Annotated in this window: 60 protein-coding genes and 1 pseudogene (1 of these 61 running past the window's edge); 28 read left to right on the top strand and 33 right to left on the bottom strand. The window is 63.1% G+C overall.

From position 1 onward, the window contains the following. The 6 genes from NKJ35_RS22740 to NKJ35_RS22715 form a co-directional block, all read right to left on the bottom strand. On the bottom strand, nt 1–726 hold the 5' portion of the coding sequence (locus NKJ35_RS22740) for an ABC transporter ATP-binding protein (RefSeq protein ID WP_352649623.1). 45 nt of this gene lie to the left of the window's left edge; only the first 726 of its 771 coding nucleotides appear in the window; it begins with the start codon at nt 724–726; its stop codon lies off the left edge, out of view. Nucleotides 727–758: 32 nt separating this feature from the next. Beyond that, nucleotides 759–1757 (bottom strand): ABC transporter substrate-binding protein, encoded by a 999-nt coding sequence (locus NKJ35_RS22735; RefSeq protein ID WP_352649622.1) that lies wholly within the window; start codon nt 1755–1757, stop codon nt 759–761. Nucleotides 1758–1815: 58 nt separating this feature from the next. Continuing rightward, on the bottom strand, nt 1816–2613 hold the full coding sequence (locus tag NKJ35_RS22730; RefSeq protein ID WP_352649669.1) for an ABC transporter permease: 798 nt from the start codon (nt 2611–2613) through the stop codon (nt 1816–1818). Between the two features lie 91 nt (nt 2614–2704). Beyond that, nucleotides 2705–4069, bottom strand: coding sequence for an LLM class flavin-dependent oxidoreductase (locus NKJ35_RS22725; protein WP_352649621.1), 1365 nt, complete (start codon nt 4067–4069; stop codon nt 2705–2707). A gap of 52 nt (nt 4070–4121) precedes the next feature. Continuing rightward, nucleotides 4122–4679 (bottom strand): FMN reductase, encoded by a 558-nt coding sequence (msuE, locus tag NKJ35_RS22720; protein ID WP_352649620.1) that lies wholly within the window; start codon nt 4677–4679, stop codon nt 4122–4124. Nucleotides 4680–5228: 549 nt separating this feature from the next. Then, nucleotides 5229–6521 (bottom strand): Nramp family divalent metal transporter, encoded by a 1293-nt coding sequence (locus NKJ35_RS22715; protein WP_352649619.1) that lies wholly within the window; start codon nt 6519–6521, stop codon nt 5229–5231. Between the two features lie 236 nt (nt 6522–6757). On the opposite strand from NKJ35_RS22715, the gene NKJ35_RS22710 reads away from it, so the two are divergent. After that, nucleotides 6758–7063: a hypothetical protein gene (locus NKJ35_RS22710; protein ID WP_023677305.1), complete on the top strand. Its 306-nt coding sequence runs from the start codon at nt 6758–6760 to the stop codon at nt 7061–7063. 114 nt (nt 7064–7177) lie between these two features. Here NKJ35_RS22710 and NKJ35_RS22705 read toward each other — a convergent pair whose 3' ends face one another. Beyond that, nucleotides 7178–8032 (bottom strand): aldo/keto reductase, encoded by an 855-nt coding sequence (locus NKJ35_RS22705; protein ID WP_352649618.1) that lies wholly within the window; start codon nt 8030–8032, stop codon nt 7178–7180. A 230-nt stretch (nt 8033–8262) separates the two neighbouring features. On the opposite strand from NKJ35_RS22705, the gene NKJ35_RS22700 reads away from it, so the two are divergent. The 4 genes from NKJ35_RS22700 (at nt 8263) to NKJ35_RS22685 (ending at nt 10629) form a co-directional block, all read left to right on the top strand. After that, complete coding sequence (locus NKJ35_RS22700) at nt 8263–8898, top strand: ankyrin repeat domain-containing protein (protein WP_352649617.1); 636 nt, start codon at nt 8263–8265, stop codon at nt 8896–8898. A 142-nt stretch (nt 8899–9040) separates the two neighbouring features. Further along, complete coding sequence (locus NKJ35_RS22695) at nt 9041–9430, top strand: ArsR/SmtB family transcription factor (protein ID WP_254819404.1); 390 nt, start codon at nt 9041–9043, stop codon at nt 9428–9430. Further along, the gene (locus NKJ35_RS22690) at nt 9427–9960 is read left to right on the top strand and encodes an SRPBCC family protein (RefSeq protein ID WP_352649616.1); all 534 of its coding nucleotides are present in this window, start codon (nt 9427–9429) and stop codon (nt 9958–9960) included. The genes NKJ35_RS22695 and NKJ35_RS22690 overlap by 4 nt, the downstream gene beginning before the upstream one ends. Before the next feature lie 93 nt (nt 9961–10053). Further along, the gene (locus NKJ35_RS22685; RefSeq protein ID WP_352649615.1) at nt 10054–10629 is read left to right on the top strand and encodes a dihydrofolate reductase family protein; all 576 of its coding nucleotides are present in this window, start codon (nt 10054–10056) and stop codon (nt 10627–10629) included. 122 nt (nt 10630–10751) lie between these two features. Here the strand turns inward: NKJ35_RS22685 and NKJ35_RS22680 are convergent, their stop codons facing one another. The 6 genes from NKJ35_RS22680 to NKJ35_RS22655 all read right to left on the bottom strand — a co-directional run bounded on the left by NKJ35_RS22680 (nt 10752) and on the right by NKJ35_RS22655 (nt 16507). Beyond that, on the bottom strand, nt 10752–11552 hold the full coding sequence (locus tag NKJ35_RS22680; protein ID WP_352649614.1) for a class I SAM-dependent methyltransferase: 801 nt from the start codon (nt 11550–11552) through the stop codon (nt 10752–10754). A 152-nt stretch (nt 11553–11704) separates the two neighbouring features. Further along, nucleotides 11705–12610: a DUF930 domain-containing protein gene (locus NKJ35_RS22675; RefSeq protein ID WP_352649613.1), complete on the bottom strand. Its 906-nt coding sequence runs from the start codon at nt 12608–12610 to the stop codon at nt 11705–11707. A gap of 183 nt (nt 12611–12793) precedes the next feature. Beyond that, nucleotides 12794–13543, bottom strand: coding sequence for a glucose 1-dehydrogenase (locus NKJ35_RS22670; protein WP_254819721.1), 750 nt, complete (start codon nt 13541–13543; stop codon nt 12794–12796). Nucleotides 13544–13591: 48 nt separating this feature from the next. Beyond that, entirely contained in the window at nt 13592–14596 is a 1005-nt protein-coding gene (locus NKJ35_RS22665; protein WP_254819720.1) for a sugar-binding protein, read from the bottom strand. A gap of 53 nt (nt 14597–14649) precedes the next feature. After that, nucleotides 14650–15711 carry an ABC transporter permease gene (locus NKJ35_RS22660; RefSeq protein WP_254819719.1) on the bottom strand — a complete coding sequence of 354 codons (1062 nt, stop codon included), beginning with the start codon at nt 15709–15711 and terminating at the stop codon, nt 14650–14652. A gap of 55 nt (nt 15712–15766) precedes the next feature. Then, nucleotides 15767–16507, bottom strand: a complete 741-nt coding sequence (locus NKJ35_RS22655) for an ATP-binding cassette domain-containing protein (RefSeq protein WP_254819718.1) — start codon at nt 16505–16507, stop codon at nt 15767–15769. A gap of 452 nt (nt 16508–16959) precedes the next feature. Here NKJ35_RS22655 and NKJ35_RS22650 point away from each other — a divergent pair, with 452 nt between their 5' ends. Next, the gene (locus NKJ35_RS22650) at nt 16960–18393 is read left to right on the top strand and encodes a coiled-coil domain-containing protein (RefSeq protein ID WP_502904665.1); all 1434 of its coding nucleotides are present in this window, start codon (nt 16960–16962) and stop codon (nt 18391–18393) included. Between the two features lie 127 nt (nt 18394–18520). After that, complete coding sequence (locus tag NKJ35_RS22645) at nt 18521–20083, top strand: serine hydrolase (RefSeq protein ID WP_352649611.1); 1563 nt, start codon at nt 18521–18523, stop codon at nt 20081–20083. A 29-nt stretch (nt 20084–20112) separates the two neighbouring features. Here NKJ35_RS22645 and NKJ35_RS22640 read toward each other — a convergent pair whose 3' ends face one another. After that, nucleotides 20113–21048, bottom strand: coding sequence for a hypothetical protein (locus NKJ35_RS22640; protein WP_352475600.1), 936 nt, complete (start codon nt 21046–21048; stop codon nt 20113–20115). Between the two features lie 265 nt (nt 21049–21313). Here NKJ35_RS22640 and NKJ35_RS22635 point away from each other — a divergent pair, with 265 nt between their 5' ends. Continuing rightward, entirely contained in the window at nt 21314–21754 is a 441-nt protein-coding gene (locus NKJ35_RS22635) for a lipid-binding SYLF domain-containing protein (RefSeq protein WP_352475599.1), read from the top strand. An 18-nt stretch (nt 21755–21772) separates the two neighbouring features. On the opposite strand, the gene NKJ35_RS22630 is transcribed toward NKJ35_RS22635, so the two are convergent. Further along, nucleotides 21773–22405, bottom strand: coding sequence for a TetR/AcrR family transcriptional regulator (locus NKJ35_RS22630; protein ID WP_352649610.1), 633 nt, complete (start codon nt 22403–22405; stop codon nt 21773–21775). A gap of 701 nt (nt 22406–23106) precedes the next feature. On the opposite strand from NKJ35_RS22630, the gene NKJ35_RS22625 reads away from it, so the two are divergent. Genes NKJ35_RS22625 through NKJ35_RS22615 form a run of 3 tightly spaced genes read left to right on the top strand, consistent with a single transcriptional unit; the run spans nt 23107 to nt 26890 of the window. Continuing rightward, complete coding sequence (locus NKJ35_RS22625) at nt 23107–23592, top strand: (2Fe-2S)-binding protein (protein ID WP_352649609.1); 486 nt, start codon at nt 23107–23109, stop codon at nt 23590–23592. Continuing rightward, the gene (locus NKJ35_RS22620) at nt 23589–24572 is read left to right on the top strand and encodes an FAD binding domain-containing protein (RefSeq protein ID WP_352649608.1); all 984 of its coding nucleotides are present in this window, start codon (nt 23589–23591) and stop codon (nt 24570–24572) included. The genes NKJ35_RS22625 and NKJ35_RS22620 overlap by 4 nt, the downstream gene beginning before the upstream one ends. Continuing rightward, nucleotides 24569–26890, top strand: coding sequence for a xanthine dehydrogenase family protein molybdopterin-binding subunit (locus tag NKJ35_RS22615; protein ID WP_352649607.1), 2322 nt, complete (start codon nt 24569–24571; stop codon nt 26888–26890). Before NKJ35_RS22620 ends, NKJ35_RS22615 begins: the two co-directional genes overlap by 4 nt. 234 nt (nt 26891–27124) lie before the next feature. Here NKJ35_RS22615 and NKJ35_RS22610 read toward each other — a convergent pair whose 3' ends face one another. Continuing rightward, nucleotides 27125–28135, bottom strand: a complete 1011-nt coding sequence (locus NKJ35_RS22610) for a zinc-dependent alcohol dehydrogenase family protein (RefSeq protein ID WP_352649606.1) — start codon at nt 28133–28135, stop codon at nt 27125–27127. Nucleotides 28136–28240: 105 nt separating this feature from the next. Here NKJ35_RS22610 and NKJ35_RS22605 point away from each other — a divergent pair, with 105 nt between their 5' ends. Then, the gene (locus NKJ35_RS22605; RefSeq protein ID WP_352649605.1) at nt 28241–29170 is read left to right on the top strand and encodes a LysR family transcriptional regulator; all 930 of its coding nucleotides are present in this window, start codon (nt 28241–28243) and stop codon (nt 29168–29170) included. Between the two features lie 51 nt (nt 29171–29221). Here NKJ35_RS22605 and NKJ35_RS30955 read toward each other — a convergent pair whose 3' ends face one another. The 6 genes and pseudogenes from NKJ35_RS30955 to NKJ35_RS22580 all read right to left on the bottom strand — a co-directional run bounded on the left by NKJ35_RS30955 (nt 29222) and on the right by NKJ35_RS22580 (nt 32723). After that, nucleotides 29222–29368: a hypothetical protein gene (locus NKJ35_RS30955; protein WP_502904667.1), complete on the bottom strand. Its 147-nt coding sequence runs from the start codon at nt 29366–29368 to the stop codon at nt 29222–29224. Then, nucleotides 29313–29938 (bottom strand): annotated as a pseudogene (locus NKJ35_RS22600) (SPFH domain-containing protein). The gene NKJ35_RS30955 and the pseudogene NKJ35_RS22600 overlap by 56 nt, the downstream one beginning before the upstream one ends. A gap of 44 nt (nt 29939–29982) precedes the next feature. Further along, nucleotides 29983–31374: an NfeD family protein gene (locus tag NKJ35_RS22595; protein ID WP_352649604.1), complete on the bottom strand. Its 1392-nt coding sequence runs from the start codon at nt 31372–31374 to the stop codon at nt 29983–29985. 152 nt (nt 31375–31526) lie between these two features. Beyond that, a complete protein-coding gene (locus NKJ35_RS22590) occupies nt 31527–32081 on the bottom strand; it encodes an RES family NAD+ phosphorylase (protein WP_352649603.1) in 555 nt (184 codons plus the stop codon). Then, entirely contained in the window at nt 32082–32429 is a 348-nt protein-coding gene (locus NKJ35_RS22585) for a hypothetical protein (RefSeq protein WP_352649602.1), read from the bottom strand. It lies immediately after the preceding gene. A gap of 156 nt (nt 32430–32585) precedes the next feature. Then, complete coding sequence (locus NKJ35_RS22580) at nt 32586–32723, bottom strand: hypothetical protein (RefSeq protein WP_502904663.1); 138 nt, start codon at nt 32721–32723, stop codon at nt 32586–32588. A 78-nt stretch (nt 32724–32801) separates the two neighbouring features. Between NKJ35_RS22580 and NKJ35_RS22575 the strand changes: the two genes are divergently transcribed. Together NKJ35_RS22575 and NKJ35_RS22570 are read left to right on the top strand one after the other, a co-directional pair. Continuing rightward, entirely contained in the window at nt 32802–33302 is a 501-nt protein-coding gene (locus NKJ35_RS22575) for a hypothetical protein (RefSeq protein WP_352649601.1), read from the top strand. 261 nt (nt 33303–33563) lie between these two features. Next, on the top strand, nt 33564–34274 hold the full coding sequence (locus NKJ35_RS22570) for a hypothetical protein (RefSeq protein WP_352649600.1): 711 nt from the start codon (nt 33564–33566) through the stop codon (nt 34272–34274). Nucleotides 34275–34437: 163 nt separating this feature from the next. Here the strand turns inward: NKJ35_RS22570 and NKJ35_RS22565 are convergent, their stop codons facing one another. From NKJ35_RS22565 to NKJ35_RS22550, 4 genes are all read right to left on the bottom strand, one after another. Further along, nucleotides 34438–35202: a pseudouridine synthase gene (locus tag NKJ35_RS22565; protein WP_352649599.1), complete on the bottom strand. Its 765-nt coding sequence runs from the start codon at nt 35200–35202 to the stop codon at nt 34438–34440. A 94-nt stretch (nt 35203–35296) separates the two neighbouring features. Beyond that, nucleotides 35297–35755 carry a tetratricopeptide repeat protein gene (locus tag NKJ35_RS22560; protein ID WP_352649598.1) on the bottom strand — a complete coding sequence of 153 codons (459 nt, stop codon included), beginning with the start codon at nt 35753–35755 and terminating at the stop codon, nt 35297–35299. 88 nt (nt 35756–35843) lie between these two features. After that, on the bottom strand, nt 35844–36488 hold the full coding sequence (locus tag NKJ35_RS22555; protein ID WP_352475736.1) for a peroxiredoxin-like family protein: 645 nt from the start codon (nt 36486–36488) through the stop codon (nt 35844–35846). Nucleotides 36489–37301: 813 nt separating this feature from the next. Beyond that, nucleotides 37302–38048: a cation efflux transmembrane domain-containing protein gene (locus NKJ35_RS22550; RefSeq protein ID WP_352475585.1), complete on the bottom strand. Its 747-nt coding sequence runs from the start codon at nt 38046–38048 to the stop codon at nt 37302–37304. 63 nt (nt 38049–38111) lie between these two features. Between NKJ35_RS22550 and NKJ35_RS22545 the strand changes: the two genes are divergently transcribed. Then, nucleotides 38112–38537 carry a MerR family transcriptional regulator gene (locus NKJ35_RS22545; RefSeq protein ID WP_352649597.1) on the top strand — a complete coding sequence of 142 codons (426 nt, stop codon included), beginning with the start codon at nt 38112–38114 and terminating at the stop codon, nt 38535–38537. A 301-nt stretch (nt 38538–38838) separates the two neighbouring features. Further along, nucleotides 38839–39429, top strand: coding sequence for a DUF922 domain-containing Zn-dependent protease (locus NKJ35_RS22540; protein ID WP_352475584.1), 591 nt, complete (start codon nt 38839–38841; stop codon nt 39427–39429). A gap of 44 nt (nt 39430–39473) precedes the next feature. Here the strand turns inward: NKJ35_RS22540 and NKJ35_RS22535 are convergent, their stop codons facing one another. Continuing rightward, nucleotides 39474–40217, bottom strand: a complete 744-nt coding sequence (locus NKJ35_RS22535) for an SDR family oxidoreductase (RefSeq protein WP_352475583.1) — start codon at nt 40215–40217, stop codon at nt 39474–39476. A gap of 320 nt (nt 40218–40537) precedes the next feature. On the opposite strand from NKJ35_RS22535, the gene NKJ35_RS22530 reads away from it, so the two are divergent. The 7 genes from NKJ35_RS22530 (at nt 40538) to NKJ35_RS22500 (ending at nt 45730) form a co-directional block, all read left to right on the top strand. Beyond that, complete coding sequence (locus NKJ35_RS22530; protein WP_502901820.1) at nt 40538–41161, top strand: NAD(P)H-dependent oxidoreductase; 624 nt, start codon at nt 40538–40540, stop codon at nt 41159–41161. Nucleotides 41162–41229: 68 nt separating this feature from the next. Further along, entirely contained in the window at nt 41230–41562 is a 333-nt protein-coding gene (locus tag NKJ35_RS22525; protein ID WP_352475581.1) for an ArsR/SmtB family transcription factor, read from the top strand. 13 nt (nt 41563–41575) lie between these two features. Further along, a complete protein-coding gene (locus NKJ35_RS22520) occupies nt 41576–42262 on the top strand; it encodes an aquaporin (protein ID WP_352475580.1) in 687 nt (228 codons plus the stop codon). Further along, nucleotides 42259–42681: an arsenate reductase (glutaredoxin) gene (gene arsC / locus NKJ35_RS22515; RefSeq protein WP_254819694.1), complete on the top strand. Its 423-nt coding sequence runs from the start codon at nt 42259–42261 to the stop codon at nt 42679–42681. Before NKJ35_RS22520 ends, arsC begins: the two co-directional genes overlap by 4 nt. Nucleotides 42682–42750: 69 nt before the next feature. After that, nucleotides 42751–43083 carry an ArsR/SmtB family transcription factor gene (locus tag NKJ35_RS22510; RefSeq protein WP_352649596.1) on the top strand — a complete coding sequence of 111 codons (333 nt, stop codon included), beginning with the start codon at nt 42751–42753 and terminating at the stop codon, nt 43081–43083. A gap of 44 nt (nt 43084–43127) precedes the next feature. Further along, on the top strand, nt 43128–44510 hold the full coding sequence (locus NKJ35_RS22505) for an NAD(P)-binding domain-containing protein (protein ID WP_352649595.1): 1383 nt from the start codon (nt 43128–43130) through the stop codon (nt 44508–44510). Further along, complete coding sequence (locus tag NKJ35_RS22500; RefSeq protein WP_352649594.1) at nt 44507–45730, top strand: MFS transporter; 1224 nt, start codon at nt 44507–44509, stop codon at nt 45728–45730. Before NKJ35_RS22505 ends, NKJ35_RS22500 begins: the two co-directional genes overlap by 4 nt. A 23-nt stretch (nt 45731–45753) precedes the next feature. Here the strand turns inward: NKJ35_RS22500 and NKJ35_RS22495 are convergent, their stop codons facing one another. Both NKJ35_RS22495 and NKJ35_RS22490 read right to left on the bottom strand, forming a co-directional pair. After that, a complete protein-coding gene (locus tag NKJ35_RS22495; RefSeq protein ID WP_254819690.1) occupies nt 45754–45978 on the bottom strand; it encodes a hypothetical protein in 225 nt (74 codons plus the stop codon). Between the two features lie 231 nt (nt 45979–46209). Then, nucleotides 46210–46575, bottom strand: a complete 366-nt coding sequence (locus tag NKJ35_RS22490) for a VOC family protein (protein WP_352649593.1) — start codon at nt 46573–46575, stop codon at nt 46210–46212. A gap of 144 nt (nt 46576–46719) precedes the next feature. On the opposite strand from NKJ35_RS22490, the gene NKJ35_RS22485 reads away from it, so the two are divergent. The 3 genes from NKJ35_RS22485 to NKJ35_RS22475 are packed head-to-tail and all read left to right on the top strand — an operon-like array spanning nt 46720 to nt 48222. Continuing rightward, entirely contained in the window at nt 46720–47031 is a 312-nt protein-coding gene (locus tag NKJ35_RS22485) for a hypothetical protein (RefSeq protein ID WP_352649592.1), read from the top strand. Between the two features lie 8 nt (nt 47032–47039). After that, on the top strand, nt 47040–47951 hold the full coding sequence (locus NKJ35_RS22480; protein ID WP_352649591.1) for a sigma-70 family RNA polymerase sigma factor: 912 nt from the start codon (nt 47040–47042) through the stop codon (nt 47949–47951). A gap of 31 nt (nt 47952–47982) precedes the next feature. Further along, complete coding sequence (locus tag NKJ35_RS22475; RefSeq protein ID WP_352649590.1) at nt 47983–48222, top strand: hypothetical protein; 240 nt, start codon at nt 47983–47985, stop codon at nt 48220–48222. A gap of 69 nt (nt 48223–48291) precedes the next feature. Here the strand turns inward: NKJ35_RS22475 and NKJ35_RS22470 are convergent, their stop codons facing one another. Further along, nucleotides 48292–49449: a sulfite oxidase gene (locus NKJ35_RS22470; protein WP_352475735.1), complete on the bottom strand. Its 1158-nt coding sequence runs from the start codon at nt 49447–49449 to the stop codon at nt 48292–48294. Between the two features lie 655 nt (nt 49450–50104). Between NKJ35_RS22470 and NKJ35_RS22465 the strand changes: the two genes are divergently transcribed. After that, nucleotides 50105–51625: an FAD-dependent oxidoreductase gene (locus NKJ35_RS22465; RefSeq protein ID WP_352649589.1), complete on the top strand. Its 1521-nt coding sequence runs from the start codon at nt 50105–50107 to the stop codon at nt 51623–51625. A 26-nt stretch (nt 51626–51651) separates the two neighbouring features. Here NKJ35_RS22465 and dinB read toward each other — a convergent pair whose 3' ends face one another. From dinB to NKJ35_RS22450, 3 genes are all read right to left on the bottom strand, one after another. Next, the gene (dinB, locus tag NKJ35_RS22460; RefSeq protein ID WP_352649588.1) at nt 51652–52893 is read right to left on the bottom strand and encodes a DNA polymerase IV; all 1242 of its coding nucleotides are present in this window, start codon (nt 52891–52893) and stop codon (nt 51652–51654) included. Between the two features lie 113 nt (nt 52894–53006). Next, nucleotides 53007–53465, bottom strand: a complete 459-nt coding sequence (locus NKJ35_RS22455; protein WP_352649587.1) for a GNAT family N-acetyltransferase — start codon at nt 53463–53465, stop codon at nt 53007–53009. A 71-nt stretch (nt 53466–53536) separates the two neighbouring features. Beyond that, nucleotides 53537–53899: a hypothetical protein gene (locus tag NKJ35_RS22450; protein ID WP_352649586.1), complete on the bottom strand. Its 363-nt coding sequence runs from the start codon at nt 53897–53899 to the stop codon at nt 53537–53539. Between the two features lie 190 nt (nt 53900–54089). On the opposite strand from NKJ35_RS22450, the gene NKJ35_RS22445 reads away from it, so the two are divergent. After that, nucleotides 54090–54386: a hypothetical protein gene (locus tag NKJ35_RS22445; protein ID WP_352507809.1), complete on the top strand. Its 297-nt coding sequence runs from the start codon at nt 54090–54092 to the stop codon at nt 54384–54386. Nucleotides 54387–54650 lie beyond the last annotated feature (264 nt).

The raw sequence follows: 54650 nt of genomic DNA, 5'->3' as shown, positions 1-54650 counted from the left end.
GAAGCGGCTTTCGCTGCGCTCGCGCGGGCGGGGCAGGTCGATGTCGATCAGCCGCGCCGCGCCGCCTTTCTCCTTGGGCAGGATCAGCACCCTGTCGGCGAGGTAGATCGCTTCCTCGAGGTCGTGCGTCACCATCACCATGGTGACGTTCTCCTCGCTCCAGATGCGCGCCAGTTCCTCCTGCATGCCGATCTTGGTCATCGCGTCGAGCGCGCCCAGCGGCTCGTCAAGCAGCAGGATCTCGGGCTGCACGGTCAGGGCGCGGGCAATGCCGACGCGCTGCGCCATGCCGCCCGACAGCTGCCTTGGAAACGCATCGCCGAATTCGGCGAGGCCGACGAGCGCGATATAGAAGCGCGCCCGTTCCTCGGCGTCGGCCTTCGGCACGCCGCGCACTTCGAGGCCGAAGGCGACGTTGCCGAGCACCGTCAGCCAGGGCAGCAGGCGCGGTTCCTGGAAAATCACCGCGCGCTCGGCGCCGACGCCGTGCACCGGCTTGCCATCGATGGCGACGCCGCCGCTGTCGGCCGCCTCCAGTCCGGCCAGGATGCGCAGCAGCGTTGTCTTGCCTGACCCGCTGGCGCCGACGATGACCAGGCATTCACCCGAGCGGATGTCGAGATTGAGGGTCCTCAGCACGGCAAGCGAACGCCCGCCGATGCTGAACGATTTGGACAGGTCGCGTATGCTGACCTCACCGCCGCTTGTGCTGCTCATCGCGCTCATCTCCCAGCTGATTGCCTTGCCGGTTGGCCTTGTCAGTTGGTCTTGGTTTCGCCGGGCCGGTAGAGGATGTCTGCTGCCTTCAGCTTACCCTTTGGCAGGCGGCCGTCGCGTTCGAGCACGCTGACCCAGAAATCGATGTCGCGGTCCGTCGCCTTGGCCCCCTGGCGCAGCCCGAAGCCGGTCCAGTAGCGCGCCAGCTCGCCGTTTTCGCCGCGCTTGTCGAGGATATTTGCCAGCACCTTGCGCGCTTCGTCGGGGTTCTGCAGCGACCAGTCGGAGGCGCGCGCCGACTGCTCGACGAAATTGCGGGCGGCGTCGGGATGCGCGGCGATGAAGTCGCGCCTGAGCACGACGAAGCCGCCGGCCAGCTCGCCCAGCACGTCGGTGTCGTTGAACACGCCGCGCACGCCGCCATTGTCGACCAGCGCCCCGGCAAACGTCGCCTGCCAGTAGCCGAGCGCCGCGATGTCGACCTGGCGGGAGCGCAAGGTCTGCTCGAGCTGCGGTCCGGGCACGACGACGAGATTGGCGGCGTCCGGCGACAGGCCGACGCTGTGCAGCGCCTCGCGCACGGTGTAGTCGAGATGGGCGCCGAACGTGTTGACGGCGATGGTCTTGCCGGCAATGTCGGCGATCGATTTGATCGGGCTGTCGTCGAGCACGTAGAAGACGCTGCGCACCTTGCTGTTGATGCCGTTGCTCGGATAGACGGCGACGAAGTCGTTGCCGCCGGAGATCGAATTGATCACGGCGGCGGTTGCGGCCGAGCCAATATCGACGCTGCCGGAGGCGAGCGCAAACAATGATTCCGGGCCGCCGCCGGAATAGCCGACATTCTCGACCTCGATACCGAAGCCTTTGAAATAGCCGAGCTCGCCGGCCAGCTCATGCGGAGAGATGCTGCCACGGCTGGCGAGGGAGCGGAACTTGACGGGTGCGGCTTCGGCAAGGGCGAAGCGCGGCAGGCCGGCGGCGAGAAGGCCGGCGGCGAAGGGCGCGCCGGCAAGCAGGGAACGGCGGGAGATTTTCATGGTCCGGGTCTTTCCTGATTTGAGTTCTGGCCTGGTTGAGATTGGTAAAGGCGGGTGGTCAGTCGACGGCATTGCTCCAGCGGCAGAGCCGCCGCTGCAGGCTCACCAGTGCCTGGTTGGCGATCAGGCCGAGGCCGGCGAGGATGACGATTGCCGCAAACATCAGCGGTATCTGGAAGTTGTACTGCGCGTTCATCACCTGGAAGCCGATGCCCTTGTTGGCGCCGATCATTTCGGACGCGATCAACAACAGCAGCGCCGTGGTGGCGCTGAGCCTCAGCCCAACGAAGATCGACGGTACGGCGCCGGGCAGCACGACACGGCGGAAGACGGTGAGCTGCCTGGCGCCATAGACGCGCGCCATCTCCAGCAGTTTCGGATCGACTTGCTTGACGCCGCCGATGGTGTTGAGCAGCAGCGGAAACAGCGTCGCCCAGAAGATGACGAACACCTTGGAGGCTTCGCCGAGCCCGAGCAGCAGGATGAACACCGGATAGAGCGCCAGCGCCGAGGTCTGGCGGAAAACCTGCAGGATGGGATCGAGCGCGGTTTCGACCGCGCGCACCTGTCCCATGAACAGGCCAAGCGGGATGGCGACCAGCACGGCGGCCGCGAAGGCGAGACCGGCGCGCTGCAGGCTGATGGCGATGTCGCCGAGCAGAGTGCCGCCGGCCAGCCCCTTCCAAAGTGCCGCGACAATCATGTCGATCGGCGGCAGCACGGCCGTGTTGACCCAGCCGGCGCTGCTCGACACTTGCCACAGTGCGAGGAAAGCGATGAGGACGCCGTAGCGCGACAGGAAGCGAATTCCCGCCCGGCCGCCGAGGCGCAGGAAGTCCGTGCCGAGGCTTGTCATGCTGTCACGCGTGCCGAGGCTGGCGGCCTGTTCGATGTGCTGCAAAGTCATCGTCTTGCCTCTCGCTTCTAGGGTAGTGGGCTTCGTGGAATTATTCGGCGGCCAGCACGGCCGAGCGGGCGGCGGTCCACGGGTTTTCCGGTCGCCTCAGGCCGAGGTTCTCGCGCAGCGTCCTGCCTTCATAGGCGGTGCGGAACAGGCCGCGGTGCTGCAGTTCGGGGATCACCAGCTCGACGAAGTCGTCGAGCCCGCCGGGCAGCCACGGCGGCAGGATGTTGAAGCCGTCGGCGGCTTCGTTGCCGAACCATTCCTCCAGCTGATCGGCGACCTGCGTGGCGCTGCCGATGACGGTATAATGGCCGCGGGCCGTCGCCACCCATTGATAGAGCTGGCGGATGGTGAAGTTGTGCTCGTCGGCAATCTGGCGGATCAGCGCCTGGCGGCTCTTCATGCCTTCAGTTTCCTTGCTCGGCGGCAGCGGTCCATCGAGCGGATAGCCCCTGATGTCGAGCGTCTGGCCGGCCAGCCCGTTGAGCAGGGCGACGCCGTCCTCGGGCAGGATGAGATCGTTCAGCTGCTGGTATTTGGCGCGCGCTTCTTCTTCTGTGCGCCCGACGAAGGGTGCCACGCCCGGCATGATCAGCACCTGCTCGGGATCGCGGCCGACGGCGGTCACGCGGGCCTTGATATCGCGATAGAATTCCTGCGCCGACGCCAGGTTCTGATGAGCGGTGAAGATGACTTCCGCCGAGGCGGCGGCGAGCTTGCGACCGTCTTCGGATTGTCCCGCCTGCACCACGACCGGGTGCCCCTGCGCTGGGCGCGGCACATTGAGGGGACCCTTGACGCTGAAATGCGGGCCCTTGTGGTCGATGTCGTGGAGCTTGTCCTTGTCGTAGAAGCGCCCCGATTTCTTGTCGCGGATGAAGGCGTCGTCCTCCCAGCTGTCCCACAGCGCCTTGACCGTTTCGACATGCTCATGCGCGCGGGCATAGCGCTCGGCGTGGGCAGGCTGCGTATCGCGATTGAAGTTGCGCGCGGTTTCGTCGCCGGCCGAGGTCACGACATTCCAGCCGGCGCGGCCATTCGACAGATGATCGAGCGAGGCGAATTTGCGGGCGAGCGTGTAGGGCTCCTCATAGGTGGTCGAGGCGGTGGCGATGAAGCCGAGATGCGTGGTGAGCGGCGCCAGCGCTGCAAACAGCGTCACCGGCTCGAAGCCGGCGATCTTGGCGTTGCCGCCTTCGCGGGCGCCGAGGCCGACCGTCAGATTGTCGGCGAGGAAATAGGCGTCGAACAGGCCGCGCTCGGCGGTCAGGGCGAGCTGCTTGTGGAACTCGAAACTGGTGGCGCCGTCGGCCGGTGCGTCGGGATGGCGCCAGGCGGCGATATGCTGTCCGCCGCCGGGCAGGAAAGCGCCAAGTTTGATTTGCCTGGATTTGGTGGATCTGGTCATCGCGGCGTGCTCCTGGCTGGATCGGGGAGTGGATCTCGGGTCAGTGGTGCGTTCAGGCGGCAAGGCCGACGCCGTAGGGCACCCCGGTAACCCGGCATGCCTCGGCGACCGCTTGCCGGGTGCGGGCGTGGATGGCTTCCGACACCAGCACGCCATTGGCAAAATCCTTCTCGGAGGCGTAGATCGCGGTCGGCACGGTCAGCGCCTCGAAGAAGCCGAACAATGGCCGCAGCTGGTGCTCGACGATCAGCGAATGGCGTTCGCCGCCGCCGGTCGCGGCAAGGATGACCGGCTTGCCCCTCAGCGATGACGGGTCGAGCAGGTCGAAGAAGTGCTTGAAAAGCCCGGTATAGCTCCCTTTGAAGGTCGGCGAGCCGGCCACCAGGATGTCGGCGCCCAGCAGCCGTTCGACGATGTTGCGCGCCGCCGGGTCGAGGTCGCCGAGGCGCCTTGCCTGCGGCAGGGACGCGCCGAGATCCTCGATGTCGAAGACGGCGGAGGCCGCACTGATGCTTTCTGCGGCCTGCCCGACAATGTGGCTGATGAACGCCTTGGTCTTCGATGGCCGGGTCAAATTGCCCGACAGCCCCACCACGAGCTTTTTCGACATTCCTGGCTCCCTGTCCAAATGATCTATGTTAAGTCTAGAGAGTTTATAGAATTAAAAGAGCGAGAAAATTTCAAAGGTAGCGCATTGAGCGAACGGAGTTTGCGGAACACCGCCCGTAGTTGGTTCATTCAATGCGGCGTACTGCGCCGGCGCAGCGCATCGACCAGCGGCGCACAGGCCTGCCAGCGCCTTGTCCCTCGGGCTGCGGTGAATCAGGTCAATTTGATTCAAATCCGGCTGTGGATATTTGCTTTTGGGTAAATCGAGGCGGTCATCTTGCCGGCCGGCGGGCAACAGGGAGAAGCCGATGACAAGCGACTTTGCCGCCGCACACCTCCATCTTGAACGAGCCAGCCATTATTTGAGCGGCGAGGACGAGACGAGCCGCACGGCTCGTGCGGCTGTGGATCATCTGATCGATGCAATTGTCGCAGTGCAATACAAACGGCCGATGGGCGACGTAGTGGAATTTCCAGGACCGGCAAAGCCGGGACAATCCGCAAGCGGGACGGGTTAACTCAACTGGCGGCGTCCCTTTGTCCTGCCTGATCACATGAACCAGGTTGCCACCAGGCCGATCGTCGCCGAGAAGATGGCGGCGGTCGTTGCCCAACCGAGTATGTTGGTGCTGCGGCTGTTCACCTGGTCGCCCATGATCCTCCGGCTGTTCGTCATCAGCATGATGAGCAGCAGCAAGGGCGGCGTCGAGAAGCCCTGAACTATGCCGGACCAGACCAGCGCCTTCATCGGATTGAAGCCGAGGAAGTTGAGGCCGGCGGCGATCGCCGTAAAAAATCCGATGGCGAGATAAAATTTGGGCGCCTCTCGAGCCCGGGCGTGCAGGCTGTTTTTCCAGCCGATGGCTTGTGCCACGTCATAGGCAGCGCCGGTAGTCATGACAGGAACCGCTAGGAAACCGACGCCGATCACGCCTGCGGCGAACAGGACGCTTGCGGCCTGGCCGGCTAGCGGGCGCAGCGCCTCCGCCGCTTGCGCTGCCGTGTCGATATCGTGGTGGCCCGCCTTGTAGAGCGTAGCACCCGTCGACAGGATGATGAAATACATGATGAGATTTGAAAACATCATGCCGATGAGGATGTCCCGGCGAGAGCGACGGAGTTCGCTGTCGGTAGCGCCCTTCCTTTGCCCGAGCGTCGTTCGCCCCTGGGCAATCTCCTCCTCGACCTCCTCATTGGACTGCCACGTGTAGAGATAGGCGGACAGCGTCGTGCCGATGATGGCGACCAGGATCGACAGGAACTCACGGTTGAATTCGATCCGCGGAAGCAGCGTTCCGCGCAGTACGGCCGCGGCGTCCGGCTTGGCCAGAATGGCGGCACCGACATAGGCGAGCAGCGCCAACGCCAGCCACCGAAAGATGTTGCGGATCAAAGTATAGGAGCCGAAGACCTGGAGGGCGAAGATGATGGCGGCGACGAACAGCACGATCAGCGGGATGGGAAGTGGCACGAACATGTTGATCGCGGCCGCCATTCCACCAAGATCCGCCGCTGCCTCGATGGTGTTGCCGACGAGCACACCCAACAGCACCGACCAGAGCAGCCACCGCGGATAGAAGTCCTTGATGACGTGGAACAATCCGCGCCCGGATACCTGGCCAAGCTTCGATGACAGGTAGACGACCACATACATCATCGGCAACGTCACCGGAGCCGTCCAGAGCAGGTCGGGTCCGAAGCGGGCGCCGGCGCTGGCATAGGTGCCTATTGCAGAACAATCGTCGTCGGCTGCCCCGGTTATCAGGCCGAGGCCGAGCGCTCGGCCTATGCCGTCTTTGCCCTCCTTCGGTGGGTGGGAATGGTCAGAGCCGGCCTGCCTCATTGCGACCGGACCGGGTTGCGAACGAAAGACGCGGCCTGCCGTGCAACAATGGTAAGGATCGGTCGGGGCGCTGGTCTCATTTTGCTTCCTTCAACAACTTGCCCAAACCCGGCGTGCCATGACTTGTTCCGCGACGAGGGGGGGCAGGGTTTTGCTTCAGGCAAAAAAGTTCGGGTTGACCGCTTCCGAGCGCGAAGCGACTATCCGTTCGAGGATAAGATCGCAGGAGGAATGCAATGGACGAGCCCGGTCAGTGGCGCCACATGTCGAGCGCGCCAAGGGACGGCAGCAGAATCCTTGTCACGGTTCGGCCGTCCGAACAGGGTCCGGCCGAGGTCGACATGGCTTACTGGGCCCGCGCCGATCAGTTCGGCAGCGAAGGCTGGCGCGCTTCCGATTCGTCGCCAGGACGCATCGTCGAATATGCCGAACCCGAACTGAAGTGCTGGATGCCGCTGCCGTCGGCCAATCTCAGCAAGGGATCGATGCCGAGCCCCTGGGAGGGCGAAGATGTGCCGCTGGTGGATGGCTCCGGGATATGAGCTAGCGGGAAGGGTAGTTTTGATCGCTGGCGGGACAGCACCCCCTCTGGCCTGCCGGCCATCTCCCCCTCAAGGGGCCCTCAAGGGGGAGATCGGCAGCTTCACTGTCGGCCCTCAGAACAGGAATGCAGCGGTAGCGGGGTTCGGGCCGGTGCGGCCGTCGGGCGAATCCATGCCCCGAATTAGCTCGAGGTCCTTCGCTTCCAGCTCGAAATCGAAGACATCGAAATTGGCGGCGATGCGGTCCTGGTGGATCGACTTTGGAATGACGATCAAGCCTTCCTGAAGATGCCACCGGACGATCGTCTGCGCCACCGACTTGCCGTGTTTCCTGGCGATGCTTTCAAGCGTCGGATCGCTCAACAGCCGGCCGCTGCCCAGCGGGCTCCAGCTCTCGATGCGGATGTTGTGCCTGTCGTGGAATTCACGTTTGTCACGCTGCTGGAAGCGGGGGTGGAGCTCGATCTGGTTGACGGTCGGCGTGACGCCGGTCTCGCCGATGATCCGTTCGAGATGGTCCTGGTTGAAGTTCGAAACGCCGATCGACTTGATGCGGCCTGATTGCCTGAGTTCGATCAGCGTCTTCCAGGCCTCGACATATCTGTCCTGGCTGGGTACCGGCCAATGGATCAGGAACAGGTCGATCTGTTCGATGCCGAGCTTGCTCATCGTCCCGTCGAAGGCGCGCAAGGCGGCGTCGCGTTGATGCGCGCCGTTGCGCAGTTTCGAGGTGATGAACAACTCGCTTCTCGGCACGCCGGCCGAGCGGATCGCCTGCCCGACACCTTCCTCGTTCTGATAGCCTTCGGCGGTGTCGATCAGTCTGTAGCCGGCCTCGATTCCCCAGCGCACCACCTTGGCGGTGATGGCTGGATCGACCTGCCACACGCCGAGGCCGATTTGCGGAATGGCGGAGCCGTCGTTCAATCTGATCTGTTCAGGTCTATTCAGGGTAATCTGTTCAGGCATGTTCACGTCCTTCTGCATCGTTCCGCCCGGCGCACGCTCTATCTAGTCTGGATGGCTGCCAAAGCCAGTCGATATCAGGAGAATGTGAGGAGAGGGACGTTAAGCGCTGAGCCTCCGCTTCGGGCCGACAGCTCTCTGTGACCCACGGAGTCCGGGGAACTCCATTCAGGACGATCCCGCTGTCGCGGATTTCTGTGGTATTCTGTGGATTATTCGAGGAGGCAACTGCGTTGACCAACAGCTTGGAAGCCGAAGGAGCAAGAGACTGGTCGCCCCTGCTGGTCGCGGCAGAACAAGGCGATGCGGATGCGGTTCGATCGGAATTGGCGGCTGGCGCCGACATCAATCAGTCGGACGACGGCGGCTGGTCTGCACTTCACCTTTCAGCCCTCAATGACCGCACAGCGGTGGTCGAGGTACTGATCGAAGACCCGGAAATCGATGTGAATGCCAGAAACAAGTGGAAGAGCACGCCCTTGAGCCTTGCGTCGGCCAAGGGACACTACGCGTGTATCTCAGGCCTCGTGAGACACCCCCAAATAGAGATCAACGCGCGAGCTGACTACTACGGCAGAACGGCTCTTATCGAGGCGGCGAAGAACGGGCATCTCGAAGTCGTCAAGTTGCTCGTGGAGAAAGGCGCGGAAGTAAATCTGACCGACAAGACGGGGAGAAACAACGCGCTCATCGAGGCTATCAAAGGGCGACACTACGAGATCGCGGAATACCTGCTGGATTCTGGGAAAGTGAGCTTTATCAACAAAGAGATTAGGCTAAACGCCCTGATCTGGGCTGGCAGCTGCCACAACCCTCAGCTTATCGAAAGGCTGGAAGCCGCGATCCACAGTTTCTTCAACGGCAAATAAGGGCCTCGCCCTTACTGTCGCGGGCCGTCCGTATCTCCCGTCACGTCGATGCGCTCGATGGCGCAAACGGCCCCGCGGGCTTCACGTAATTTATTCAACCAAACGGTTGACTATCTCAAAGCGTGCGTCTATATTCAACTACATGGTTGAATTACAAACACCTCAGATGGATGCGGTCTTTCACGCCCTCGGCGACGCCACGCGCCGGCACATGCTTCGCGATCTCGCCGATGGCGAGAAAACGGTAAGCCAGCTGGCGGAACCCTTCGCGATGTCGCTCGCGGCGGCCTCCAAGCACATCAAGACGCTGGAGAACGCAGGGCTTATTCGTCGAGAGGTGAGGGGCCGCACGCATCTGTGCCGACTAGCCCCCGGACCGCTGGCCAGCGCCCATCAGTGGCTCAGCTTCTACGAGCGCTTCTGGACAGGTCGTCTCGATGTCCTCGAACGCCTTCTTCGCGAAGAGGACGCACGCAAAGCCCAGGATGAGCCCAGGAAATCGCCCAATCCGAAAGAAGGAGACGAGCAATGAACCAGATGAGAAGCATCGACGCCTATGGCGCGCTAAGCGAGCCCGCCACGTTCACTATCCAACGCCTTTTGCCCGGACCCATCGAGCGCGTCTGGGCCTATCTCACCGAGAGTGACCTGCGCCGGCAGTGGATGGCAGCGGGGCAGATGGAAATGAAGGCGGGCAGCTCGTTCGAATTGGTCTGGCGTAACGACGAGCTGACCGACCCGCCTGGCGAGCGCCCCGCGAGCTTTCCCGAAGAGCATCGGATGGACGGCCGGATCACCGAACTCGATCCGCCGCGCAAGCTTTCCATCACCTGGGGAAATACCGGCGGCGTCTCCTTCTTGCTGGAGGCGAAGGGTAGCGATGTGCTGCTCACCGTTGTCCATCGCCGCCTGCCGGAACGTGCAATCCAGCTCAACATCACGGCCGGCTGGCACATGCATCTCGACCTACTGGCCGCCCGCCTGGCTGGCAAGACGCCGACCTCGTTCTGGGACGGCTGGAGCCGCCTGCGGGAAGAATACGACCGCCGCCTGCCGGCCTGATGTAATTCGCGGCGTCCATCCCTGAGGTCGCCGCCAGCAACACGAAGCAACGATGAAACGTGCTTGCATCCCGCAAGCCTGATGGAGGAAGTCATGCGCAAATTGATCGCTGGAATGAAAATTTCCGTCGACGGCAAGATGGAGGGGCCCGAGGGTTATGCCGATTGGGTCGACGCGTGGTCGGACGAATATGGCCTGACGCCGCAAATCGACGCCTGCCTGCTTGGCAGCGTCATGTATGCCGGCTACGAGCGCTACTGGAGCGCCATCCAGAACGAGCCCGACAAGCCTCTGCCGATGACCGGCAAATTGCCGAAGCCGGCCGAGCTCGAATGGGCCCGCTTCGCCGCGCAGACCCCGCATTATGTGCTGTCGAACACAATGACTTCGGCCGCCTGGCCAAAGACGCGCTTCGTGCGGAATTTCGAGGATATCGCTGCGCTGAAACAGAAGCCCGGCAAAGACATCTATCTTATGGGCGGCGCCCAAATTACCGCGAGCCTTATCGATGCCGGGCTGGTCGATGAGCTCAGGCTGATCGTCTATCCGCTGCTCGCCGGTGAAGGAAAGGCGCTGTTTGGGACGGCGAAAAATCGTCGTGGGCTCGAACTGCGCAAACTGGAGCAGCTTTCGGACGGGCGCGTCGGGCTGGTCTACGGGATCGGCTAACGCAACCACCCTTGGCGGATCCAGCGGCGCCGAAGCGCAGGCCGTCCCGTCAACAGCGGGACAAGCTGGCGCGAGGAGAGCGATGCTTCCTGTGCGATGAATGCATCCCGGCTGCCGGCCGGTCAGGCAACGATGCCGCGGCAGGCCCAGGCGACATTCGCAAAGGATCTCGGGCCGTCGGGCCGGCCGGCCTCGTAGGCGTCGCGCATGGCGGCGTCGACGCGCGCCCGCTCTTCTGGATCGAGCGTGGCCACATACTTGCCAAGCGGCCCTTCGCCGGCGGCTATCGGCGCCCAGTAATCGTCGAAGTTTTGATAGTCCATGCGGATCATCAGCTCGGTCTCCGTAACGTCGCGGAGACCCTGCTCGACAAAGGTCCGTTTCATTTCACCGGGCTGCATCATCGGCTGCGTGCAATAGCGGGCGCGCAGCTGGCGTCCGCCTTCGCTGAGCACCGCCACCGTGTCGATCATCATGCGCATCCCCGGCATGCCGCCGAGATGGTCCCATACCGTCGCCGCGACCACGCCGCCCGGCCGCACGACGCGGCGCATCTCGGCGACTGCCTTGCCGGCTTCGGGCACGAAATGGAGCACGAGCAGGGCCAGGGCACGGTCGAACGCGCCGTCCTCAAAGGGCAGGGCGCAGGCATCCGCCTGACGGATTTTTATCCGCGGATCGGAGTTGCGCCGGATTGCCTCCTCGACAAAAACGGCTGAAAAGTCAATCGCGGCGACCTCACGTAGGTCAGCGGCCTTGACGAGCGCGAAGGTCAGGCTGCCGGTGCCGCAACCGACGTCGAGGATCTTTTCGTCGTCTTTAAGGCCCGCAAAGTCGATGAACAGCGGCGCGAGCCTTTGGCTCCAGCGGCCCATGAGCTGCTCATACCCGGCAGCGTGGTGAACGTTGAAACTTGAAGTCATCCAAGCCTCCTCCCAAAGCCGTATGCTAGACTTCAGCGGTCACTGACGAAAGCCATTTTTGGCGCGTGTTGGTTCGGTCACCCGGGCCGCGCGAAGACATCGCCGGCCGGATTTGATGGCGCCGGACAGCCAGCCTCCGTGGCCTTGACCACCTATTCGGCGGGCAACCCGCGGCGCTTCCATTCACTGCGCGGCACCGGATTTCCAACACGGAAGGCGAACGACACGACTTTCGTTGCGTCCGGATCGACCTCACAACGAAAGCTCAGATCGTACCACTGCCCGCTGGCGCGGAACTCGGTCCTGGAGACTTGCATGACATTGCCGTCCCTCAACCTGTAGGTACGCAAGACGTCGGGAAAATACGGGGGCGAGGCGTGGCGCAACTGTTCGCCCAGTTCCCAGAAGCAGAGCTGACCGACCCGCTCGGGGCGCGGCACGTTTCTCATGGCCGTTGTCGCGATTGGATCATCGGTTGCTGCTTGCGAGAACAATCTTTTCGCTTTTTCAAGCTTCAACGGCTTTTGCACTTTGGCGACATCCGCTGGCTTTGGCGGCTGTGATGCGCCAGGCGGCGGAGCCTGGTCTTTCCCCTCGACCGCTGTCACTGCAGGTGGCTGTGCAATATCCTGGTTATCGGGATCTTGCGACGCCGGCGGTTGTTCCGAACCATCCTCCGCACTGTTGCCGTCCAGAGACTTGCGCGGACCGGCGTCCTTCTCACCGAATTGGAAGACAGGTCTCTGCGCGGCGACCTCACGGCTCGCCGGCGTCTCGACCTTTGCTTCCGGCGGCTTTTCCGACTTGGGCGGTTCAGCGGGAGACGGAGGTTTGGTCTTTTCCGGCGGTTTAGGCGGCGGCACGATATCCACCGCAATGGCCTGCTCCTTCCCTGGCTGCGAGAGCGTTGCCGGCAGTCTGAACAACAAAAACGCGACGATGAGCAGATGCAGGGCAATCGAAGTGGGCAAGGCCCACCCGAATACCCGGCGCTGATCCCGTATGTCGTTTCTCATCGTGGCCGGTGTGTGGAATGAAATATTGGCGGCATCAAGCATCGATGCCGCCAGACGTCGAAATAACCCGTTGCGAATCGAAAGTCGGCGCCTGCAATACGGCGCGTCATCCAATCTTGTGGCGTCTGCGTCCGCGCAGGGGACCGGGCTAGCAGCGTATGCAGCAAGTCGTCATTTCAGGCGGCTAGCAGGCACGCCCTGTCGGCAAGGTGTCGCCGGTTGAAATCACAGGGAAACCGATAGTCCGCCGTCAACGGCCAGCACGTGCCCGTTGACGTAAGCGGCAGCGTCGGAGGCGAGAAACACCACGGCTCCGCCGAGTTCCTCAGGCTGGGCCCAGCGGCCCGCGGGGGTTCGTGCCTCGACCCATTTGGTGAAGGCCTCGTCGTGCATAAGTGCGGTGTTGAGCTCGGTGGCGAAATAGCCTGGGGCGATCGCGTTGACGGTGATGCCGTGGCGGCCCAGCTCAGCGGCAGTTGAGCGTGTCAGCCCATGTAGCCCCGCCTTTGCCGCCACATAGGCGTGAATGGTGGGACGGCCAAGGATCGCTGCGACCGATCCGGTGTTTATTATGCGCCCGAACTTGTTTGGCAGCATCAGGCGCACCGCGTCGCGCATCATGCGGAAGCAAGCCGACAGATTGACGGCAACCACGTGGTTGAAATCCTCGTCCTGCCATTCGACCAGCGGTTTACGATGCTGGATACCGGCGTTGTTGACCAGAATGTCGAGGCGGCCGTGGCGTTCGACGATTCCTTCGAGCGACGCCCTTGAGATCGCCGCGTCGGTGACATCGAACGGCAGGGCTTCTGCACCGATCCTGTCCGCCGCAGCCGAAAGGGCGGCCACGTCGCGGGCATTGACGACCACCGTCGCGCCGTTTTCCGCAAGTGCCTTGGCCATGGCAAAACCAAGACCACGCGAGGCACCCGTGACCAATGCGACACGGCCCTTGAGCGAGAACAATTCCGGCATTGAGATCCCCTATGAAAAAGGGCGGGAGTTTCCTCCCGCCCAAAAGCACTATTTGGCGACGCAGGTGTCGGCTGTCTCCGGAGTGCAGACATCGAGGCCCGTGTAGGTCGGGTCGGCCGGCGGAGCCTTGCCGTCCTTCATGTCCTTCAGCGCCATCATCGTCTTGTAGCCCATCTCGAACGGCCGCTGGCCGACCTGGCCAAGCGAGAAACCTTCCTTCATCTGGTCGATCTGTACCGGAAGCGTGTCGGCGACGACAAGGGCCAGGGCCTTCGAGGCGATCTTGTCCTTGTACGGTGCGACGGCGGCGCGGTTGGCATCAGGGATGAACTGCGGGAAGCCACCGGTTGGGACAAACGCGTCGAGGTTCGGGTTTTTCGCCATGATATCCTCGAACTGTTGCACCGAAAGCGGGAAATCATCGTTGGTGTAGAGCGGACAGCCTTCAATTTCGGTCCAGCCGTTCTGGCCGGTCAGCCGATCTCCGGGCGAGGCCGCCGATTTGGTGCCCGAAAGCGTATCGCGAATGCCCTGCATGCGCTCGTTGTGGTTGGCCGCTGCGGCGCCGCCGGACTGGATACAGATCGTGCCGCCTTTGGGCTTGATCTGCATGACAAGCTTGGCGAGGTTCACGCCGATCTCGTAATTGTGGGTGCCGATGTAGGCAACGCGCAGATCCTTGTTTTCGGGCAGGAGATCGGAGTCCCAGGTGAGTACCGGGATACCGGCCTCCTTGGCGGCCTGCAGCGCAACCGCCATCGCCGCGGCGTTCGAAGGCGACACGGCGATGCCGTCCACCTTCTTGGCCACGAGGTCCTGCACGATCTGCACCTGCTCGTCGCCGCCGCCATGTTCGCCGGGACCGATATACATGCACTCCACAGCGCCATTGGATTCGGCCTCGGCCTTCTTGCAGCCGTCGCGTGCCTGGTCGAAGAAAGGATTGTTCATGTTCTTCGGCACCAGGGCGAAGGTGTATTTCGCCTGGGCGCCGGAAACGGCGAGCACCATTGCGCCAAGCGCGACGGCGGCCGTCAGCAGATGTTTTTTCATGTGACGTTCTCCTCCTTGGTGTGATGTCCCGCAAGCCTCCCGCCGGCGGGTTTCTAGCGGCGTTTTTTGGGCATCAAGACTGCCAGCGACGCGGCGAGAATCGATTTGCCGCCGGTTTGCATGCCCAAGAGAACCGCAAGAACGATGAAGGCGCCGACGAAGGCACCCTGCCAGTTTGAATCGATGCCGGCCATCAGCAGCGCGTTCCTGATCACCTCGAGGAAGGCGGAACCGATGATCGCACCGAAGGCCGTGCCGGCGCCGCCCATGAGGCTGGCGCCGCCAATGACTGTCGCGGCGATAACGCGCAGCTCATAGCCTTGGCCCATGGCATTGATAGCCGAGCCGTTATAGCCGAGGAGCAGGAGCGAGGCGAGCGCGGCGGTGAAAGCCGAGAAGACATAGGCCTGGAATTTGATCCAGTTGACCGGAACGCCGGTGAGCCGTGCCGCCTCCTCATTGCCGCCGATGGCGAAGAGATGCCGGGCCCAGGCAGTGAAGTTAAACACGAAGCCGACAATCAGGGCCAGGATCACCATGGTCCAGAATTGTGACGACAGTTCTGGTATCCAATGCGGTGCCCAGTCGTCCAGACCATGCCGCGGCCATTTCCACTGACCGATTGCCTTTACGATCGGGGCATCGGGCCCGAACTGGTAGAGCATCTGGTTGGCCGAGAATACGACCGCCAGCGAGCGCGCGACGGACAGCATGCCGAGGGTGACCACAAAGGACGGCATCCCGACATAGGCGACAAAGAATCCATTGACCGCGCCACAGGCCAGACCGGAGAAAAGGCCCATGGCGAAGGCGACGTACCAGGGATAGTGCCAGGTGAGGAACAGGCCGGCGACGATGACCACGAGACCCATAACGGAGCCGACCGACAGATCTATACCGCCGGTGATGATGACGATCGTCATGCCAAGTGCCATGATGCCGAAAGGTGCGAAATTGCGCGTCACGTTGGCGACGTTTTCAGAGGTGCCGAAGCTCGGCTCCATCGCAGTCATCAACATGACGAGCGCGATGAGCGCGATCGTCACCCAGAAGGGCTGACTTGAAATCACACGTTGGAGAACTGTTTTTTCCTTGGTCGGAACGAAATCCGACATGACCGGCCGGCCATGTTCTTCGACTGAGCCCTGAACGCCAACTGACTCCTGAACACTATTCGCCACGGATGGCCCCCGTTATCAGTCCAGTGATTTCCTCGGGCGATGTTTTGTCGGCTGGCTTGTCGGCAACTTTCGAGCCCCGCCTGAGGACGATAATACGATCTGCCACGGCGAACACATCAGGCATTCGGTGACTGATCAGCATGACGCCGACTCCTTGTGCTTTGAGGCGTCGGATCAGTTCGAGTACTTCCGCCACCTGGCGCACTGAGATGGCGGCCGTTGGTTCGTCCATCAGCACCAGCTTGGCATTTGAAAGCCGGGTCCGCGCGATGGCGACCGCCTGGCGCTGCCCACCCGACATCTTTCTGACGAGGTCGCGCGGCCGGGTTTCCGATTTGAGTTCCTTGAACAGCGCAGCCGAGCGATCGATCATCGCCTGCTTGTCAAGAATCCTGATCGGCCAGAAGCCTTTCTTGATCTCGCGCCCCAGAAAGACGTTCTGCGCGGCCGTCAAGTTATCGGCGAGCGCCAGGTCCTGATAAACAACTTCGATCCCTTTGGCGCGGGCCTGCACAGGCTGGTGGAAGTGGCACACCTCGCCCTCGACTACAATTTCGCCGTCGCTCGGAGGAAAATTCCCGGCCACCGTCTTGACTATCGTCGACTTGCCGGCGCCGTTATCCCCCATGAGACCAACGACTTCGCCTCGCTCCACCTGGAAGCTGACGTCGGTCAGGGCCTGGATAGCCCCGAAATTCTTGGAGACGTGGCGAACCTCAAGCACCGGCATCGCGGTCCTCCGGGACAACATTTTGTCGGTCTTGTCCCCGGTCTATTCACAACAGCTAATCAGCGAAACGTATTCAACACAATCATTTATTAGGTCAGGCCTCTCGGCAGTGACACGCGTCGTCCTAGGCCGTGACCTTGTAGCTGCTGCAGAACACCGAGGCGCTCGGCCGGTCCTTAAGACAATCACCAGGCGATTCTCAGGCTTGCGCCGCTTCATATCCGTCTCGGGTGAAATGAGTGGCATTTTGCGAGCGGTGCCAACGCCTCGGGTATGGAGCGCCGCAGAACACGGCTTTGCGTCATTCAAACACACGAGGACAGTGGCCAAGCCTGTCCCTAGCCTGCGTCGGCCAGAGCGCACGTCAGGAGATGAACCCCGTATTCGGGGAGGCGAGGTCAAGTGTTGAAAGTCCGCTCCTTAACGGCGCTGCACGAGAGGGATATTCGGTCATGAATTTCAAAGGTTTGATCAAGCGTGCCGAGACTGTGGAGAGAGCCTTCAAGGAGCTCGAAACCGATTTGGCGGATGCGTTTAGCGAATGTCTCAACGTGGACGATCAGCCGCCGTTGAACGACGTCACTGTGCCGGATGAGACGGTATCGGATGAGAATCTCGCGGCAACGGATGACAGCTCGCAGATCGAGGCCAATGCGGACGCCTTCGAGACCGCACGACGGCTGTCCCCCCATACGCAAACCCGGCTGGCTGCCTTAAGCGCGGTCGATGGGCTCTTTCACGACGCGCAGGAGTATCTGGGGGAGATCAATGCGAAACTGTCGGAGATCGCGACCTCGCATCATCTGACGGGCGAATTTCTAAAACTGCTCCACGGCGACATTCTTCGCGCCAACGAATTGGAGCTGGCAAATACCGGCCTGACCGCGCAGCAAAGGGTGCTGTCCGAACAGCTCCACGATGCAACCAGAAAGCAGCGCGAGCGCGACAGCGCTATCGAGGCCCTGCAGCAGCACGAGGCGAGCCTGGTCGAGGACAAGGAAGCACTTCGCGGCGCGCTGGCTGCGGCAAGGCTGGAACTTGTCGTGGCAGGCAATGCGAGCGCAAAACGCGAGGCCGAGTTCGGCGAGCTTGTCAAAACACTCTCAGCCAGAGCCGTCGAGGCCAACAGACGCTCGCGCGAGAACGAAATGCTGCGGGAGAAACATGTCAGCCTGTCGATCGACCTCGACAAGGCGCTGAAACGGGAGGCCGAGGCCCGGCACAGGCTGGACGAACTCTCGACTGTCCATGCCAATGATGCCGCGCAGCTTTCGGAACTGCTGGCCGCGCTTGGCAAGAGCGAGAAAGAGGAGATGCGGCTGCAGAAATCGCTCGATATGGCGCAGGCGAAGCTATCGGAAATAACGGAAGCAGCCCGCCTCAGGGACGGTGACAGGGAAGCCGAGCTTGCACGCAGTGTCGCGGAGATGACCGGCCTGCGTTCTGAAATCGAGGACCTTCGATCGCGGCTGGAGGCCGCCTCCAACCAGAACAGCGAAGCCGCCAGCGAGATCGCCATGCTCAAGGCCCAGGCGAGCGACGCGGTGGCCGAAAAGCAAATTGTCGAGCAAAAATTGTCTGCTCTCATGAAAGAGAGCGAAAACGACAAGATGAACCTTTCCGCAATCAGCGCGAATCTTTCGCAGCTTTCTCTGCAACAGGCATCCGAACAGATACAGTTCGACGTCCAGAGGCAGGAATGCGAGGATCTGCGAGCCGAAGTCGCGTCGCTTCAAGCCCGGGTCAAGGAACTGTTGCCCTATGAGCGGCTCCACAAGGTCACCAACGCCAGACCGCGTGAAGACGGCGTGGTCGAGATCACCGCCGCGGTGGCGGAGAAGGCCCGCGCCGGCAGGCGGCGCCTCCGCCTGCGCGCTGCATCCTAGCTCAGGCGCGGCTGTCTGAATTTCGACTGGTGTGATGCGGACGTCCGTCAATGGATGGCGAGCGTGAGGCTGGCCTTCCCTGCGTCGGCCTGCAATAGTGCAAGCCGGTGAAGCGGAGGGGCTGAGCATGCGGCTGTTCACAAACCGGAATCACCTCCGGTGGAGGATGTTGGCCTTCATCGCAATCATGACGCTTTTGCCGGAGGCGGCGTCGGCCGATACCATCCCACCCGACAGGATCGCCGCAGCCCTGTCGAAGCTCGAATTGCTTGCCGAAGGCGTCGTCGCGGATGGTAGCGTGCCCGGTCTGGCCATCGGCGTCGTGCACGGCGACGAGGTGATCTTCCTCAAGGGGTTCGGGCATCGCGAAGCCGGAAAACCCGAGATCGTCGATTCTGACACGGTCTTCCAGATTGCCTCGCTCTCCAAGCCGGTCTCCGCCACCGTCGTGGCGGCGCTGGTCAGCGACGGGATCGCTTCGTGGGATTCCAAGATCGCCGACCTCGATCCGGCTTTCCGGCTCGCTCAGCCCTATCCGACCAGCGAACTCACGGTCCGCGACCTGTTTGCACACCGCAGCGGGCTTCCCGGCACCGCCGGCGACGACCTCGAGGACATCGGCTATGACCGCGCGGAGATCCTGCGCCGCCTGCGGTTCGTGTCGCCGGCATCGAGCTTTCGCGCGGGCTATTCCTACAGCAATTTCGGACTGACCGAGGGTGCCGTCGCGGCCGCGAAGCCGACAGGCAAATCATGGGAAGAGGTCGCCGAAGAGAAGCTCTACCGTCCGCTTGGAATGGCCTCGACCAGTTCCCGCCATTCGGACTTCATCAAGCACGCCAACCGCGCCGAGCTCCACGCCAAAATCGATGGCGCGTGGACCGCGAAGGTCCAGCGCTATCCGGATGCGCAGGCGCCAGCAGGCGGCGTCAGTTCCACCGCACGCGACCTCTCGCAATGGATGCGCCTTGTGCTCGGCAACGGGGCCTACGCCGGCAAGAGACTCATTGCCGCCGATGCGCTGGACCAGACACATATTCCCTTGATGGTTCGCGGCAAGAACCCCGTCTCCGGAGGCGAGGCCTTTTACGGCCTCGGCTGGAATGTCGAATTCGGCCGGCACGGACCGATCTGGGGTCATGCGGGCGCCTTCAGCGCCGGCGCCCGCAGTCTGGTGATGCTCTTTCCCGAGGAGAAGCTTGGCATTGTCGTCATCGCCAACGCCTTTCCGACAGGCGTGCCGGAGGGACTGTCCGACAGCTTCGCCGATCTCGTCTTCGACGGAACGCTGGGGAAGGACAAGGTAAAGGCTTGGAATGATATTTATGCAGGCATGTTCGGCCCGGTGATTGCGGCGGCCAAGGCTACCTATGCCGCGCCGCCCTCTCCAGCAAGTCCGGCGGCGCCGGCCAGCGCCTATGCGGGCCGTTACTTCAACGACTTCATCGGCGATGCTATTGTGTCAGGCGAAGGGGACGCTCTTATCCTCAAGGTCGGGCCTGCCGGTGCGCGGTCCTATCCACTGAAGCATTTCAACCGCGACCTCTTCGTGACCTTCCCCGATGCCGAGATGCCAGACAGGCCTTCGGCCGTCAGCTTTGCCCTCGGCCCCGACGGCAAGGCGTCGGCCATGACCGTCGAATTTCTCGACGACAATCGTCTCGGCACGCTGCAACGCGTGGGGGATTAGCCGCCGCCGGGCGGGCGATGCTTGCCGGTTCAGGATGCCGGGCCGAACTGGAGCAATTTGAAGCAATCGCCGCTTCCCGACTTCAACTGCGTCAGGAAGCCTTTCGACCGATCGATCCATTCCTGGTGCGACTTGGCATCGGCTTCGATCTCATTGGCCGGTGCAAGCTTGACGAAGCTTTTGCCATTGCTGAAAAGCCAGCACGCACGGCCGAGAAACCGCCTGCTGCGCTGGCGCAGGAGGTCGGCATCATAAAACACGTCGAGCACCTCCTGCTTGATCTTCCGCTCCTTTTCGGGATTGGCGATCGCAACCTCGATAGGCTCGCCGCCGATCGCATCCTGCAGGTCCTTGTAATCAAGGGCGATCTGGGTGGTGGCATATTTGACGTCGCTCTCGTCCCGGACGATGTTGAACCACAGCGTTGGGTTGAGCTCGTTGACGACGAACGATGCTTCGAAATCGCGCGACAGATTCAGGATATCGAACCCTTGAACATCGACGTCGCGCTCGACCAGAAGGATCTGGGAAACCTGCTTGGCGAGCGCCGTTCCGTGGGCGCTGACAGCGGCGTTGTCACCGCCGTGTTCCGGACTGACATAGGCACCGCCATCATCCAGCAGCGCGTCGAATTCGCCGAGGGCCTCCACGACAGCGCTGCCGCGGGCAACGCGCGCCGCCAGTTTGGCGAGAACCTGCTGGAGCTCCGCTTCGCGTTTTCGCTGGTCCTGATAATTCTGCTGGAAAAAGAAGATGAACAGGGACACGCCAATCCCGATCATGATCACGCCCAGCTGTGAAAAGATATTGCGATAATATTCCAGCAGCTTTTCACGATGGCGTACGTCGTCACGCACACTGTGCGCTACGCGAAGATTGACGATCAGCGAAAGGACCAAGAGCCCGGCACCTACCAGGATCAGGCCGCCGATCAGGAGGTAGCCATGCCGTGAGTTGAAGTCCATTCCTTGCCGCGCTCCCGAAACCCCAGACAGCGCAGACTAATACCATTCCGCCTCAACACCTACGATCATCCCCACCATTCGGCCACTGTTCTTACAGCCAGGACTGCGCTCGCCATCCGCCTCGTTTCGTAGCGGTCTTCTCGCAGCCGGATTCAGGCCGCGTGCTTGGAACCAATGACGGGCGAGACTGTTCAGCTATGACTTTGATACGGCGCCGACGTGCCCGGCCGGCTGGGCATGCGGCGATCTTTGAGGAGTTCTCATCATGAAGATTTCGTCCAGATTTCGTTCAGTCGCGGTTGCCGTCATAACTGCGGCGGCAGTTAGCTTTACCAGTGTCGCACATGCCGACAGCGGTACGATCCGCTTCGCCATCTACAAGGCGGCCTTCTTCATCGGCGGCGCCGGAGGCGAGGGCACACTGACCTTCCATGGTCGCCGGTATCCCATCTCGGTCGGCGGCATCTCGGGCGGCCTCGCCTTCGGTGCCTCCAAGACCTATTTCAAAGGTACCGTGCGCCACATACGGCGCGCCCGGGATGTGACGGGGGTTTACGGCGCAGCGGGCGGTGGCGGCGCGCTCGGCAAAGGAGCCCAGGTGATCGTCATGACCAATGACAAGGGTGCCCAACTCGAACTCACAGGCAGGCAGGTAGGCCTGCAAGTCAATGCCGATCTCAGCGGTATGAGCATCTCGCTGAAATAAGGACAGTCACTGCATTCGCTATTCCTTGGATGGGCCGGATTTGGCCGCTCCAAACCGAAGCCCATCCATCAGCAGCGACACCAATCGGCGCGAGCGGTCGCGCCAGTCCTTGGTGTCCGGGGCCGAATAGATGCCGCCCAGCGCATGCAGCACATCGGAGGCATCGACGTCGCTGCGGATCGAGCCGTCGGCGACCGCGGCATCGATCAGCCGCCGCAAGGCGAGCGTCACCCTGCCCGAAACGTCGGAGAACAGGGTGGAGTTGGTCGTGAGCAGGATGCGCAGGCTTGTCGACAGCCCGCGCTTGGTGGCGATGTAGTCGACGAAGCGCTGCATCCATTGTTCAAGAGCTACGTCGGGCGCATGATCGTGGGCGAGTTCGTCCGCCGCCTGGCACAGCCCTTCCACTTCGCGCCGATAAACCACCTCGACCAGATGCTCGCGGGTTGGGAAATGCCGGTAGAGCGTGCCGATGCCGACGCCGGCCTGGCGCGCAATCTCCTCCAGCGAGGCGTCGACGCCATGCGCGGCAAAGGCCTTTGCCGCGACCTCGACCAGCGCGTCGCGGTTGCGCTGCGCGTCGGCGCGCAGCGGTTTTGCAACGGCGGTTTCGGTTTTGTCTCCAGGTATGACGGGCGGCTCCGCGGCCAATTTCTTCTCCAGTGCTGATCCGAAGCATAACCGGATAGGCAGGCCCCGTTTCAAGAACGCAGACTCTTCCACCTTCGTTACGTCTCCGACAAATATATTCGCAAGTAACCATAATCACAGGATCGAGTTTGGGCCGGCGTTCCGGCAGGCGAGGCATCTTGCCCGCCTCCGGTGCACGGCGGGTGACGACGGAGGATATTTCCTCGCGGCCGGCACTCCTCATCTGTTCGGCCGATGCCGTGGGGCAAAAATGAGCCCACGTTGAGCGCGATCCCCTCAGGATCATTGGACTGTCCTGCCCCTACAGACAGTCCAGAGAGCACCACCGGCTTGGGCCGGTGGTGCCTTTTTGTCTCCTGGCATGGCGGCTGGCTGCCCGCCCCCAATTTTTCCAATTTCGATCAATTTCGATCCGGGGCTTGAACAGGGCGGAGCACGCCCCTAGTTAATAAACGGAGGCGCCTCCGATTTGTGGAGCGCCTTTATCATGTAATCACGGGATCGGGTATGTCACGTCTTTCGACCTCGCAAGCCGCGGCCCTCCCGGAGGTCGCATCAAGTCAAGCGGACCCCCGCTGCCCTGCCGGGCATCTCCCCGCAAGGGGAGATTAGCCTTCACCTAGCCATAAGCTGACCTTGCCGCTCGCCGGCCGGGCGCCAGATCATCCCCTCCGCGTCAAGCAACTGGAGCCAGACGCCCCATGACAAGCAAAACCCGAACTCCAATCCAACTTCAAATCAATGGACATCGACATGAGCTCGAGGTCGAACCGCGCGTTACCCTGCTCGACGCCTTGCGCGATAATCTCGGCCTGACCGGCACCAAGAAGGGCTGCGACCAGGGCCAGTGTGGCGCCTGCACGGTGCATATCGACGGCCAGCGCGTGCTGGCCTGCCTGACGCTTGCCACTCAGGCTGAAGGCAGGAACATCACCACCATCGAAGGGCTTGCCGGGGAGGATGGCGCGCTGCATGCCGTGCAGGCCGCCTTCCTCGAACAGGATGCCTTCCAGTGCGGCTATTGCACGCCGGGCCAGATCATGTCGGCCGCCGCCTGCATTCGCGAAGGCCATGCCGGCTCCGATGAGGAGATCCGCGAATACATGGCCGGCAATCTCTGCCGCTGCGGCGCATATCCGCATATCGTCGCCGCCGTGCGCCAGGCAGCCGTGGAGACCGCATCATGAGGGATTTTTCCTATCTGCGCGCCAATTCGGTCGATGCTGCGCGCCAAGCCTCGGCACAGCCGGGCGCCATGCTGCTTGCTGGCGGCACGACGCTTGTCGATCTCGCCAAATGCGGCGTTGCCGAACCCGAGACGGTGGTCGACATCACTCATCTCACCGGACTGGACACGATCGTGATCGATGACCGGGGCGCCACGGTCGGGGCGCTGGCCAGGATGAGCACCGTGGCCGACCATGCCGGTATCAAGAGCGGGTTCCCTGCCGTCTCAGAGGCGCTGTGGCAGGCGGCATCGGCGCAGCTGCGCAACATGGCGACGATCGGCGGCAATCTGATGCAGCGTACGCGCTGCCCCTATTTCCGCGACCCGGCGAATTTTCCCGCCTGCAACAAGCGCTCGCCCGGCAGCGGCTGCTCGGCTATCGGCGGCGTCACCCGCGGCCATGCCGTGCTCGGCACCAGCGAGGCCTGCATCGCCACCTATCCCGGCGACCTGGCGGTTGCACTCGTCGCTTTCGACGCAATCGTCCATCTCGGTGACCGCCAAATCGCCGTCGATAACTTTTTTCTGCTGCCGGGCAGCACGCCCGACAACGAACATGCGATCGAGCCCGGCGAGATGATCACCGCTATCGGCATTCCCGCTTCGGCCGCCGCCCGCCGCTCGACCTATCTCAAGGTCCGCGACCGCCAGTCCTATGAATTCGCCGCGGCAAGTGCCGCGGTCGGTATCGAGTTCGAGGCCGACGGAAGGACGATCCGCGATCTTCGCGTCGCGCTTGGCGGCGTCGCCACCAAGCCATGGCGCGCCCGCGCCGTCGAAGAGGCGCTGAAAGGCAAAGTGCTCGAGCCGGAGGTCGTCAGGCAAGCCAGCCTGCTCGCCGTCGAGGGCGCCGTCGACCATGGCGCCAACCACTACAAGATCCAACTGGCGCCGCGCGTCGTCGCCCGCGCCATGCTAAAAATGGGAGAAACGGCATGACCGTTCACGAGTTGAGAGCAAGACCCGGCGATGCCAAACACGGCGACGCTTCGGACGGTGCCGTCCTCGCCGATCAGGTCGGCGGCCGGCTGTCTCGGGTCGACGGCCCGGCCAAGATCACCGGTGCCGCCAAATACGCCGTCGAGCAGCAGCTCGAGGGGCTCACCCATGCGGTGCTGGTCGAGAGCACCATTGCCGCCGGCCGGGTGCGTTCGATCGACACGGCCGCGGCCGAAGCGTCGCCCGGCGTGCTGCTGGTGCTGACGCCTGACAATATCCTGCCGCTGAGAACCGCAACAGACTGGCTGGGTACGCCGCCGCCGGATGTCGCCTATTGCCCGCTGGCGCGCGACATCACCTTCAGCGGCCAGCATGTCGGGGCGGTCATCGCTGAGAGCTTCGAACAGGCGGTCGCGGCCGCGGCGCTGGTCAAGATCGCCTATGACGAGGCGCCGGCGATCGTCGACCTCAGCGATCCGAAGGCCGGCGACGGCATCCCGGTCGACGCCATGACCAAGGAATGGGGCGAGGCGGAGACAGCGTTCGCCTCGGCTCCGGTCAGGATCTGCAACGCTTACAACACGCCGCGCGAATACCAGGCGCCGATGGAGCCGCATGGCCTGATCGCAAAGTGGCAGGGCGACCAGCTGACGGTCTGGGAGCCAAGTCAATGGGTCGACGGCATGGCGCGGACCTATGCCGAATGGTTTGGCGTGCCGTTCGAGAATGTGCGCCTTGTCTCGCCCTATATTGGCGGCGGCTTCGGCTCCAAAGCGTTTGCCTATGGCTACGGCGCTGTAGCGGCAGTCGCCGCGAAAATGCTGGGACGGCCGGTGAAGCTAGCGGTCACCAGGCCGCAGACCTTCACCGCCTATGGCGGACGGGCGGCGACGCGCCAGACCGTGGCGCTCGGCGCCAACGTGGAGGGCCAGATCCAGTCGATCGTGCACCGCGGCGTCAACGAGACCTCGGTCGACGGCATGTGGGTCGAGCCGCTCGGCTCGGTCACCTCGGTCATGTACGCGACGCCGAATTTCTCGTCGCGGCAGAACGTCGTGCGGGTCAACACGGTGGTGCCGGGGGCATTGCGCGCGCCGGGCGAGAACCCGAGCGCTTTCGGTATCGAAAGCGCCATCGACGAGCTCGCCTATGAGGTCGGTATCGATCCGCTGGAAATCCGGCTTAGGAACTATGCCGAGCAGGACCCGCATGCGAAGAAGCCGTGGTCGACACGGCAGCTGCGTGAGGCGTTCGCCGCCGGCGCCGAAGCCTTTGGCTGGTCTAAGCGGAACCCCCGGCCGCGTTCGATGCGCGACGGCAACCAGCTGATCGGCTGGGGTGTCGCGGCAGGCACCTACCCGGTGCGGCGCGCCTATGGCGAAGCGGTCGTGCGCATTCTCGCCGACGGTTCGGTCGAGGTCGAAAGCTCATCGATCGACATGGGGCAGGGCACCTACACGATCCTGGCGCAGACCGCCGCCGAGGTGGTGGGCGTGCCGGCGGAAAACGTCGTCGTCAAGCTTGGCGATTCCCGCTATGCCCGTGCCGGCGTCACCGGCGGTTCGCGGCTGGCCGGGGTGATGACCGGCGCCGTCCACAAGGCGGCGAGTGCCGCGCTCGACCAACTGATCGGGCTCGCCATCAGCGATCCGGCTTCGCCGTTCCATGCACTGCAGGCCAACACGCTCGTCGTCGCCAATGGCCGCATCGCTTCACCGCGCGGCAACGGCCCTGAAGTTTCCATCGCCGAACTGCTCAGGAGCGTCGGGCGCGAGCATATCGAGGCGAAGGGCGACACCATGCCGGCCAATTCGACGGTCGAGGACCGCTACAAGAACTACACCACCATAGCCATGGCGCTGCCACACACCGAGGGCGACTACTCCAGGTATAGCTGGTGCGCGCATTTCATCGAGGTGCGCGTCGACGAGGATTTCGGCACGGTCAGGGTGTCGCGCGTGGTGTCGGCGCTGGATTCGGGCCGGCTCTACAATCCCAAGCTCGCCGAAAGCCAGTGGAAGGGCGGCATCATCATGGGCATCGGCCAGGCGCTGCTCGAGGAAGGCATCGTCGACCGCCGGCATGGGCGCATCGTCAACAACAATCTCGCCGACTATCTCATCGCCACGAATGCCGACATTCCCGATATCGAGGTGATCTCGGTCGGCATTCCCGATCCGCATTCCTCGGTGCTTGGCGGCAAGGGGGTCGGCGAACTGGGCATTGTCGGCGTGGCGCCGGCGATCGCCAACGCGGTGTTCCACGCCACCGGGAAAAGGGTGCGGGACCTGCCGATCACGCTGGAGAAGCTGATTTAGGGGCAGACGGCGAAGGTGCCAATCTCCCCCCTTGAGGGGGAGATGGCCGGCAGGGCAGAGGGGGCGCTGTCCCGCCGACCTCTTCCATCGCTGTTCACATAACTGCCCAAATTTCTCAGCTCATCATAGGTCGACCGGAATGCCGGCGATCCTTCGCGCCCCCCTCTGCCCTGCCGGACATCTCCCCCACGAGGGGGGAGATCGGCAGCTTCAGCGACGGCGCCTTCTCCAGGCTCACCACGTCAACGCAAACGCAAGCTTGCCGAAATGCCGGCCGCCAGCTGCCATATGGGCGTAGGCCTCGGTCGCCTGGTGCTGGCTGTAGACCGTGTCGATGACCGGATCGATATGGGCGGCGCCGATGGCGCGCGCCGCGTCGCGCAGGTCGGATACCGAACCGGTGTTGTTGCCCACCACCTTGAGTGCCTTGATGATGATCGGCAGCAGGTTCGTGGTGGCCTCGGCGCCGGTGACGAAGCCGATGGCGAACACCGTGCCGCCAGGCGCCGCGGCATTGATGGAGCGGGCGAAGGTGGCCGAGCCGCCGGTTTCGACGATCAGATCGGCGCCGAGGCCGTCGGTCAACTCGAGCACCTTGGCGTCCCAGTCCGGCGTCTGACGATAATTGATGAGGTGATCAGCACCCAAAGCCTTGGCGCGGGCCAGCTTTTCGTCCGACGACGAGGTGATGATGACCGTCGCGCCGGCTGCCTTGGCCAACTGCAGGGTCAGGATCGAGACACCGCCGGTACCGAGCAGGACGACGACCGACCCCGGCCCGGCATCGGCGGCGCGAAGCGCATTCCACGCGGTGGTGCCGGCGATCGGCAGCGTCGCTGCCGCTTCGAAGGAAAGATGCGCCGGCATCGGCACGACGGCATTGGCCGGCAGCGCGACATACTCGGCGAGCGAGCCGGGCAGCGTCAGGCCGCGCATCTCTCTGGTCTCGTAAGGCCGAGGACGGCCGCCGATCCAGCGCGGTTTTGCGTGGGCGATGACGCGGTCGTTGATGGCAACCCTCGACACGCCCTCGCCGATGCCGACGATCTCGCCGGCGCCGTCGACGACGGGAATGAGCGGAAAGCTCGGACCTGGATAGTTGCCGCTCGCTACCGCGACATCGACAAAATTGAGGCTTGCGGCGCGCAGGCGGATCAGCACTTCGCCGCGCTGCGGTTCAGGCGTGGGAACGGTGGCCGCGCGAAACGCGTCCAGTCTCGGGGCAGTCAGTTCGATCGCTTTCATGTCTCACTCCGGTTGATGGCCGATTGACGGGCCGGGATTGAGTGAAACTAGCTGCTGCGCTATTGGTATATAATCCTTGGCTGCTACATTTGAGCTCTGCGCCTGATGCAGCAATCGTACGAACCGGCGGCATTGGCCGAAATGGCCGCCTTCGCGGCAATCGCCGAAGCACGCTCGTTTACCAAGGCGGCGGCTCGCATCGGCCGCGACGCGACGATCCTGTCGCGGCGTCTTGCCTCGCTGGAAGAGCGGTTGGGCGTGCGCCTGCTGCACCGGACGACGCGAAGCGTGTCGCTGACCGAGGCGGGTTCGGAATTTCTCGTCCGCGTCCGCGCCATCCTGGCCGCGGTCGACGAGGCCGAGGCTGCCGCGTCGGCGCATGCCGGCGGCGGGCCGCGCGGCGTGCTGCGGCTGGCGCTGCCCGGCTCGTTCGGGCGCATGTGGATCGCCCCGCTGCTGCCGCAGTTTCTCGCCGAATTTCCCGACGTTCGTATCGAGGCCGAGTTCTCCAACCGCTTCGCCGATCTCGTCGCCGAGAATTTCGATGTCGCCGTGCGTCTCGGCGCACTGGAGGATTCGCGGCTGGTGGCGCGCAAGGTCGCAACACGGCGACGGCTGCTGTGCGCCGCACCGTCCTACCTCGCCCGCCGGGGCACGCCGACCGAACCTGAAGCGCTGCTGGGACACAGCTGTCTCGGCTTCTCAGGCTTCCAGACCTTTCCGGCCTGGGAGATGACCGACAGTTCTGGCCGGCGCGTCAGTATCGAGGTTTCCGGCCCGCTGGTCACCGACGATGCCGAGGTGCTGGTCGAAGCCGCGGTGCAAGGCGTCGGGCTGATGATGAGCACGGATTGGCTGGTCGGACGCGAGCTCGCCGACGGCCGGCTGGTGCCAGTGCTGGAGGACTGGACGCTTGCCGATGAGGGCGCCGTCTATGTCGTCATGCCTTCTGCCAAGGGGCAAGCCGCCAAGACACGTGCCTTCGCCGACTGGATCGGCAAACGCTTTGCGCCGGTTCCGCCGTGGCGGAGGTGAGGGTGCTGATCTCCCCCCTTTGAGGACCCCTCGAGGCGGGAGATTACGCGCTCAGCCGCCTCCACCTCCCTGCTTGATGAAATGACCGAGCAGGTCCATCGGCACCGGAAACACGACCGTCGACGAGCGCTCACCGGCGATGTCATGGAGAGCCTCGAAATAGCGCAGCTGCATGGCCTGCGGTGTCTCGGCCAGCATCTTGCCGGCCTCGACGAGTTTTGCCGCCGCCTGCTGTTCGCCGTCGGCATTTGATCACTTTGGCACGCCGCAGCCGTTCGGCCTCGGCCTGCTTGGCGATGGCGCGGACCATATTCTCGTTGAGGTCGACATGCTTGATCTCGACATCGGAGACCTTGATGCCCCAGGCATCGGTTCGCTGATCGAGGATCTCCTGGATGTCGCTGTTGAGCTTGTCACGTTCGGCCAGCATTTCATCGAGCTCATGCTTGCCGAGCACCGAGCGCACGTGGTCTGTGCCAGCTGGTTGGTGGCGGTCATGAAGTCTTCGACCTGGATCACCGCCCGCTCAGCGTCGACGATACGAAAATACAGCACCGCGTTCACTTTCACCGAGACGTTGTCGCGCGAGATCACGTCCTGCGGCGGCACGTCCTGGACCACCACTCGCAGGTCGACCTTCACCATCTGCTGCACGAAGGGGATGAGGATGATAAGGCCGGGGCCCTTGACCCCGGTGAAGCGGCCGAGCGTGAAGACCACGCCGCGCTCATATTCCCGCAGGATGCGAATGGCCGCGGATAGGAACATGACCACGACAAGTGCTGCTGCCAGATAGGCCACATAACCGATGATCATTGCCTTGCTCCATCGCTTCTCACATTGCGGCGCCGTATCGTCAGCACAAGATCTCTGACATCGGCCACCTCGACGCTGTCGCCCACTGCAAGCGGTTCGTCGGCCTTTGCCCGCCAGCGCTCGCCCCGGGCGAGCACGTGGCCCTCGCTGCCCTGCCAGTCGAGGACCTCCGCCGTCAGCCCCTGCATGGCCTGTGCGCCAACACGCGGAACGTTCTTGCGGGCCGCCCACAGATAGCTGCCGGTCAACAGTGCCAGGCCGAGCGTCAGGACGGCGGCGGTGCCGATAACGGCCCACGACATCTCGAAGCCGGGCCCCTCGATCCTGAGCAGCATGGCTGCGCCCAGCAGAAACGCAGCCACGCCTCCCAGCCCAAGGACCACAGTCGGGTTCAAGGCTTCGACGACCAGGAAGATGATGCCAAGCAGCATCAAGGCCAGGCCGGCATAGCTGATCGGCAGGAGATTGAGCGCATAGAGCCCGAGCAGCAGGCAAATCGTGCCGATCACGCCGGGCGCGACCGCGCCCGGGCTCGTGAACTCGAAGACGAGGCCATAGACGCCGACCAGCATCAGGATGACGGCGATGTTGGGGTCCGTGATGACGGCGAGAAGCCGGATGAGCCAGCCTGGCTCAAGCGTTTCAACCGGCAGCCCTTTGGTCGCCAATGCCTCTTTTTTGCCGGCGACCTCGACGGTCCGGCCGTCGGCCAGTTGAAGCAGCTCGGTGGTGTCGCGGGCGACGAAGTCGATGACATGCTGCTGCAGCGCCGCGCCGGCCGACAGGCTGGCCGCCTCGCGCACGGCCTTTTCTCCCCATTCGGCATTGCGCCCGCGCAATTCAGCCAGGCTGCGGATCAGGGCAACGGCATCGTTCGTCGCCTTGGCGATCATCGCATCGCCCGCGGGGGCGTTCTTCTTGTCCTTGTCCCCCTCGGGGCCATCGTTCTTGCCACCGGGAAACGATGGCAGCGGCCCGCCCATCTCGATCGGCGTTGCCGCGCCCAGATTGGTGCCGGGCGCCATCGCCGCCAGATGGGTGGCGTAGAGGATATAGGTTCCGGCGCTCGCCGCATGCCCGCCGGCGGGCGCCACATAGCCAATGACTGGAACCGGCGAGGCGAGAATGCCGGCGATCATCTCGCGCATGCTGGTGACCAGCCCGCCGGGCGTGTCCATCTGCAGGATGAGAGCCTCGACGTTTCGGTCCGCGGCCACCGCCAGCGCTTCCTCGAGCTGCCTGGCACTCGCCGGACCGATGGCGCCGTCGATCTCGACGCGCAACGCAATTTTCTCCCGGCCATTCGCCTCTCCGGTTGCGGAAGAGGGACAAACGGCCGCAACAGCCACGAAAGCCGCGGCAAGCAAAACCGCACGCGCGAGTTTCACGCTCAAAGCTCCACACCTAGGATATGGGCTGGATTTTGCCGAAATCCATGACGCTTCGCGGCGGGTGACGTCCCGCGGCTGTGCAGACCCGACGACATGTCGCGCCACATAGACGAGGTCGGCGGCCTTACCTGACGGTGGCGGGGCCGCCGCTAAGTCCAGTCGATTTCCCCGTGATCGGTCCTTGTCGTTATCGCTCCGGCCGGCAGCCGATCACAAAACGCGACGACGTTCAGGCAGTCATATCGCGCGCTGGGCACGATCAGACCGTCATAATCGAGGAAATATGCGGCCTCGCCGATGTCTTGCGACCTCGGATATTCGGCGTGCTTTTCCTGATACGAAAGCTGGCCGTAGCGCGAGGTGTCGAGGCCAAGGGTCTGCAAGGCTGCCAGGTCGAGCAGTCTGAGCGTCCTTTCCAAAGCAAGATCGATCTCGAAGAGATTGTATCTGACACGCGAAGGGACCACTGGCTGCCCCCGCGTCAGGTGGAATCTCATCTCGCTCAAGGCACCTTCGCGCTCTTGCGAGGTGTAGAGCACGTCGAATGTTCCATCGTCCCAACGGCCACCGGAGCTCGAGCATTGGATCGGGCTGCGGCCCTGGCGCGCGACACGCCAAACCGTTCCGGAGTATTCGACCGGAACTATTGCCTCGATAGCGTCGATGAGCCGGCTATCGCGTCGTTTCCGCCCGGCGATCGCCAACTAGAGAAAGACCTCGTTCTCAAGCCGATCGATGACTTTGAGCACGTCGAGAGCACGGTCGTCGTGAATGAGATCTATCGCCCTTTCACCGTTCAATTGCGGGTGGCGAGCGTAAAGCCAGGTGCGGATATCGCTTGGCTCGTAGAATTCCTGCAGTCGGCCGACGATATAGTGCAGATCCGATAGAATGAGCTCGGTGCGTGGCTGGGGCTTGATGTCGCCGGCCTTCCACCTCGAAACCGTGGCCTTGGACACGTCGGTGATGTTTGCAATATCGGTTCCCTTGAGACCGCCAAACGTGCCCAATTCGTCCAGGAATCTGGGAACCGCCCGCAACGCCGTAGCCATATTTTCTCTCCGGCTTCCAAGCCAGCTTCGCCCATGCGTGTCAGCCTGACACTTTGACTGCATCGGCGCATTTCGGTTTCACAAATGGAAAATATGAAACAGAGATGCAAATGTCAATTGCCGCTTCGGTTCGAGGGGCGTCCAGTGCCTGGTCGCTTAGGCCCGAAGCAGCGCCAGCTCTTCGGCGGTCAATTGGCGTGCCTTGCCCTTGGCAAGATCGCCGAGCTGCAGTGAGCCGATCGCGATCCGCACCAGCCGCAGCACCTCGACATCACTGGTAATGCCACGGGACAATTTGTTCTGTATGGTCCTTGATGCCACGTGGCTGACGATGGCTCGATGGCTTGGGAGGGGAAGATCATGCGAAGCGGCTTGGCGAAATTCATCGTGGCGGGTTGCGTCGCCGCTCAGGCCGCGCTGCAAGCGGCGCAGCCGGCATCTGCCGCGCCGTGCGGCTGGACCGCGAAACTGGAGGAAGACGAGGGCGGCAAAGTTCTGATGGCGTCGGTCTGCGGCGGATCGAATGGCGGCGCCCAGCTGACGCTGGCCTGTTTCGGCAAGCCGACGCTGAGCTATGATCTGGGCGACACCGGTCCCCAACTGGAGCCCAGCATCAGCGCTTCGTTCACGTTCAAGGCCGGGGGCAAGACGGTGACCAAGACGCTTCAACTCGAAGAGATGTACAACAACTTCACCGTGGAATTGGGCAGCGCCGACCCGATGCTGGCCCTGCTGCGTTCTAAGGGCGAGGTCACGGTCGTCTCGGGCAAATATGGAGAGAACAGCTTTCCGCTTGCTGGCTCATCCGCCGCCATCGGCAAGGTGCTGGCCCAGTGCGGCAAAGCCAAGGCTCCTTCCGACAATGAAGATTGATGAACCCCTCACATTTCGATTTGTATTACGCGAGACGTTGGTCGCGAATATAGAGCGTGATCCTGCTGACCTCGATCCCTGGACAGGGCTTGTCGAGTTGGAGGCCGAGGAAAGCAGCCTGGAAACCGCGATTCGAGGACGCTCGAAAACGTCTGCTCGAAGCGAAGGAGCGAGGCGCTCCGATCGACAATGTCGACCATCGCCTGGCCTTGATTGGACAAGGCCGTCGCCCTCTGAAGGTAGTCGAGTAAAGGAATGGCCATGAAACGTATGGTGTGGTCGATTTTTGCCATCCTATTTTCGACATGGGCGCACGCCCATGTTCCACCAACAGGCCCGGCTTATGCGAAGGATTTGTTCGCCAAGTTCGATGACCTTTTGCAGCAGCGCCGGATTGAAGGCAAATTGCCAAATCTTGAAGATCCAACGGACCGGGATCTACTGCACAAGATTTGGGACGGCGAGGCTTTGGTAGGTTCGCCGCCATACGATGAGAGCGACCTGGAAACACTGTCTTTCGCGATGGACAGAAGTGGGTCGCTGCTCGCGCTCTATGGTCAGGCTCGCCCGCCGCTTTTGCAGGATGAAGCCACGCAGTCGTTTGCACTTGTATTTCGGGCTGCTGCCGCTTCCCAGCTAGCTTTCAATGATTTCCTAGCGCACCAACCCAACGCTGCCGAAATGTTGCCGGCCAACGGAGCCAAAGCTCGAGGAGGCATAGAGAAAATGTTTCGTGGCGCCTCAATTTTTCTGGCTGACCCGGCGCTGAAGGAGGCGAACAAGATAGTTCTTGTTGAATCGCTGAGAGCAGATGGCGCCGCTCTCGCGCAGAGCATCTCTCCAGACCATCGCCAGGCTTTGATCGATTTGTTTGTCCCGTCGGTTGGCCAGCTTCCCATGCCTGCCCAAGAATCGCTCAAGATCTTTATGCAGAAAATCAAAGCCGCCGGCTGCGATCTGTGGGTGTGCTGACGGAATGTAATACCGACAGAGATTGATATCGGTCGAACCGATGTGAGCGATCAGTTAGGAATATCCGCCAGGAGTCGAAAGCGACCCTTGTCCGCCGCGCTCCTTGCTGCGTCACTTGGGCTTCGACTGGTAGCTGGCTGACTATCGAGTCGCCGCCAGCCGCTCAGGCCTGAAGCCGCGCTAGCTCTTCCGCCGTGAGATGGCGGGCCTTGCCCTTGGCAAGCTCGCCGAGCTGCAATGGGCCGATGGCGATCCGCACCAGGCGCAGCACCTCTATATCGTGGGCGGCGAGCAGCCGGCGGATATGGCGGTTGCGGCCTTCGTCGAGCACGATTTCCAGCCAGGCGGTGCTGGTGCCGCCGCGCAGCAACTCGATCGAGCGGGCCGTCAGCAATTCGCCGTCGACTGTGGCGCCGGCGCGCAACCGCGCCAGCATAGCCTCGTCGGGCAGCGCGCCGATCTGCACGTGATAGGTCTTGGCGACATGCGAGGCGGGGTCGAGCAGGCGCTGCGCGAGGCGCGTGTCGTTGGTCATCAACAGCAGGCCTTCGCTGGCCTTGTCGAGGCGGCCGACGGGCGAGACGAAAGGCAGGTCAAGCCCGGCCAGACAATCATAGACGGTGCCGCGGTCCTGCGGGTCGTCACGGGTGGTGACCAGCCCGCGCGGCTTGTTGAGCATCAGATAGACCTTGCGCTCGGCGGCGACGCGGCGGCCGTCGACCTCGATGCGGTCGCGGCCTGGATCGACGCGCATCGAGCCGTTGCGCACGATCTTGCCGGCGACCCGCACGCGGCCCTCGGCAACCAGAAGCTCGGCCTGCTTGCGCGAGCACAGGCCAAGCTTCGACAGCGCGCGACAGAGGCTGACGCCGGGAGGTTGGGTCCCGGGGGCAGGGCGCTGCCGGGCAATGTTCGGTCGCGGCGACATGGCGTTGGTTCTCGTTACGCGTTTCCAGTATAACCGGCTGCCGGCTGTGTCCATGCAAGGACTGGAATGTCGCCTCGGATGCATGTGGGCCCTGTTAGATGAGCCTGGCCAGCCTTGCGGCGTCGCGTATGGCCAGCACGGCATCCGGATTGGTCACGGGATAGGCAGTGATGAAGCGTTCGACTGAAAATTCGGGGAATTCGGCTTTCAAACGGGCGGCAAACCTGGCCGCTTCGCCGGCCTCACCCATGGCCGCATGCGCGAGCGCCAGAAACATCAGCACGTCCGGCGACTCCGGCGAACTCCGGCGGAGCGCTGCAATGGCTTGCCGGTGTCTGCCGGCGGCGAACAGAATGCGGCCCTGCATGCCGAAATACCAGGGCGGGGCCAGTGGGTTAAGCCGCATGGCACGCTCGATGAGCGGAATTGCCTCGGCCGGATCGCCAACGACAAGCGCCTTGCTGCCGGCAAGTAGCGGCAATATGCCGGCATGATTGAAAGCCGTATTCGAGAGCGCGCCGGTGGGCGCGCTCCGCTCCTTCGAGATCGCCAAGGCATGCTCTGAGGTTGCCAAGGCACGCGTGGGCGCAACTGTCCGTCGGGTCGCGGCGCAGTGCGTTTTCGGGACCTGGTTCCGCAGCCTAAGTATGTGCAACTTCGGAAGCTGCCGACATCAATTCCTCGGGATTCGGCGCTCTGAAGGTGTTGAGGCCATCCTCCAGAACTTCAGTGAAGTTCCAGCGTACGATGCCCGCCCGGTCGATTAGGAACTGACCGACAAGCTGCGCCTGGCTGGAAGCCATCGCCTGCTGATCGACTTCCGTAATCTCATAACCTTCCTTCTTGTTAAGAAATTCATTCATTGCCATGACGTCCATAGGCTCGGGCAACTCGCCCGGGAGATGGAACGGTATCGCCATGACCGTTTCCATCCCGACCTCGCGCAAGCCGAAGGCACGGTGCGAGGCCCGCTCCGGGTCGGATGCAGCGAGAAGATCGGGTGCCGGGTGGTAACGGAAATAGAGCCGCGCCCGCTCGACTGGCGTATTGACCACCGCCAGGCATTCGACGCCTTGCTCACGCAGGGCCGGCTTAAGTTGCGCCATCGCCGCGACATGGCGCCGGCAGAACGGACAGTGCAGGCCTCGGAACAAACCGATCAACAACGGGCTACGGCCTCGAAAATCATCGAGCGCGATCTTGCCTTCGCGTGAGATCGCATTGAGCACAACATTCGGCGCCCGGTCGCCCGGCTGCAGCGGGCGGTCAACATTACTCGTGGACATGGACAACCTCCTCGCCCTGGGTCAGTCAGGGAAAGCAGCACACCCAGCGTTTCGGAGGCGATCAAGTTGCCGGGGGCGAAAGCTTCCTGTGCCAAGGCAATAACTTTCGACCTCTGCCATATTGCCGAGGTCGAGATTACGCGTGTTGCAAGCTCATCATAGCACGAAAAATTCATCTGCGGGTCGCCCGTTTCGCGAGCCGTCTCGAGCGCCGCGGAACAGTGGGTCGCCTCATCCGTGGGGCGACGCAGCGGCGAAGTCGATTTTTCCTCCAGACGGGCGTCCTTGGTCGACTTGAGCCCTTGCGCTTTTTAGAAGCGCAACAAATAGCGCGACCGCGCGCATTGCGTGGTCCACTTCATCGGACGCGGCGCAAGTCGGTAACCTTCCGAATAGAATCCTCGGAGGCGGCTCCAGGTTAGACGTTGCAATTTCGCAGGCCCGCATCGGCCGCTGCGGCTGTGGAGGGCGGCATAGGAGAAGAACCATGCCCAGTTGGAACACGGGCCACATCGTCGGCCAGAAGTCTCCGCCCAAGGCACGAGAGGTCTGGAGCATCCGAACGCGACTGCAGTATCAGGTGCGGAACGCGATCTTGCGCTGTTCGATCTTGCCATCGACAGCAAGCTGCGGGGTTGCGACTTGGTCACGATCACCGTCGGAGACGTCGCCCTTTCCGGCAGCGTGCGTGATCAGGCCGTGATCGTGCGGAAGACAGGGAGCGGCGCTTTCACAAAGCGTCGCTCCGTGACCCGATTATAGACAACGAGACGGGTATCCTGGACATCCGCTCTTGCCCACATAACCAACAGATCATTCGGCAGGCACCGTCGTTCGGTCTGGTGCGCCTTCGCGGTATTCGCTCCAGGCCTGCCGCAGGATTTGCACCGATGAGGTTAGAAAGATACCGGCCATAAGTGCGGCGACGGTCAGATCCGGCCATGCGCTTGACGTACTCCAGACGCCGACAGCTGCGGCCATCACCACCATATTGCCGATCGCGTCGTTGCGCGAGCACAGCCAAACCGAGCGGACATTCGCGTCACCATCCTTGTAGGGTATCAGAAAACCAACGGAAGCAAGATTGGCGGCAAGGGCCAGAAAGCCGATGATGCCCATGACTTCCGCGCTGGGTACGCCGAGGATCAGCGTCTGATAGACGGTCGAGCCGAAAACCCATAGCGCCATCAGGCTGAGCGACAGACCCTTGAGCAGCGCAGCCGTTGCGCGCGTCCTCAAGCTCGCGCCGATGACCGCGAGGCTCAGCCCATAGGTGAGGGTGTCGGCGAGGAAATCCAGCGCGTCGGCCTTCAGCGCCTGAGAACCGGCAAGTGAGCCGGCAGTCATTTCCGTCAGGAACATGGCCGCATTAATAGCGATGACCGTCCACAGCACACGCTTGTAGCGCGGGTTCATGCCGTCAAAGACCGGCACGCCGTCCGAACAGCATGAGGCTTCCGCTGCACGATCATGTGAATGACCGTGCAGCTTCGCCGGCAGAACCAGCGGCGCCGGTCCCGCACAGCTTTTGGTTTTATGATCGCAGCAAGCTTCAGACATGGGGTGACTCCTCAGTGAAGACACTGTAGGATCTCTAGTGGCTAGAGGTTCAAGAGGCTTTTTATGGATTTGTCGATCGGTGAATTGTCTCGTCGCGCGGAGGTGAAAATACCGACGATCCGCTACTACGAGCAAATTGGCCTGTTGCCCGAAACGGGTCGAACCGAAGGAAAGCAGCGGCGCTATGGAAGGAGGGCAGTGGCGCGGCTTGCCTTCATCCGGCACGCGCGAGAACTCGGCTTCGAGGTTGATGCGATCCGTACGCTGCTTTCGCTGCAGGATGATCCGGATCAATCATGCGCCCGCGCCGACGAGATCGCGAAGGCGCGGCTGGTCGAGGTGGAGAAGCGCATCGCCAGTCTTAAGGCTCTGCGCAGGGAATTGCGGAAGATGGTCGAGGAATGCGCCTGCGGGCGGGTCGGCGAGTGTCGCGTGATCGAAACGCTCGCCGACCCAACGCATGCGCATGGGAAGTTGGCGGCAAGTTGATCGGAGAACCGGCGCACCTTCACAGAATGTCAACCCCGACTCGAAGCATTCAAGCGTCAGCTAGAAGCGATAACGCACTCCGACTTGCGCGAGCACAGGCCAAGTTAGACAGCGCGCGGCAGGCTGACACCGGGAGGCTGGGTCCGGGGGCAGGGCGTTGCCGGGCAATGTTCGGTCGCGGCGACATGGCGTTGCCTGTGGATTCTTGTATACGAGCATCCCAGTATAGCCGGCTGCCGGCTGTGTCGCGAAAGGGAACTGCTCGCCACTTGCATCGATCACGGCGGCTGCGAGGACTTGCATGAAAACAGCCGTTCGCCTTTGCCTGCTGCTCGCCTGTCTGCCGACATCGCTGGCGCATGCCGGCTGGCAGGCGGTCGAGAAGGTCGAGACCTATGCCATCTCGGGGCAGTCCGGCCCGGAGCTTTATGCCTCGATTGGCGGGCGCGGGCCGCTGCTCGGCGAGCGCCGCGTCATCGCGCATACCAATTTCAAGCTGACCTGGGTGAGGGACTACCAGCCGCAAGGCGACGCCTGCGTACTGGTGTCGGCGCGGCCGAAGCTGATCATCACCTACACCTTGCCGAAGCCGGCCGCGCGGCTGCCGGGCGCAATCCAGAAGAACTGGGAGATCTTCTCAGCCGGCCTTGCCGCCCACGAGAAGGTGCATGGCGCCAGCATCATCGACATGGTGCATAAGATCGAGGCGGCCACCATCGGCCTGACCGTCGCCGATGACCGCGGCTGCAGCAAGATCAGGACCGAAGTGACGAGACGTCTCGCCGGAATTTCGCAGGCACAGCGGCAGGCGAGCCGCGATTTCGACCGGGTCGAATTCGGCCCGGGCGGCAAGCTGCGGCAGCTTGTGTTCGCGCTGATGACCGGCGGATGATGCTGCAGGGCTGCGGGGACGGCAGGGTACCACCTTTGCGGCCCTCACGCCTGCTCGGTCGGATAGAGGGTCAGGATGTTGACGTTGACCCGTGGCGGCTGGGTCACGGCGTACAAGATGGCGGCGGCGATGTCCTCGCTTTCCAGCTGCTCCATGTCGCCCAGCCTTTGCTCGACCGCTTGGCGCACATCGGCGCGCATATTCTGGGTGAACTCGGTCTTGACGGCGCCGGGCTCGATGCAGGTGACGCGGATACCGTCCTTGCCGATCTCGCGGCGCAGCGATTCCGCCATCGCGCTCACCGCGTGCTTGGTGCCGGAATAGACCACCGAAGGGTGGATATAACGGCCGGTGCCGGACGAGACGACGACGATGTGGCCGGCGCCTTGCCGCTGCATCGAGGGCAGTGCCGCATGGATCGGATAAAGCAGCCCGAGAATGTTGACGTCGACCATCCGGCGGTACTCTTCCGGCGTCGTGTTGCGGAACGGCGCGGCGACGCCGACGCCTGCAACCGCAAGCAGAATGTCGAGCCGGCCGTACTCCTGCTGGACCCGTTCGACCATCGCCGTGGCTTGCGTCTCGTCGGTGACGTCGACGACAATCGGCAGCGCTGCACTGCCGGTCTCACGGATCCGCCTCGCCAGATTGTCCAGGCGCTCGGCGCGCCGCGCAGCAATCACCAGCGTGGCGCCCTCGGCCGCCAGCGCCAAGGCGGTGGCCTCGCCGATGCCTGAGGAGGCACCAGTCACCAAGGCGATCTTGCCGCTCAGTTTTCCTGTCTGCATCTTTTTCTCCCGAGGTTTTGGATACGCCCTGAAGCTAGGTGCGGATGCTCTGAAAGCAATGCTTATGGGCGACTGAAGGACCGGACGGCTTGCGGGACAGAAGGGCCGGGACAGCGCCCTCCGGCAAGCCCATGTCTGCGCAATTCTCTTTGAGCGAACGAGCGGGCCTTGACGTGACTGGAGCTGTTGCGTCTTGATACGGGGTGCGGGGCTTCGCATGAAAACAGCTGATCGACTATGTCTGCGGGTGGCTTGTTTGCATGCGACGCGCCTGCAGGCACCACCGCGATCCTCTCGTGACCGACCGGGCTGAGCGCAAGATGAAGGTCCTCGTCGTCTATTGCCATCCCTGCACGGACAGCTTCAATGGCGCCGTCCGCGATATGGTGCTGGAGACGCTTGCCGAACGCGGCCATCAGGTCCACCTGCTCGACCTCTATGCGACCGGCTTCGATCCAGTCATGCGCACGCAGGAGTGGCGCGGCTACCACGACAAGGCGGCGAACCTGCAACCCGTGCACGAACATGCGCAGGAGCTGCTCTGGGCGGAGGCGGTCGTCTTCATTTACCCGACCTGGTGGTATGGCCTGCCGGCGATGCTGAAAGGCTGGCTGGAGCGCGTGCTGGTGCCGGGCTTCGCTTTCGAGATGCCGACCGCACGCCGCGGTCCACGGCCCAAATTGCGGCACATACGCCGGGTGATGGCGATGACCACATGCGGTGCCACGCCGCTGATGTCGTGGATCATGGGACAGCCCGGCCGGCGAACCCTGCTGCGCGGCTTCCGCTCCGTCTGCCATCCGCTGTGCCGGACCAAATTCGTGGCGCTCTACCGGATGGACAGCGTATCGGCCGCCGGTCGCCAAGCGCATCTGCAGCGGGTCAGAAAAGCGGTTGCCGGCCTTGGTCGCGCTGATGCGGTCGCCGCCACAGTGCCTGGCTGATAAGCTAGGCGAGCCGTCACCGGCACAGGCGCGTTGACTCTATTCCCCATTTCTGGAAATCTGGAAATATGGACAAGACGCTCGCCCTTTCGGCACTTGCCGCGCTCGGCCAGGAGACCCGGCTGGACGTTTTTCGCCTTTTGGTGCGGGCCGGCGCCGAGGGCGTAGCTGCGGGCGAGATCGCCTCACGGCTCGCCGCGTTGCCGAATACGATGTCGGCCCATCTCAAGATCCTGTCCCATGCCGGCCTGGTGCGGACCGAACGAGAGGGCCGCAGCGTGCGCTACTTCGCCGATATGACCGGCTTTCGCGATCTGCTGGCCTACCTCATGGAGGATTGCTGCAATGGCGCGCCGGAACTTTGCCAGCCGGTCATCCAGGCCGTGACCTGCAACTGCTAGGGGGAGGTTCGTCTTGGCCAATCTTTCCCGCCGCCTTGCCGCCGAAGCCCTCGGCACAGCTCTGCTGGTCGCCACCGTGGTCGGCTCCGGCATCATGGCTGACAGGCTGAGCAATGATGTCGCCGTCTCCCTGCTCGGCAACACCTTGCCGACCGGGGCGATCCTGGTCGTGCTCATCACCATATTCGGGCCGATATCCGGAGCGCACTTCAACCCGGCGGTGACGCTGGTATTTGCGCTTCGACGCGAGATCGAAACGAACGCAGCGCTTGCTTACGTCGCCGCCCAGATTGCCGGCGGCATCGCCGGAACGTTGCTCGCGCATGCGATGTTCGAACTGCCGATCCTGCAAGTGTCGGCGACGGTGCGGACCGGAAGCGGGCAATGGATTGCGGAGCTGGTTGCCGCCTTCGGGCTGGTCTTCACCATCCTCGCCGGCCTGCGCTCACGTCCGGATTCGATCCCCTGGCTGGTCGGGCTCTATATCACCGCCGCCTATTGGTTCACCGCGTCGACATCCTTCGCCAATCCGGCCGTCGCCATCGCCCGTGCGTTCTCCAACACGTTTGCCGGGATCCGCCCCGCCGATCTGGCGGGGTTCATCGCCGCCGAGCTTTTGGGCGCGTTGCTGGCCATGGCATTGGCAGGGTGGCTGCTCGTCCAACCGAAACCAGTCCGACAGATGAAAGCTGCGCAATGACCATCACCATCTACCACAACCCCGATTGCGGCACCTCGCGCAACACGCTGGCCATGATCAGGCAGTCCGGCGAGGAGCCGGAGGTGATCGAATATCTGAAGAACCCGCCATCGCGGCAAAAACTCGTCGAGCTGATCGCGGCGATGGGCATGACGCCGCGCCAATTGCTCCGAGAGAAGGGCACGCCCTATGGCGAACTCGGCCTGGGCGACCCCAAGTGGAGCGACGACGAGATCCTCGATTTCATGCTGGCGCATCCCATCCTGATCAACCGGCCTATCGTGGTGACGCCGCTCGGCACCATGCTCGCCCGACCCTCCGAAGCGGTGCTCGATATCCTGCCCAATCCCGATATCGGCCCGTTCACCAAGGAGGACGGCGAGGTCGTCATCGACGCCAGCGGTAAGCGCGTCGGCTAGATATCGTCTTATTTCGATCTTTGTCGAAATTCTCTTGACGTGCAGCGATTCTGGAAATAGCTTATTTCCATGAAGCTCGAAAAAGCAGCCGCGCAACTTGAAGCCCTCGGCAGCCCGACGCGGTTGCAGCTCTATCGGACGCTGGTGCGAGCCGGCGATGAGGGGCTGCCGGTTGGGCGCATCCAGGACAGGCTCGGCATCGCCGCCTCGACGCTGTCGCATCACCTCAAGCGGCTGGTCGACACCGGCCTGGTAACGCAGGAGCGCCAGGCGACCACGCTGATCTGCCGGGCCAACTATCCCGCCATGAACGGGCTCATCGGATACCTCGCGGACGAATGCTGCGCCGACGGCACCTGTGCGCCGGCATCGGCGGAAGCGGTCGCCAAAACGGCGGCGTGATTTTTTTGGCATTCTAATTCGAAATTACCGGAAGGACGGAAGATATGGATACGATCGAAAAACTCCCTGTGGCGGTGATCGGCGCCGGGCCGGTCGGTCTGGCGGCAGCGGTCCACCTCATCGCGCAGGGCATTCCTGTCAAAGTCTATGAAGCCGGCAATGCGGTTGCATCCAATCTCAGGGATTGGGGCCATGTCCGGGTGTTCACGCCCTGGCGCTATTGCGTCGATCAGGCGGCCAGAGACCTGCTCGAGGCGCATGGCTGGCGGATGCCCGAGCCCGAGGCATTCCCGACCGCGGACGACCTCGTCGCGGACTATCTCGAGCCGCTTGCAAAGCTTCCGCAATTGTCGCCGTCGATCGAAACCGGCGCCCGCGTCGTCGGCATTTCGCGCTGGGGCGCCGACAAGGTGCTGAGCAAGGAACGCGAAAACCGGCCATTCATGCTGGTAGTCGAAACCTCCACCGGCACCAGGCGCGACAGCGCCCGCGCCGTCATCGATGCGTCGGGAACCTGGCAGATGCCGAACCCGCTCGGCGCCGGCGGAATTCCTGCAGAAGGCGAAGCCGAATTTGCCGACCGCATCGCCTACGGCATACCCGATATTCTCGGCCGCGACCGCAGCCTTTATGCGGGGAAGACGACGCTGGTCGCCGGCTCCGGCCATTCCGCCGCCAATGCGGTGCTGGATCTCGCCAGCCTGGCAAATGTGGAGGCCGGCACGGCTTTCATCTGGACAACGCGCGGCACCGATCTGGTGCGCATCTATGGCGGCGGCGATGCCGACCAATTGCCGGCACGCGGCGAACTCGGCGCCGAAGTGCGCGAACTCGCCGAGAGCGGCGGCGTCAGGCTGGTGACGGGCTTTGCGGCTGTTTCGATCCGCGATGCCGACGGACGGCTGGTCGTCGAAGGCCGGACCAGGGACGGTTTGCAGGCGCTTGGCCCGGTCGACCGCATCATCGCCGCGACCGGACAACGCCCGGATCTGTCGCTGACGCGCGAGCTTCGGCTCGAGCTCGATCCGTGGCTGGAAAGCGTCAAGGCACTGGGGCCGCTGATCGATCCCAACGAGCACTCCTGCGGCGACGTGCCGCCGCACGGCCACCGCGAGCTCAGCCATCCAGAGCAAGGGTTCTATACGGTCGGCATCAAGAGCTATGGCCGCGCGCCGACCTTCCTGCTGCTGACCGGCTATGAGCAGGTCCGCTCGGTCGCGGCGGCGATCGCCGGAGACATGGTGGCGGCCGACAATGTCCAGCTCGTGCTGCCGGAGACCGGCGTCTGCACCGTGCCGACGATCGGTACTGCCGATAAGGGGTGCTGCGGCGGTCCGGCGCCCGCCGCTTCGGATGCCTGCTGTGTCGCCGATGTCGACGCAAAGGCGATCGGCAAAAGCGGTTGCGGCTGCAGCGTCGCCGCATGAGCCTTTCGCCGCCTTCGACGGCCATCCTGCGCAGCCGCGGCGCGATCATAACCACGCTTGGCCTGACGCAGATCATGGCGTGGGGATCGTCCTACTATCTTCCCGCGGTCATTGCACCGGCGGTCTCCTCCGATACCGGCTGGCCGCTGGCATGGGTTGTCGGCGGGCTGTCTCTCGGCTTGCTCATGGCGGGATTGATCTCTCCGCGCGTCGGTTCATCGATCGAGCGGCATGGCGGCCGCAACGTCCTGGCATTCAGCGCCGGATGCATCGGGGTCGGCCAGATCGGGCTAGCCCTTGCTCCCAACCTTGCGGCCTATATCGCTGCCTGGCTGATCATCGGACTGGGCATGGGTGCGGGGCTCTACGATGCCGCTTTCGCCACGCTTGGCCGCCACTACGGCCACGGCGCGCGCTCCGCAATCACCGCGCTGACGCTGTTCGGCGGTCTTGCGAGCACGATCTGCTGGCCGATCTCAGCCTTGCTGCTGGGGGAGGTCGGCTGGCGCGGCACCTGCCTGGTTTACGCCGCCTTTCAGCTGGCAATTGCGCTTCCGCTCTATCTGGTGATCCTGCCCCGCGCGGCGCCGCAACCGGCAGTCAAACCAGAATTGCAGGAGGCGGCACCGGTCCTGGAAAACAATATGGATCCGTCGATCATGATCGTTCTGGCCGCGACCCTCACGCTTGCGGCGGTAATCTCCTCGACGCTGTCGGTGCATCTGCTCACCATCCTGCAGGGCAGCGGCATGGCGCTGGCCGCGGCCGTCGGGCTCGGCGCTCTGGTCGGCCCGTCTCAGGTGGCGGCGCGCGCGATCGAGATGATGATCGCGCGCTACCACCATCCGATCCTGACCAAGTTCGCCTCGGTTGCCTTTGTGGCGATCGGCGTTTCGGCGCTCTGGGCCGGCATGCCAATCATCCCGCTGGCGCTCGGTTTCTATGGCGCGGGCATCGGCCTCGAATCCATCGCACGGGGAACGCTGCCGCTCGCGCTGTTCGGCTCGAACGGCTATGCGAGACTAATGGGTCGCCTCGCCATGCCGAGCCTGATCGCCCAGGCGGCGGCACCCTCGGCCGGCGCATTGCTGCTGGAGCGCTTCGGCCCGCATGGGACGTTGGCCGCGCTTTCCGGTCTGGCGCTGGCCAACGTCCTCCTGGCATGCGGCTTGGGCTGGCGGATGCTCCGCCGGCGGGAATCGCAGGTTCAATCCCGATAGGATTTGACCAGCGTTCACCCCCTTCACCTGGGTAGCGGGAGATCTTCTAAGGGGTCGGCAAGGAAGGATGCGGCGATCAGATCGTCAGCATCCAGCCGCAGGGAGCCTTCGGCGCCTCCCATGATGGCGGCAACTTTCTGAAACGTCTTCATCTCGTGCTCGGTGATCTGGGCGCTTCGCATTCTGGCTTTGAGGTCAGCAACGCGCAGCCCCAAACTGTGGGACATTCCGATTTTACGGTTCGACATGGTAAGATGCTCCTCCCCGGCCCATGTTTGTTTTGCCACCCGCCCTTATTCGCAGTTCCTCCGCCTGCCTAAATATGAGGCATCGCGAATACAGCGCCCGAACGCCCGATGCAAGGGAAGGTTCCGGCGCGCAGAGGTCACGAAATAATAATGCGAAGGAAGCACGGCCGATGGTCCGGCCGGAGGTAGGACTTAGGTACGACGCCCCGCCAGACAGAGGGTTCCGGAGGCTTATCGGCTGGCGAGGACCATGCGGTTGCCTTCGCTGTCGCGAAACTCCGCCACCATGCGGCCCGGCTGCCACGGCGCCTCATGAGGTTCGGTGACGATCTCGACGCCGCCCGCCTTCAACGCCGCGGTCATTGCTCCGACATTTTCGTCGACCAGCACCAATACCGGCTCCGCGGCGGGGGTGTCGTCGGCGCGCCTGATGAAATGCAGGTTCGTCACGGCATGCGGAAACGCCAGCTCGATCCAGCGCCAGCCGCCATCGCCCATCTTCTGGTCGGCCAGCACCTGACAGGCGAGATGCCTGGTGTAGAACGCCTTGGCACGGTCCTGATCGAACACTGGAAGCTCGGCAAACTGGATATGCATGATCGTCTCTCCTGCTTGATGGCTGCCGCGCAGCCGCCCACGCGGGAAAGACGATGCGGGCAACCGAAAAGATTCTTCGGTAATGAGAATCTTTTCAGCGCGGCCGGTCGTCCTTCGTTCATACCAACCAGTCAGGAGACGACGATGAACTATGCGCTCATTCGATATGGTGTGAACCAAGCCGACCTGGACAATAACCGCGCGCTGGTCGAAAAAGTGTTCGAAGCGCTTGGCGAGGCAGCACCGTCGACGGTCCGCTATCTCGTACTCGAGCTGGACGACGGTTCGTTCGTCCACATCGTCGGTCAGGACGGCGATTCGTCGGCGCTGACCGGGCTTGCGGCCTTCAAGGCGTTTACGGAAAACCACGCCCAGCGCCGCTCCACCCCGGCAATGCGATCGCCTGTCAAAGTCATCGGCAACTATCGTATGCTGGCGGATCAAAAAGCCGGGTAGCGCCTGCCATGCCGCTCGCGCAGAAATGGGACGCTACGCCGAAAATGAACAGGGCGACTTTGGAGGCGATGCTCATCGAGTTGCGGCCAAGGCTGCATCGTTACTGCGCGCGCATGGCCGGCTCGGTGATCGACGGCGAGGATATCGTCCAGGAGGTGCTGATCAAGGCGCTGCAGGCGATCGACGGCGGCGCGATGGTCGAACGGCCGGAGCAATGGCTGTTTCGCATCGCCCACAATGCCGCGCAGGATCATCTGCGGCGGCGCAATCGGGAAAGGTCGCGCATGACCGAGGCCGACATGAGCGTCATCGAGGATCCCTCCGGCAGCGCCGACAGCCGGCTCGCCGCCCAGACCGGCCTGCGCTCCTTCATGCAGCTTTCGGTGCCGCAGCGCAGCGCCGTGATCCTGGTCGATGTGCTCGGCCTCAGCCTGCACGAGACCTGCGAAGTCACCGGCGCGACGCTCGCCGCCACCAAGGCCGCGCTGCATCGCGGGCGGGCGCAGCTCAAGCTGCTGGCCCTGCAGCCCGAGCAGGCGCTCGCGCCGAGGCTCGACGCCGATGACGAGCGCCGGCTGCGGCGCTATGTCGACCTGTTCAACGCGCGCGACTTCGACGCGGTCAGGGCTCTGATCGCCGAGGACGTCCGGCTCGATGTCGTCAACCGCGTCCGCCTGCGCGGCAAGGCCGAAGTGTCGACTTATTTCGGCAATTACGACCGCGCGACCGATTGGGCGCTGTCGCTGGGCTTTGTCGACGGCCGGCCGGCGATTCTCATCCGCAACCCTGGGGACCCGGACGGCGCCGTGCGCGGCTTCATGCTGGTCGAATGGCGAGACGAGCAGGTCGTCCAGATCCGCGATTTCCGCTACGCACCCTGGTGCTTGCCCGATGCGGAGATCAGTACGATAGAGCGGTGAGGGGCTTGCCGAGATGGCGCGCGGAGGCGACGTGGCCAAGGTTGCGCCACCGAACAAGTCTGCCATCGCCTCGGCCACCAAGCTGAAGGGGTCCGCGTCCGATTTCGGGGAGCGGTATCGTCGCGAAGAGGATCTACGGCCCACAGCCGTCATGCTCGATATAGAGCGGCGCCAGCTTTCGGATCAGGCAGCCTCTTCCTGGTTGACCCAAACGCAATTGCCACATGGCAGCAAGTTCTTAGAGCGGTTCCGGCTCTCCTGGAACCGGTAGCCCGCTCTAACTATTTGTTTTGCCGCATTTATGCGGACGCAAAATGATTCCATTTGGCTGCAAAATGCTCTAGCCGATACGCACGCGGCGCGTCACCTGGCCATTGCTCTCCCAGTATGTGTGTTTCTTGGCAATCAAGGGATCGTCCATCGCCGGTTGAATTTGTCCCGTGGTGCTGACCGCGCGCGAGGTCACCGTGTGTTCTCCAGGAGAGGGATTTGCCCAAGCCAGGGACCAAATTTTCCAGGCGTGTTCTGCCTCCTCACTGTGGTCAATGGTCGCTGGTGCCCAAGGCCCCTGGTCGATTTGCACTTCGACCCGGTCGATCGGCGCCCCCCAGGCTGCGCCAACGATGCGGTAATCTGAGTCTTTCCGGGTAACCTTCGCAGGCGCGGACTTTATCAGCGCTCGCCCGACTGACGTCTCGGCCCATACGGTCTCGCCGTTGTGGTCCTCCTCCCGGATGGTCACATAGTCACGGGCCATCAGAAGGCTCATGAACCGCGTATCGCGAACCTCGATGCGCTTTAGCCACTTGACGTTGGCGATCCCGTACCAGCCTGGCGCAATGAGCCGTACCGGGAAGCCATTGGGCGCCGGCAAGACGGCTCCATTCATTTCATAGCAGAGGAGATTATCGGGGTTCATCGCGTCGGCGAGCGACATGCTGCGAGCGAAGTTCTGCTGCATCTTGACGTCGCGTATTGCGACCTCGCCTTTGTCAGTACCGAAAAAGACGACCTCGATGCCCTTCTCCAGAACGCCGGCTTCCTCGAGGATCGGGGCGAGCGGCGTCCCAGCCCAGCGGGCATTGCCGATGCCGCCGGTGAAAAAGGGAAACCCGTGGTTGCCCGAGCATTCCACTGTGAAAACGACCTCCTGCCGCGGTCGTGCCCTGATGTCGGCGAGCGTCAATTTTAAGGGCTTCTTGACCAGGCCTCCGATCTCCATCGACCATGTCTTCTCGTCGATCGTTGGTCGGTTGAAATGCGAGATGCTGAAGAACTTGTCGTTTGGCGTTATCCAGCTATCCAAATCCTCCCAGACAAGCTGCTTCTGGATACCTACCGGATCGGGATTTTCGGTCGGCTGATCCAGCCATGGAATAACCTCCTCGCTCGGCCGTGTTGGAAAAGCGTAAGCCCGACGCGAGGTATAGAGAGCAGCAATTGCGGCAAGAGCCGCGCTTCCTTGAACAAGAAGTTCTCTGCGCTGAAAATCAGGCATGTTGTTTACCTCCCAGTTGATCCGGAACGGGCTGCAACGTGCCTTCGGCCGTAGCCTGATCACGGATAGGCGACACAATGTGAGGTCTGCCAACCCGGAAATATCCGGATAGCTCAGACGATCACCGACGCAAGTCAGGCATGTGAAGCGTTGGACGAAACTCTGGCTCGCGTTTCGCATGCCAAGAGTGCGCCTTTGAGAAGGAAGTGTCCACAACTTGGACGGGACATGATGATGATTGAGACATTCCATGCCGATTTTCGGTCCTGCCAAATCGTTGCTGCTCGGATCGCTGCCGAACGCCCGCTTCTGGGTCATTTCGGGACCTTCGTGGGTTCTCGTCGAACCGGTGTTTCCTGGTTCTCGTCGAACCGGTGTTTCCTGCCGGCCGGTGGGTTGGCCGTGCGGCCGGCACCGCCCTGATCGCTTGGGGCGGTGCAACGCTTGTGGTCTGACGACCAGGGCTGCTTCGAATCTCGCATTTGCAGGAAACGATACCTCCTGACGCAAAGTGCATCGCACCGCCCCAGCCAGGCCGGCTCACAACGCGTCGGGGCGGACCGGCGGTGACGTCAAGCTTACGCAGGCATTCAGGCGTCGAGGAACTTTGAACCCTCGCGTCCGTTTACCGGCTATCACGTCTGGAAGTTCCGCCATGAATGTCAGCGATGAAAGGACTGTATCGCTTTGGGCGGCAACCGAAGTCGCGCCTGAGGCGGTTCCGCTCGAGCGGAGTGAACAGGTCGATGTCATGGTCGTCGGATCTGGCATTGCCGGACTGTCGGTCGCCTACGAACTGGCCCTCGCCGGGCAAAAGGTGGCGGTGCTCGATCGCGGCCGGATCGGAAGCGGCATGACGGCACGCACCACCGCGCATCTGTCGTCGATCTGCGACGACTATTTTTCGGAACTGATCAAATTGCGCGGCGAGGAACTGGCGCGGATTTACTACCAAAGCCAGTCGGCGGCTATCGACCGTGTCCAATCGATCCAGGAAGCAGAGGGTATCGCGTGTGATTTCCGCCGCCTCGACGGCTTTCTGTTTCCGGCGTCAGGCAGAAGGGAATCCGTCATCGAGCGCGAACTGGGCGCCGCTCTGAAGATTGGTGTCGACGTCGAGAAAACCGCAGGCGTGTCGTTTGCAGGCTTTTCGGATACGCCCGTCCTTCGCTACGCCAATCAGGCGACATTTCACCCCCTCGAATATCTCCGCGGGCTGGCTGCGGGCATTCGCGCGCGCGGCGGCATGCTTTATGCGCAGACCATCGTCGACAAGGTCGCGGAGACCGACGGCGGCGTCCGCGTAAGCACGGTCTCGGGCTTTACCGTGTCTGCCAGATCGGCCGTTGTCGCCACTAATTCGCCGATCAACGATCGGGTCGCGCTCCACACCAAGCAAGCGCCGTATCGGACCTACGCGATGTCGTTCGAGATCGCGCGCGACGTTTTGCCGGATGCACTCTATTGGGACACGCTGGATCCCTATCACTACGTTCGCCTGCAGCCTGGTGAAGGCAAAACCGACTTTCTGATCGTCGGTGGTGAGGACCACAAGACAGGGCAGGCCGACGATGCCGACAACCGCTTCGCGGCCCTGGCGGACTGGATCAAAAAATTGGTGCCCGATATCGGCGCGGAAACCAATCGATGGTCCGGGCAGGTGATGGAGACCGTCGACTATGCCGGGTTCATCGGCCGCAATCCCGGCAACCGGCATGTCTTCGTGGTCACCGGCGATTCCGGTCAGGGCATCACCCATGGGGTTGTTGCCGGCCAATTGGTTTCCGACCTGATCCTGAAGGGGGAAAGCCCTTGGCGGGAACTTTACGAACCCTCCCGCAAGACGGTACGGGCGATCGGCGACTATTTGGCGGAGAATGCGACAGCGATCAGGAGTTTTGCCGAGTATGTCGCGCCTGGCGAAATCGATTCCGCCGATAAGCTGCGGCCGGGAGAGGGCGCTATCGTGCGCGAAGGGCTTACCAAAGTCGCGGCTTTTCGCGATGAGGACGGCACGCTCCACAAACGCTCGGCCGCATGCACCCATGTCGGCTGCCACGTTCATTGGAACTCATTGGAACGCTGCTGGGACTGCCCCTGCCACGGCTCGCATTTTGCCGTCGACGGCACGGCTTTGAACGGGCCGGCCGTATCGCCCCTGGCTCCTGTCGGATAATTCTTTTTTCGCCCCCGCCGCGCAACTCACAATTCCTTCTCGGCCAGCTCCCGAAATGCGTCGGGAACCGACCGCTGTAGTCCGAGCGCGACCGAGGCGTAGCCGACCGCCTCCCAGCCGAATCGGTCGCGGATCTTGTCGATGGCGCGATCCGCGGTCCAGCGCGCCGCGCCCTTCCGGGTGCCGAGGCGGCGGCGGTCGTCGTCGAGCCCGAGCGGCAGTTCCAGTTGCAGGCCGGCATGCTGCTCCAGATGCGATACGGCGATCGCCAGCAGCGAGATTGTCTTTTCGTGCGGATGGTCGATGAGCACCTTGCGCACCAGCGCCTCGGCGATTTCGGCCAGCATGGCGGTTGCCGAAATCGGCTGGTCGAGCGTGACCGAGCGCGTCACCGAGCGCAAATCGGCAAAGCGGACACGAACCGTCACCGTGCGGCCAGGCCGGGATTTCGCACGCAACCTGGTGGCGACCCTGTCGGCCAGATGCAGCAAAGCGGGGACGAAGACCTGCTCGTCGGCCGGTTTGCGGCCGAGCGCCGATTGCGCGCCGGCCGAGCGCGCCCGGCGCTGCGTCTCAAGCTTGCGCGGATCGCGGTTCCACGCCAGCGCGTTCAGTTTCTCTCCCGCCGCCGGCCCGAGCAGGCGCTCCAGCGCACCACTGTTGGTCTTCGCCAACTCGCCGATGGTGTTGACGCCGATACCGGCCAGCCGCTCCCTAGTGACCGGGCCGACACCCCACATCAGCTCGACCGGCAGGTGGTGCAGGAACTCCAGCTCGTGGCGCGGATCGACCACCACCAGCCCGTCCGGCTTTGCGACCTGTGAGGCGATCTTGGCCAGATGCTTGGTGCGGGCCACGCCGACCGAGATCGGCAAGCCGAGCTCAGCCCGCACGCGGCGGCGTATCTTGCCGGCGATCTCGGCCGGCGAGCCGAACAGGTGGGTGCAGCCGGCCACGTCGGCAAAGGCCTCGTCGATCGAAATCCGCTCGACCACCGGCGTGAAGTCGCCGAGCACCTTGATTGCCGCATCGCCCAGCCGCTGATAGTCCTTGAAATGGCCGCCGACGAAAATGAGTTGCGGGCAGAGTTCCCGCGCCCGCCGTCCCGGCATGCCGCCGCGCACGCCGAACGCCTTGGCCTCATAGGATGCGGCAAGCACTACCCCGCCGCCGACGGCAATCGGCTTGCCGCGCAAGGCCGGGTCGAGCAATTGTTCGACCGAGGCATAGAAGGCATCCAGATCCGCGTGGAGGATGTTGGCTTCCATCCGGCCCGTTCGCCTGCGGCCGCTCGAAGGCCGCATTGTCTCGCGTTATGATAGGAACATAAAGAGAACATTGCGGGCGAATTGTCAAGCAGCGTGGAGGCTGCCGCCGCAACCTACAGCGCCATCTTGTAGCCGAGATGACTGGCGGTGAAACCGAGGCGCTCGTAAAAATCGTGCGCTTCCCGTCGACCTTTGTCTGTGGTGAGTTGGACGAAGCTGCAATTGCGCGAACGGCACGTTTCAATCGCCCATTCGACCATCAGCTTGCCGACGCCGCGCGAGCGCCATTGCCGGGCGACGCGAACGCCTTCGATCTGGCCGCGCCAGGCACCCTTCCTGGAGATACCCGGAAGGAAGGTGAGTTGCAGGGTCCCGACCACTTGCCCGGCCTCGACAGCCACGGCCAGCAACTGGTTGGGGTCGGCATCGATTGCGCTGAAGGCATCGAGATAGGATGGCGCAAGCGGCGTGGATGGGTCTTCCCGGTCTGCGCCGAGCACATCGTCGGCAAGCATTGCAACGATCGCCGGCAGGTCGGGCGCCTGCGCGCGACGGAATTCGATCTCGCTCATCGCGCGAAGACATACGGTGCGACGTCGGCGATCGCAATATCCGTTTTGACCCGCAAGGGAGGTCCGCGCCTTCAGGCGGTCTCAAACGCCCAGAGGCGGTGGCCGTAGCGGCGGAAGAAGCGGGCGAAGAGGCGCTGTTGCCTGGCGCGGGCGAGGTCGGCGGCGCGCCTTTCCTGCCGCCAGCGCGGCATGTTGCGGAACATCGACAGGAAGCGGGCGGCGTCCTCGAGTGCCTCCTCGGCTGGCTGCGCCGGACGGATCGCCGCCAGGAACAGAGCGCGGCTCGGCTTCATCTGGTCAATCGCCGCCTTGCGCTGGCGATGACCCTGGCGTGCCTTGCGGATGCCGTCCTGGCGGATGGCCGCGAAAGCGGCAAGCATGGCCGGGCTGTCGCCGCTATAGCCGCAGGCATGGGCGAACTGGGCTGGGTTCATCGTCGCTCCCTTGCTGCCGGCCGGCCGCGGTTCTGTGGCTCGCGCCGATTCCAGCCCGCAGCCAGATATAAGCATAACTCAAATAATTGAACAAGTGAAACTTTCACGTTGATGTAAGCGGAACCGACTCGACTCCGCTCCAAAAACCGATAATGATGTGAACAAAGCAGGAACAACGATGGGGGTGGCCATGGCATTGGCGGGCAAGGAAGCGACGATCGCCGATGTCGTCTCGATTGCCGTCGAGTGCATCGATTGCGGCCGCAACAGGTGGTGGAAGCCGGCCGAGCTCAAGCGGCATGGGGTGAGGCCGGAGACGCCGCTATCAGCGCTTTCGGGGCGCCTCATCTGCAAGGCCTGCCGTGCCGATGGCCTGCCGGGCGCCGCCGTTTCGATCCAGGCCGCCTTCATCGACGACCGGCAACGGGTGCGCGCCGAGGCGCGCCTGCTCAACGGTCGAGAGCCGGAGCAGTCGAGGCGGGCTTGAGGGGGGAACTTCCTTCTCCCCTTGTGGGAGAAGGTGGATCGGCGCGTAGCGCCGAGCCGGATGAGGGGTGCTGGAAGAAACTCGGCGTTAAAATATGGAACGATTTTAAAGCCTTACGTAGCGATCCGTCCGGCACCCCTCATCCGACCGAGCTTCGCTCGGCCACCTTCTCCCACAAGGGGCCTGTTGCGTAATTCGCTGATTGTGATTCTCTGAGACGAAGCTCGGAGGGAATCGCGATGGCAGTGAAGCAGATGGGCCAGT

It is taken from the genome of Mesorhizobium sp. M0136 (assembly GCF_040322515.1).
In the GTDB taxonomy this organism is placed as follows: Bacteria; Pseudomonadota; Alphaproteobacteria; order Rhizobiales; family Rhizobiaceae; genus Mesorhizobium.
This window is presented reverse-complemented; position numbering and strand designations above follow the sequence as displayed.

Bases quoted from the DNA above. Each gene is read 5' to 3' on its own strand.
- NKJ35_RS22735 (WP_352649622.1), bottom strand. From the start codon at position 1,757: ATGAAAATCTCCCGCCGTTCCCTGCTTGCCGGCGCGCCCTTCGCCGCC.
- NKJ35_RS22730 (WP_352649669.1), bottom strand. From the start codon at position 2,613: ATGACAAGCCTCGGCACGGACTTCCTGCGCCTCGGCGGCCGGGCGGGA.
- NKJ35_RS22725 (WP_352649621.1), bottom strand. From the start codon at position 4,069: ATGACCAGATCCACCAAATCCAGGCAAATCAAACTTGGCGCTTTCCTG.
- msuE (WP_352649620.1), bottom strand. From the start codon at position 4,679: ATGTCGAAAAAGCTCGTGGTGGGGCTGTCGGGCAATTTGACCCGGCCA.
- NKJ35_RS22715 (WP_352649619.1), bottom strand. From the start codon at position 6,521: ATGAGGCAGGCCGGCTCTGACCATTCCCACCCACCGAAGGAGGGCAAA.
- NKJ35_RS22710 (WP_023677305.1), top strand. From the start codon at position 6,758: ATGGACGAGCCCGGTCAGTGGCGCCACATGTCGAGCGCGCCAAGGGAC.
- NKJ35_RS22705 (WP_352649618.1), bottom strand. From the start codon at position 8,032: ATGCCTGAACAGATTACCCTGAATAGACCTGAACAGATCAGATTGAAC.
- NKJ35_RS22695 (WP_254819404.1), top strand. From the start codon at position 9,041: ATGGTTGAATTACAAACACCTCAGATGGATGCGGTCTTTCACGCCCTC.
- NKJ35_RS22690 (WP_352649616.1), top strand. From the start codon at position 9,427: ATGAACCAGATGAGAAGCATCGACGCCTATGGCGCGCTAAGCGAGCCC.
- NKJ35_RS22685 (WP_352649615.1), top strand. From the start codon at position 10,054: ATGCGCAAATTGATCGCTGGAATGAAAATTTCCGTCGACGGCAAGATG.
- NKJ35_RS22680 (WP_352649614.1), bottom strand. From the start codon at position 11,552: ATGACTTCAAGTTTCAACGTTCACCACGCTGCCGGGTATGAGCAGCTC.
- NKJ35_RS22675 (WP_352649613.1), bottom strand. From the start codon at position 12,610: ATGCTTGATGCCGCCAATATTTCATTCCACACACCGGCCACGATGAGA.
- NKJ35_RS22670 (WP_254819721.1), bottom strand. From the start codon at position 13,543: ATGCCGGAATTGTTCTCGCTCAAGGGCCGTGTCGCATTGGTCACGGGT.
- NKJ35_RS22665 (WP_254819720.1), bottom strand. From the start codon at position 14,596: ATGAAAAAACATCTGCTGACGGCCGCCGTCGCGCTTGGCGCAATGGTG.
- NKJ35_RS22660 (WP_254819719.1), bottom strand. From the start codon at position 15,711: ATGTCGGATTTCGTTCCGACCAAGGAAAAAACAGTTCTCCAACGTGTG.
- NKJ35_RS22655 (WP_254819718.1), bottom strand. From the start codon at position 16,507: ATGCCGGTGCTTGAGGTTCGCCACGTCTCCAAGAATTTCGGGGCTATC.
- NKJ35_RS22650 (WP_502904665.1), top strand. From the start codon at position 16,960: ATGAATTTCAAAGGTTTGATCAAGCGTGCCGAGACTGTGGAGAGAGCC.
- NKJ35_RS22645 (WP_352649611.1), top strand. From the start codon at position 18,521: ATGCGGCTGTTCACAAACCGGAATCACCTCCGGTGGAGGATGTTGGCC.
- NKJ35_RS22640 (WP_352475600.1), bottom strand. From the start codon at position 21,048: ATGGACTTCAACTCACGGCATGGCTACCTCCTGATCGGCGGCCTGATC.
- NKJ35_RS22635 (WP_352475599.1), top strand. From the start codon at position 21,314: ATGAAGATTTCGTCCAGATTTCGTTCAGTCGCGGTTGCCGTCATAACT.
- NKJ35_RS22625 (WP_352649609.1), top strand. From the start codon at position 23,107: ATGACAAGCAAAACCCGAACTCCAATCCAACTTCAAATCAATGGACAT.
- NKJ35_RS22620 (WP_352649608.1), top strand. From the start codon at position 23,589: ATGAGGGATTTTTCCTATCTGCGCGCCAATTCGGTCGATGCTGCGCGC.
- NKJ35_RS22615 (WP_352649607.1), top strand. From the start codon at position 24,569: ATGACCGTTCACGAGTTGAGAGCAAGACCCGGCGATGCCAAACACGGC.
- NKJ35_RS22610 (WP_352649606.1), bottom strand. From the start codon at position 28,135: ATGAAAGCGATCGAACTGACTGCCCCGAGACTGGACGCGTTTCGCGCG.
- NKJ35_RS22605 (WP_352649605.1), top strand. From the start codon at position 28,241: ATGCAGCAATCGTACGAACCGGCGGCATTGGCCGAAATGGCCGCCTTC.
- NKJ35_RS30955 (WP_502904667.1), bottom strand. From the start codon at position 29,368: ATGCTGGCCGAGACACCGCAGGCCATGCAGCTGCGCTATTTCGAGGCT.
- NKJ35_RS22585 (WP_352649602.1), bottom strand. From the start codon at position 32,429: ATGGCTACGGCGTTGCGGGCGGTTCCCAGATTCCTGGACGAATTGGGC.
- NKJ35_RS22570 (WP_352649600.1), top strand. From the start codon at position 33,564: ATGAAACGTATGGTGTGGTCGATTTTTGCCATCCTATTTTCGACATGG.
- NKJ35_RS22565 (WP_352649599.1), bottom strand. From the start codon at position 35,202: ATGTCGCCGCGACCGAACATTGCCCGGCAGCGCCCTGCCCCCGGGACC.
- NKJ35_RS22555 (WP_352475736.1), bottom strand. From the start codon at position 36,488: ATGTCCACGAGTAATGTTGACCGCCCGCTGCAGCCGGGCGACCGGGCG.
- NKJ35_RS22550 (WP_352475585.1), bottom strand. From the start codon at position 38,048: ATGTCTGAAGCTTGCTGCGATCATAAAACCAAAAGCTGTGCGGGACCG.
- NKJ35_RS22545 (WP_352649597.1), top strand. From the start codon at position 38,112: ATGGATTTGTCGATCGGTGAATTGTCTCGTCGCGCGGAGGTGAAAATA.
- NKJ35_RS22540 (WP_352475584.1), top strand. From the start codon at position 38,839: ATGAAAACAGCCGTTCGCCTTTGCCTGCTGCTCGCCTGTCTGCCGACA.
- NKJ35_RS22535 (WP_352475583.1), bottom strand. From the start codon at position 40,217: ATGCAGACAGGAAAACTGAGCGGCAAGATCGCCTTGGTGACTGGTGCC.
- NKJ35_RS22530 (WP_502901820.1), top strand. From the start codon at position 40,538: ATGAAGGTCCTCGTCGTCTATTGCCATCCCTGCACGGACAGCTTCAAT.
- NKJ35_RS22525 (WP_352475581.1), top strand. From the start codon at position 41,230: ATGGACAAGACGCTCGCCCTTTCGGCACTTGCCGCGCTCGGCCAGGAG.
- arsC (WP_254819694.1), top strand. From the start codon at position 42,259: ATGACCATCACCATCTACCACAACCCCGATTGCGGCACCTCGCGCAAC.
- NKJ35_RS22510 (WP_352649596.1), top strand. From the start codon at position 42,751: ATGAAGCTCGAAAAAGCAGCCGCGCAACTTGAAGCCCTCGGCAGCCCG.
- NKJ35_RS22505 (WP_352649595.1), top strand. From the start codon at position 43,128: ATGGATACGATCGAAAAACTCCCTGTGGCGGTGATCGGCGCCGGGCCG.
- NKJ35_RS22500 (WP_352649594.1), top strand. From the start codon at position 44,507: ATGAGCCTTTCGCCGCCTTCGACGGCCATCCTGCGCAGCCGCGGCGCG.
- NKJ35_RS22495 (WP_254819690.1), bottom strand. From the start codon at position 45,978: ATGTCGAACCGTAAAATCGGAATGTCCCACAGTTTGGGGCTGCGCGTT.
- NKJ35_RS22490 (WP_352649593.1), bottom strand. From the start codon at position 46,575: ATGCATATCCAGTTTGCCGAGCTTCCAGTGTTCGATCAGGACCGTGCC.
- NKJ35_RS22485 (WP_352649592.1), top strand. From the start codon at position 46,720: ATGAACTATGCGCTCATTCGATATGGTGTGAACCAAGCCGACCTGGAC.
- NKJ35_RS22480 (WP_352649591.1), top strand. From the start codon at position 47,040: ATGCCGCTCGCGCAGAAATGGGACGCTACGCCGAAAATGAACAGGGCG.
- NKJ35_RS22470 (WP_352475735.1), bottom strand. From the start codon at position 49,449: ATGCCTGATTTTCAGCGCAGAGAACTTCTTGTTCAAGGAAGCGCGGCT.
- NKJ35_RS22465 (WP_352649589.1), top strand. From the start codon at position 50,105: ATGAATGTCAGCGATGAAAGGACTGTATCGCTTTGGGCGGCAACCGAA.
- dinB (WP_352649588.1), bottom strand. From the start codon at position 52,893: ATGGAAGCCAACATCCTCCACGCGGATCTGGATGCCTTCTATGCCTCG.
- NKJ35_RS22455 (WP_352649587.1), bottom strand. From the start codon at position 53,465: ATGAGCGAGATCGAATTCCGTCGCGCGCAGGCGCCCGACCTGCCGGCG.
- NKJ35_RS22450 (WP_352649586.1), bottom strand. From the start codon at position 53,899: ATGAACCCAGCCCAGTTCGCCCATGCCTGCGGCTATAGCGGCGACAGC.
- NKJ35_RS22445 (WP_352507809.1), top strand. From the start codon at position 54,090: ATGGCATTGGCGGGCAAGGAAGCGACGATCGCCGATGTCGTCTCGATT.